Source organism: Rothia terrae (genome assembly GCF_014705925.2).
Lineage (GTDB): Bacteria > Actinomycetota > Actinomycetes > Actinomycetales > Micrococcaceae > Rothia > Rothia terrae.
In genome coordinates, this window is record NZ_CP061539.1 from 1,903,161 (window position 1) to 1,960,831 (window position 57,671).

46 protein-coding genes and 1 tRNA gene (2 of these 47 cut by a window edge) are annotated in these 57,671 nt (G+C 51.8%); 19 read left to right on the forward strand and 28 right to left on the reverse strand.

Annotated elements, in window-relative coordinates:
• A protein-coding gene (locus tag IDM49_RS08705; protein WP_375546067.1) for an NAD(P)H-quinone dehydrogenase crosses the window boundary here: on the reverse strand, positions 1–1,004 show its 5' portion. It extends 415 nt beyond the left edge of the window; only the first 1,004 of its 1,419 coding nucleotides appear in the window; its start codon is at positions 1,002–1,004; its stop codon lies off the left edge, out of view.
• Positions 1,005–1,134: 130 nt separating this feature from the next.
• Between IDM49_RS08705 and IDM49_RS08710 the strand changes: the two genes are divergently transcribed.
• The 3 genes from IDM49_RS08710 (at position 1,135) to IDM49_RS08720 (ending at position 5,251) form a co-directional block, all read left to right on the forward strand.
• Positions 1,135–1,977, forward strand: coding sequence for a purine-nucleoside phosphorylase (locus tag IDM49_RS08710; protein WP_190724219.1), 843 nt, complete (start codon positions 1,135–1,137; stop codon positions 1,975–1,977).
• A 93-nt stretch (positions 1,978–2,070) separates the two neighbouring features.
• Positions 2,071–4,482 (forward strand): deoxyribose-phosphate aldolase, encoded by a 2,412-nt coding sequence (deoC, locus tag IDM49_RS08715; RefSeq protein WP_190724220.1) that lies wholly within the window; start codon positions 2,071–2,073, stop codon positions 4,480–4,482.
• Between the two features lie 292 nt (positions 4,483–4,774).
• Positions 4,775–5,251: a hypothetical protein gene (locus tag IDM49_RS08720; RefSeq protein WP_168614251.1), complete on the forward strand. Its 477-nt coding sequence runs from the start codon at positions 4,775–4,777 to the stop codon at positions 5,249–5,251.
• A gap of 197 nt (positions 5,252–5,448) precedes the next feature.
• Here the strand turns inward: IDM49_RS08720 and mfd are convergent, their stop codons facing one another.
• Positions 5,449–9,084 (reverse strand): transcription-repair coupling factor, encoded by a 3,636-nt coding sequence (gene mfd / locus IDM49_RS08725; RefSeq protein WP_190724221.1) that lies wholly within the window; start codon positions 9,082–9,084, stop codon positions 5,449–5,451.
• 342 nt (positions 9,085–9,426) lie between these two features.
• Here mfd and IDM49_RS08730 point away from each other — a divergent pair, with 342 nt between their 5' ends.
• The 11 genes from IDM49_RS08730 to IDM49_RS08780 all read left to right on the forward strand — a co-directional run bounded on the left by IDM49_RS08730 (position 9,427) and on the right by IDM49_RS08780 (position 23,888).
• Positions 9,427–10,968 carry a glycoside hydrolase family 68 protein gene (locus IDM49_RS08730; RefSeq protein WP_190724222.1) on the forward strand — a complete coding sequence of 514 codons (1,542 nt, stop codon included), beginning with the start codon at positions 9,427–9,429 and terminating at the stop codon, positions 10,966–10,968.
• A gap of 447 nt (positions 10,969–11,415) precedes the next feature.
• Positions 11,416–12,312: a hypothetical protein gene (locus tag IDM49_RS08735; protein WP_190724223.1), complete on the forward strand. Its 897-nt coding sequence runs from the start codon at positions 11,416–11,418 to the stop codon at positions 12,310–12,312.
• Between the two features lie 134 nt (positions 12,313–12,446).
• Positions 12,447–15,353, forward strand: coding sequence for a fibrinogen-like YCDxxxxGGGW domain-containing protein (locus IDM49_RS08740; protein ID WP_190724224.1), 2,907 nt, complete (start codon positions 12,447–12,449; stop codon positions 15,351–15,353).
• A gap of 883 nt (positions 15,354–16,236) precedes the next feature.
• Positions 16,237–16,977 (forward strand): CDP-alcohol phosphatidyltransferase family protein, encoded by a 741-nt coding sequence (locus tag IDM49_RS08745; RefSeq protein WP_190724225.1) that lies wholly within the window; start codon positions 16,237–16,239, stop codon positions 16,975–16,977.
• 3 nt (positions 16,978–16,980) lie between these two features.
• Positions 16,981–17,907 (forward strand): glycosyltransferase family 2 protein, encoded by a 927-nt coding sequence (locus IDM49_RS08750; protein ID WP_190724226.1) that lies wholly within the window; start codon positions 16,981–16,983, stop codon positions 17,905–17,907.
• A gap of 8 nt (positions 17,908–17,915) precedes the next feature.
• Positions 17,916–19,214: an O-antigen ligase family protein gene (locus tag IDM49_RS08755; protein WP_228008058.1), complete on the forward strand. Its 1,299-nt coding sequence runs from the start codon at positions 17,916–17,918 to the stop codon at positions 19,212–19,214.
• Positions 19,215–20,693, forward strand: a complete 1,479-nt coding sequence (locus tag IDM49_RS08760; RefSeq protein WP_228008059.1) for a lipopolysaccharide biosynthesis protein — start codon at positions 19,215–19,217, stop codon at positions 20,691–20,693.
• 55 nt (positions 20,694–20,748) lie between these two features.
• The gene (locus tag IDM49_RS08765; RefSeq protein ID WP_190724227.1) at positions 20,749–22,008 is read left to right on the forward strand and encodes a GumC domain-containing protein; all 1,260 of its coding nucleotides are present in this window, start codon (positions 20,749–20,751) and stop codon (positions 22,006–22,008) included.
• 43 nt (positions 22,009–22,051) lie between these two features.
• The gene (gene pssD, locus IDM49_RS08770; RefSeq protein ID WP_322745994.1) at positions 22,052–22,492 is read left to right on the forward strand and encodes a PssD/Cps14F family polysaccharide biosynthesis glycosyltransferase; all 441 of its coding nucleotides are present in this window, start codon (positions 22,052–22,054) and stop codon (positions 22,490–22,492) included.
• Positions 22,493–22,535: 43 nt separating this feature from the next.
• On the forward strand, positions 22,536–23,150 hold the full coding sequence (locus IDM49_RS08775) for a glycosyltransferase (RefSeq protein WP_190724229.1): 615 nt from the start codon (positions 22,536–22,538) through the stop codon (positions 23,148–23,150).
• A gap of 237 nt (positions 23,151–23,387) precedes the next feature.
• Positions 23,388–23,888 carry a DUF2505 domain-containing protein gene (locus tag IDM49_RS08780; protein WP_190724230.1) on the forward strand — a complete coding sequence of 167 codons (501 nt, stop codon included), beginning with the start codon at positions 23,388–23,390 and terminating at the stop codon, positions 23,886–23,888.
• Between the two features lie 67 nt (positions 23,889–23,955).
• Here the strand turns inward: IDM49_RS08780 and IDM49_RS08785 are convergent, their stop codons facing one another.
• The 7 genes from IDM49_RS08785 to rfbB all read right to left on the reverse strand — a co-directional run bounded on the left by IDM49_RS08785 (position 23,956) and on the right by rfbB (position 30,953).
• The gene (locus IDM49_RS08785) at positions 23,956–24,381 is read right to left on the reverse strand and encodes an adenylyltransferase/cytidyltransferase family protein (protein ID WP_190724231.1); all 426 of its coding nucleotides are present in this window, start codon (positions 24,379–24,381) and stop codon (positions 23,956–23,958) included.
• A 330-nt stretch (positions 24,382–24,711) separates the two neighbouring features.
• Positions 24,712–25,167: a Fe-S cluster assembly sulfur transfer protein SufU gene (sufU, locus tag IDM49_RS08790; RefSeq protein ID WP_168614240.1), complete on the reverse strand. Its 456-nt coding sequence runs from the start codon at positions 25,165–25,167 to the stop codon at positions 24,712–24,714.
• A 23-nt stretch (positions 25,168–25,190) separates the two neighbouring features.
• Positions 25,191–26,492, reverse strand: coding sequence for a cysteine desulfurase (locus IDM49_RS08795; protein ID WP_190725465.1), 1,302 nt, complete (start codon positions 26,490–26,492; stop codon positions 25,191–25,193).
• 176 nt (positions 26,493–26,668) lie between these two features.
• Positions 26,669–27,250 carry an aminoacyl-tRNA hydrolase gene (gene pth / locus IDM49_RS08800; RefSeq protein WP_190725466.1) on the reverse strand — a complete coding sequence of 194 codons (582 nt, stop codon included), beginning with the start codon at positions 27,248–27,250 and terminating at the stop codon, positions 26,669–26,671.
• Positions 27,251–27,393: 143 nt separating this feature from the next.
• Positions 27,394–28,116: a 50S ribosomal protein L25/general stress protein Ctc gene (locus IDM49_RS08805; protein ID WP_190724232.1), complete on the reverse strand. Its 723-nt coding sequence runs from the start codon at positions 28,114–28,116 to the stop codon at positions 27,394–27,396.
• A 423-nt stretch (positions 28,117–28,539) separates the two neighbouring features.
• Positions 28,540–29,952 carry a dTDP-4-dehydrorhamnose reductase gene (rfbD, locus tag IDM49_RS08810; protein WP_190724233.1) on the reverse strand — a complete coding sequence of 471 codons (1,413 nt, stop codon included), beginning with the start codon at positions 29,950–29,952 and terminating at the stop codon, positions 28,540–28,542.
• Between the two features lie 2 nt (positions 29,953–29,954).
• The gene (gene rfbB / locus IDM49_RS08815) at positions 29,955–30,953 is read right to left on the reverse strand and encodes a dTDP-glucose 4,6-dehydratase (RefSeq protein ID WP_190724234.1); all 999 of its coding nucleotides are present in this window, start codon (positions 30,951–30,953) and stop codon (positions 29,955–29,957) included.
• 72 nt (positions 30,954–31,025) lie between these two features.
• Between rfbB and rfbA the strand changes: the two genes are divergently transcribed.
• From rfbA to IDM49_RS08835, 4 genes are all read left to right on the forward strand, one after another.
• The gene (gene rfbA, locus IDM49_RS08820; protein WP_190724235.1) at positions 31,026–31,886 is read left to right on the forward strand and encodes a glucose-1-phosphate thymidylyltransferase RfbA; all 861 of its coding nucleotides are present in this window, start codon (positions 31,026–31,028) and stop codon (positions 31,884–31,886) included.
• A gap of 98 nt (positions 31,887–31,984) precedes the next feature.
• On the forward strand, positions 31,985–33,406 hold the full coding sequence (locus IDM49_RS08825) for a polysaccharide biosynthesis tyrosine autokinase (RefSeq protein WP_190724236.1): 1,422 nt from the start codon (positions 31,985–31,987) through the stop codon (positions 33,404–33,406).
• Between the two features lie 76 nt (positions 33,407–33,482).
• Positions 33,483–34,355, forward strand: coding sequence for a nucleotidyltransferase family protein (locus IDM49_RS08830; RefSeq protein WP_228008061.1), 873 nt, complete (start codon positions 33,483–33,485; stop codon positions 34,353–34,355).
• A complete protein-coding gene (locus IDM49_RS08835) occupies positions 34,356–34,646 on the forward strand; it encodes a PqqD family protein (RefSeq protein ID WP_190724237.1) in 291 nt (96 codons plus the stop codon). It abuts the gene before it with no gap.
• A gap of 14 nt (positions 34,647–34,660) precedes the next feature.
• Here the strand turns inward: IDM49_RS08835 and IDM49_RS08840 are convergent, their stop codons facing one another.
• The 16 genes from IDM49_RS08840 to IDM49_RS08915 form a co-directional block, all read right to left on the reverse strand.
• Positions 34,661–35,812, reverse strand: coding sequence for a glycosyltransferase (locus tag IDM49_RS08840; RefSeq protein WP_190724238.1), 1,152 nt, complete (start codon positions 35,810–35,812; stop codon positions 34,661–34,663).
• A gap of 21 nt (positions 35,813–35,833) precedes the next feature.
• Positions 35,834–36,778: a glycosyltransferase family 2 protein gene (locus IDM49_RS08845; RefSeq protein ID WP_190724239.1), complete on the reverse strand. Its 945-nt coding sequence runs from the start codon at positions 36,776–36,778 to the stop codon at positions 35,834–35,836.
• Between the two features lie 2 nt (positions 36,779–36,780).
• The gene (locus IDM49_RS08850; RefSeq protein ID WP_190724240.1) at positions 36,781–37,833 is read right to left on the reverse strand and encodes a glycosyltransferase family 4 protein; all 1,053 of its coding nucleotides are present in this window, start codon (positions 37,831–37,833) and stop codon (positions 36,781–36,783) included.
• A gap of 198 nt (positions 37,834–38,031) precedes the next feature.
• Positions 38,032–39,273: an O-antigen ligase family protein gene (locus tag IDM49_RS08855; RefSeq protein ID WP_190724241.1), complete on the reverse strand. Its 1,242-nt coding sequence runs from the start codon at positions 39,271–39,273 to the stop codon at positions 38,032–38,034.
• Positions 39,270–40,409 carry a glycosyltransferase gene (locus tag IDM49_RS08860; RefSeq protein WP_190724242.1) on the reverse strand — a complete coding sequence of 380 codons (1,140 nt, stop codon included), beginning with the start codon at positions 40,407–40,409 and terminating at the stop codon, positions 39,270–39,272. The genes IDM49_RS08855 and IDM49_RS08860 overlap by 4 nt, the downstream gene beginning before the upstream one ends.
• Positions 40,400–42,643, reverse strand: coding sequence for an N-acetylneuraminate synthase family protein (locus tag IDM49_RS08865; RefSeq protein ID WP_190724243.1), 2,244 nt, complete (start codon positions 42,641–42,643; stop codon positions 40,400–40,402). The genes IDM49_RS08860 and IDM49_RS08865 overlap by 10 nt, the downstream gene beginning before the upstream one ends.
• A 28-nt stretch (positions 42,644–42,671) precedes the next feature.
• Complete coding sequence (locus tag IDM49_RS08870; RefSeq protein WP_190724244.1) at positions 42,672–43,373, reverse strand: acylneuraminate cytidylyltransferase family protein; 702 nt, start codon at positions 43,371–43,373, stop codon at positions 42,672–42,674.
• Positions 43,373–44,470, reverse strand: a complete 1,098-nt coding sequence (locus IDM49_RS08875) for an RNA-binding protein (protein WP_190724245.1) — start codon at positions 44,468–44,470, stop codon at positions 43,373–43,375. Before IDM49_RS08875 ends, IDM49_RS08870 begins: the two co-directional genes overlap by 1 nt.
• The gene (locus IDM49_RS08880; RefSeq protein ID WP_190724246.1) at positions 44,461–45,465 is read right to left on the reverse strand and encodes a CgeB family protein; all 1,005 of its coding nucleotides are present in this window, start codon (positions 45,463–45,465) and stop codon (positions 44,461–44,463) included. The genes IDM49_RS08875 and IDM49_RS08880 overlap by 10 nt, the downstream gene beginning before the upstream one ends.
• Positions 45,466–46,479 carry an NAD-dependent epimerase/dehydratase family protein gene (locus tag IDM49_RS08885; protein WP_190724247.1) on the reverse strand — a complete coding sequence of 338 codons (1,014 nt, stop codon included), beginning with the start codon at positions 46,477–46,479 and terminating at the stop codon, positions 45,466–45,468.
• A 12-nt stretch (positions 46,480–46,491) separates the two neighbouring features.
• A complete protein-coding gene (locus IDM49_RS12470; RefSeq protein ID WP_322745981.1) occupies positions 46,492–47,040 on the reverse strand; it encodes an acyltransferase in 549 nt (182 codons plus the stop codon).
• Positions 47,037–47,960: a glycosyltransferase family 2 protein gene (locus tag IDM49_RS08895; protein ID WP_228008062.1), complete on the reverse strand. Its 924-nt coding sequence runs from the start codon at positions 47,958–47,960 to the stop codon at positions 47,037–47,039. Before IDM49_RS08895 ends, IDM49_RS12470 begins: the two co-directional genes overlap by 4 nt.
• A gap of 34 nt (positions 47,961–47,994) precedes the next feature.
• Positions 47,995–49,734 carry an ABC transporter ATP-binding protein gene (locus IDM49_RS08900; protein WP_228008063.1) on the reverse strand — a complete coding sequence of 580 codons (1,740 nt, stop codon included), beginning with the start codon at positions 49,732–49,734 and terminating at the stop codon, positions 47,995–47,997.
• 206 nt (positions 49,735–49,940) lie between these two features.
• Positions 49,941–50,927, reverse strand: coding sequence for a ribose-phosphate diphosphokinase (locus tag IDM49_RS08905; RefSeq protein ID WP_190724249.1), 987 nt, complete (start codon positions 50,925–50,927; stop codon positions 49,941–49,943).
• Complete coding sequence (gene glmU, locus IDM49_RS08910; protein WP_190725470.1) at positions 50,927–52,408, reverse strand: bifunctional UDP-N-acetylglucosamine diphosphorylase/glucosamine-1-phosphate N-acetyltransferase GlmU; 1,482 nt, start codon at positions 52,406–52,408, stop codon at positions 50,927–50,929. Before glmU ends, IDM49_RS08905 begins: the two co-directional genes overlap by 1 nt.
• Before the next feature lie 69 nt (positions 52,409–52,477).
• Positions 52,478–52,549 (reverse strand) — tRNA-Gln (locus tag IDM49_RS08915).
• Between the two features lie 148 nt (positions 52,550–52,697).
• On the opposite strand from IDM49_RS08915, the gene IDM49_RS08920 reads away from it, so the two are divergent.
• Entirely contained in the window at positions 52,698–54,527 is a 1,830-nt protein-coding gene (locus IDM49_RS08920) for an ABC-F family ATP-binding cassette domain-containing protein (protein ID WP_190724250.1), read from the forward strand.
• A gap of 473 nt (positions 54,528–55,000) precedes the next feature.
• Here IDM49_RS08920 and IDM49_RS08925 read toward each other — a convergent pair whose 3' ends face one another.
• The 3 genes in view from IDM49_RS08925 to IDM49_RS08935 are tightly spaced (at most 13 nt apart) and all read right to left on the reverse strand, a layout consistent with a single transcriptional unit that may run on beyond the window.
• Positions 55,001–55,840, reverse strand: coding sequence for a glycosyltransferase family 25 protein (locus IDM49_RS08925; protein ID WP_190724251.1), 840 nt, complete (start codon positions 55,838–55,840; stop codon positions 55,001–55,003).
• A complete protein-coding gene (locus IDM49_RS08930) occupies positions 55,833–56,783 on the reverse strand; it encodes a glycosyltransferase (RefSeq protein ID WP_190724252.1) in 951 nt (316 codons plus the stop codon). Before IDM49_RS08930 ends, IDM49_RS08925 begins: the two co-directional genes overlap by 8 nt.
• A 13-nt stretch (positions 56,784–56,796) precedes the next feature.
• Positions 56,797–57,671 carry the 3' portion of a glycosyltransferase gene (locus tag IDM49_RS08935; protein ID WP_190724253.1) on the reverse strand. It continues 154 nt past the right edge of the window, so only the last 875 of its 1,029 coding nucleotides appear in the window; the start codon falls outside the window, past its right edge; the stop codon is at positions 56,797–56,799.

Consider the following 57,671-nt stretch of genomic DNA (forward strand, 5'->3'; position numbering starts at 1 on the left):
TGCATAGCAGCAACTGATGCCAGTGGCAGGACGCCGGTGCAGTCACCTGCCGCGTAAATATTAGAAACGGATGTGCGAGAGACGCGATCCACCAAAATATGACCGGACTCGGTGGTTTCGATGCCGGTATTTTCAAGGCCGATGCCTTCGGTGTTGGGAATCGAGCCCACAGCGATGAGTACATGGGACCCGGCAACCTTACGGCCGTCGGCAAGAGTAACAATGACGCCGTCGCCGGCTTCATTGTATTCCGCTGCCTCTGCACGCGAGCGCGGCATCACGGTGACGCCGCGTCGTTCGAAGACGTTTTCAAGCAGGGTTGCAGCGTCTTCGTCTTCGCCGGGGAGCACGCGATCGCGCGATGAAATCAGGGTAACCTTGGTGCCCAGTCCGTTGTATGCCGAGGCGAATTCTGCGCCGGTGACGCCTGAGCCCACCACGATCAGGTGCTCGGGAAGATCTTCGAGGTGGTAGAGCTGAGTCCAGTTAAGGATGCGTTTGCCGTCGGGTTTTGCGGTCTCAAGTTCGCGCGGGTGAGTACCAACTGCCAGCATGATGTAGTCAGCTTGGATGTCGTAGCTCAGACCGTTAATGTCGTCGACAGTGACGGTGTTGCGGTCTTTGACGCGGCCGGTACCGTCGATAATTTTGACGCCCTGTTTTTCCATTGCGCGCTTAATGTCGTTGGATTGCTGCTGTGCGAGGTTGAGCAAACGGGTGTTGACCTTGTGCAGGTTGGTGCGCAGGGCGTATTTGTCGTCGCCGTCGACGATTTCGATACCGAGTTCGTCGATTGCTGAGAACCTGGTCATCAGGTCGGCCGATGCGATGAGGGTCTTGGAGGGAACAACGTCGGTAAGGACTGCTGAACCGCCCATGCCTTTGCGTTCGATGATGGTGACATCTGCGCCGAGGTGTGCCGCTACAAGAGCTGCTTCGTAGCCACCGGGACCGCCGCCGAGAATGGCTATTTTGTACTGAGATTTATCGTTATTGAGTACCACACTACTTATTGTGAGACAAATGATAGTTTCACTCAAACCCAAACACATGCCCGGCGCGGTTTTTCATAAGCGGGGACAGCGATGGTTCGAGCAAACGGTGGGTACGCCCTGATTTTGGTAAATTTGATGCATGACTACTTCTGCAGATTCTTTAGCGCTGGCAACGAATGATCCGGCGCATCCTGCTCTCGCTCTCGCGGCGGAGGCAGCTCAGTATATTGCTGAGAAAACCGGTGTTGAAAAGCACGATATCGCACTGACATTGGGGTCAGGCTGGGGCGAGGCTGCGCAGCTCATTGGCGAGAGAACCCATGTGTTGGATGCGTCCGAGGTTCCGGGTTTTCATAAGGCAGCGGTGGCTGGGCACCCGGGTACGCTGAGCTCTATTGAAACCCCAAATGGTAAGCGCGCTCTCGTGATTGGCGCGCGCACTCACTACTATGAAGGACGCGGTGTTGAGGCTGTGGTGCACGGGGTACGCACCGCGGCGGCAGCTGGCGCATCGACCATGATTTTGACTAACGGCTGTGGCGGCTTGAACCCGAATTTCAGCGAGGGTATGCCGGTTCTGATTTCAGATCATCTCAACGGTACTTTCACCTCTCCTTTAGTCGGTGCGCACTTTGTTGATATGACCGATTTGTATTCACCGCGCATCCGCAAGATTGCTCAATCGATTGACAGCTCTTTGCAAGAGGGCGTGTATTTGCAGTTGCCCGGCCCTCATTATGAGACCCCGGCAGAGATTAAGATGGCGCGCACTTGGGGTGCTGATCTGGTGGGTATGTCCACTGCGCTTGAGGCGATAGCGGCTCGTGCTGCCGGCCTTGAGGTCTTTGGTATCTCGCTGGTAACCAACATGGCGGCGGGTATTCAAGAAACTCCGCTTAGCCACCAAGAGGTTATTGAAGCAGGTAAGAATGCTGGCCCGCGTATCTCTCGTTTGCTGGCAGATATTATCGGGCAACTCTAAGCCTTCTACTGGTGGGGTGTTCGCTAAGGCGAGGCACCTTATCGGTGAACGTCATTCACCCAAAATATCCATTGAATTTTCGAGAAAAGATTCATGATGAGTAAAGATATTGAACAGCTTGTTGAGCAGGCACGGCAGTGGATTGAGATTGATCCGGATGTTGCCACTCGCCGGGAACTTGAAGAGCTAGTGCAGGTGGTACAAGCAGATCCCGCATCAACGGCCGCAGATGATCTTGCAGATAGGTTCTCTGGTACCTTGCAGTTCGGTACAGCAGGGTTGCGTGCTGCCCTCGGTGCCGGTCCTATGCGCATGAACCAGGTAGTGGTCTCTCGCGCCGCAGCGGGTTTGGCGCTGTACGCGTCCCACCGCGCGGAGCAGGAGAATTGGGATAAGAAGACCGCTGTTGTCGGTTTTGATGCCCGCTACAATTCCGATGTTTTTGCGCGTCTTACCGCAGAAATCTTCACAGCGGCAGGCATTGAGACAACCCTGATGCCTTCTCCTCTGCCCACCCCGGTTCTGGCATGGGCGACCAAAGAATTTAACGCTGAAATTGGTGTTATGGTCACGGCGTCGCACAATCCCGCGAACGATAACGGTTACAAGGTGTATCTCGGCGGTAATGCTGTGCCTAAGGGCGAGCGCGGTTCTCAAATTGTTCCGCCCTACGATGCGCAGATTGCAGCGGCTATCGTTCAGGCAACTGAGTCAGGCACAATTGACCGAGCTGAAAGGGGTTGGAAAACTTTCCCGGCAACGATTGCCAGCGATTATGCAGAACGTGTGAGCGCACTTGTGCCAGCAACAGAACGCGATTTAAAGATTGTTTACACCCCGGTGCACGGCGTGGGTGCAGAAACTGCGGTAGATGTGCTGGCTCGTGCTGGTTTCACCGATGTTCACGTCGTGAAAGAGCAAGCTCAGCCCGACCCAGATTTTCCCACCGCAGCTTTTCCGAATCCTGAGGAGCCCGGCGTCCTCGATCTTGCAATAGATCTGGCTCAATCTATCGATGCCGACCTCGTGATTGCTAACGACCCCGACGCTGACCGCGCAGCTTTCGCAATCAAAGACGGTGCTCACTGGCGGATGCTACGCGGTGATGAAGCCGGTGCAATCTTTGGCGCTATTATGCTGAACAAGATTGATGATACAGAGAGCACTGTCTTTGCGAACTCTATTGTGTCTTCGCGTCTGCTCGGCGCCATCGCCCGTTCAAACGGCATCAAACATGTTGAAACACTGACCGGTTTCAAGTGGATTTCCCGCGTTGAGAACCTCACCTACGGTTACGAAGAAGCTTTGGGTTATTGCGTTGATCCTGCCAATGTACAAGATAAGGACGGCATTTCAGCGGCACTCATCATGGCAGAGTTTGCTCAAGAGGTGAAAGCTCGCGGTGGCGCGCTCACCGACGTCCTTGAGGACCTCGCTAGCGAATACGGTTTGTACGCTACCGACCAGCTGTCGGTTCGCGTTGACGATCTCTCACGCATCAAAACTATGATGTCTACGTTGCGGGCGAAAGCCCCGGAATCACTTGGGGGCTCCCCCGTGGTGGACGCGCGCGATTTAGCACAGGGATCAGCCGACCTGCCGCCCACCGACGGTCTGCTCTACCTCACGCAAGATAACACCCGCGTCATCGTGCGCCCCTCAGGTACCGAACCCAAGCTTAAGTGCTACATCGAGGTCATCCGCTCCACTGAGAACGGACTCGATGAGGCACGACAAGAAGCAACGCAGCTTCTTGCAACCATCAAAAATGATCTCTCCGAAGCACTCGGACTCAACTCCAAGGAGGAACCAGTGACCGAACTGTCATCACAGCAGCTGGCAGGAATGATTGATCACACTATCTTGGCGCCGAACGCGTCAGAAGCCGATGTATTGCGTCTGTGTGCAGAAGCTCGCGAACACGGTTTCGCATCCGTATGCGTCAACCCGGTATGGGCACCAGTTGTCGCCAAGGCACTGGAAGGTTCGAAGTCGCTTCCTTGCGTCGTAGTTGGCTTCCCCTTCGGTGCATCAGCCAGCGACGTTAAAGCATTCGAAGCCAAGACCGCTGTTGAGGCAGGCGCACGCGAAGTTGATATGGTCATCAACATTGCAGATGCGATTGCTGAAAACCGCGACGCACTTGTGGCTGACATTCGCGCAGTAGCAGAAGCAACCCATGCAGGCGGTGCAGGTTTGAAGGTTATCATCGAAACCTCTTACCTCAGCGATGCACAAAAGGTTCTCGCCTGCGAAGCAGCCGTTGAAGCCGGCGCTGACTTCGTCAAGACCTCCACTGGCTACTCCTCAGCAGGTGCAACCGTTGAAGACATCGCCCTCATGCGCAAGACCGTAGGCCCCAACGTAGGTGTGAAAGCATCCGGTGGTATTCGCGACCGCGCTACCGCACTTGCCATGATTGAGGCAGGCGCAAGCCGCATCGGCGCGTCCAAGGGCATTGAAATCATCGGTGCAGCGCAGGCAACCGCAGGCGATAACTACTAAAAAGAACCTTCGCTCACGTTCCAAGGCTTATTCAGAAGGATCCAGCTACTCTTCTGAATAAGCCTTTTTGGCGTGCTGTCGAGACCCGTACTAAGGGCAGGGTTCGGCGGCTTATCTTTCAGAACCACAGCCTGGGCCAAAGGTTAAAGCTCGGCGAGCACCGCGTCATTACTTAAATTTTTACTGACGCACCGTGCACAACCACCCTCAGAGTCCTATACTGGTAGATAGCGTCCACATACACTTTCAGTGAGCAACCACGCTCACGCCCACACGTGAAGAGGTAAAACTCATGGCTAAGGCAGAATCCGTACGCGCTGACCGCGTGAGCGCTCACACTGTTGAAACCGAAACCAAGCACACCACCGTGCGCGAAACCGAAACTCTGCGTAGCGGCACCGCAGCAACCTCAGCTGTTGCAAATAACGGCGGCTTCCGCAAAGAAGACAAACTGATCTCAGGTTCATCAGATGCCGATAAGCGCTCAAACGTTGAGTCACTGGGCGAGCAGGAAGGCGACTACTTCAACGGTGGTCACCCCTACTACTCAGGTACCCGTCACCTCGGTTCAAACATCCTGATGCTGGTCTTCTGCATGCTCGGTCTGCTGGCTACCTTCTGGGCACTGGGCACCTACCCCGACGGTGGCCCCTGGTGGTTTGCTGCAGCAATCATCTTCTACGCAATCACCTTCATGATTCCGACTCTGATTCTGCCTTCAAAGACCTCCTCAGAGAAGTACAACGGTGTAGAAACTCAGCTTCGCTAAATCTTTTTGAAAAACCTATAAAAACGGCGTCCTTCCTTTCAGGGGAAGGACGCCGTTTTTGTCTGTGCTTGCTGTAGGCGACCACTAAACCTCGGGATGACCACGTAAACGTCAAAGTACCACTCAAAATGCGCTGATGATGACGGTTTTGTGGTCACAGTGACGGTTACGTGGTCACAATCAGCGGGTATACGGGGTTACTGCTGAACCGGAGCTTTTTCAGCCAAGATCAAATCAATAAAGCTCTCTGCCCAATCAATAATCTCGCGGTCAACAAGATCTTTACCGCCCACGCGCGCCGTTTTAGGACGCGGCAACAGAATTTGCCAGTCCTCGGTACCGGGAATCTGCTTATACAGGGCACCGGGGTACATACGTTCAAGACGCATTTTGCGTGACTCCGGCAAATCGTTCACGGGGAACACACGAACCTTGGGACCCATAAGCTGAATCTCGCGCACCGCAACCTCTCTAGCTTTCAAGCGCAAGAGTGCAACCTGAAAAAGGTTCTCGGTAGGCTCAGGAATCGCACCGTAACGATCAACCAGTTCTTCACGAATCTCATCAAGAGCTTCAGCAGAAGTTGCCTGCGCAATCTCACGGTAAGCTGCCAGACGCAAACGCTCAGAACTCACGTACTCGTGCGGCATATGCGCGTTAATAGGCAACTCAATCTTGACCTCGGCAGGCGCTGCCTCTTCAGTGTCACCACGGAAGTTCGCAACAGCCTCGCCTACAAGACGCAGATACAGGTCGAAACCAACGCCCGCAATATGACCGGACTGCTCGCCGCCCAACAAGTTACCGGCGCCGCGAATCTCAAGGTCCTTCATCGCCAGCTGCATACCAGCACCCAACTCATTGTGAGCAGCCACAGCCTTCAAACGTTCAAGCGCCACCTCGCCCAGTGGCTTATCCACCGGGTACAAGAAGTAGGCGTACGCGCGCTCGCGTCCGCGCCCCACGCGTCCGCGCAACTGATGCAGCTGAGACAGACCGTAGTTCTGGGCGCCGTCAACAATCAGGGTATTAGCGTTGGATATATCCAGACCGGTTTCGACGATGGTGGTGCAGACCAGCACGTCAAAGCGGCGCTCCCAGAAGTCCACAATGATTTGCTCAAGACGAGACTCGCTCATCTTGCCGTGGGCAACAGCAATACGAGCCTCGGGCACCAGCTTCTGAATCTCAGCAGCCGTGCGTTCAATCGATGAGACACGGTTGTGAACGAAGAAGACCTGACCTTCGCGCATAAGTTCACGGCGAATAGCGGCAGTAATCTGCTTTTCCGTCTTAGCACCGACGAAGGTGAGTACCGGGTGGCGTTCCTCGGGTGGGGTTGTCAACGTTGAGGTTTCGCGGATTCCTGTCAGCGACATTTCCAAGGTACGTGGAATCGGAGTTGCCGACATCGCAAGCACGTCCACATTGGTGCGCATGGTTTTGAGCTTTTCTTTGTGCTCAACGCCAAAACGCTGTTCCTCGTCGATAATCACCAGGCCGAGGTCTTTGAACTGTGTAGATTCTGAGAGCAGGCGGTGCGTGCCAACCACAATATCGACAGAACCGTTCTTGATACCCTCTTGGATTTCCTTGGTTTCCTTAGCCTTTTGAAAGCGCGAAAGCACTTTGACGCGCACGGGGAATCCCGAGAAACGCTCATTGAACGTCTCAAAATGCTGTTGCGCCAGCAAGGTGGTGGGCACGAGAACCGCTACCTGTTTGCCATCCTGCACCGCTTTGAAGGCGGCGCGTACCGCAATCTCTGTTTTGCCGTAGCCAACATCGCCTGAGATGAGGCGGTCCATAGGAATCCCGCGTTCCATATCAGACTTGACGTCGTTGATGGCTGAGAGCTGATCGGGAGTTTCATTGTAGGGGAAGGCCTCTTCAAGTTCGCGTTGCCAGGGGGTGTCAGTGCCGAATGCATGACCCTTAGATGCTTGACGCGCCGAATACAGCTTGATGAGATCTGCTGCGATTTCTTTGACGGCCTTGCGGGCGCGGGACTTAGTTTTCGCCCAGTCGCTACCGCCCATTTTAGACAGCGTGGGTGCATCGCCGCCTACGTAGTTTGATACCTGATCCAGCTGGTCTGTGGGTACAAACAATCGGTCGCGCGGCGCTCCTCGCTTGGAGGACGCGTACTCCAGCACCAGGTATTCCTTCATGGGCTTGGGCTGGCCAGGCTTGATCATTGCACCGGCGATAGGGCGCTGGGTCATTTCGACGAACTGTCCGATACCGTGCTGCTCGTGCACCACGTAATCCCCCGCTTTGAGGCTCATGGGATCCACGGCTTTTTTGCGGCGTCGCACCGGCAACTTAGCGCTACGTAAATCCCGGGTGGTGTAGGGGCTTGCTTTGCCCAAGATGTCGGCTTCAGTTAGTAACCCGACTTTGAGCTCGTCAATCATAAAGCCTTTGCCAGCAGCTGCCGTGGTGAGCTCAACGATGCCCGATGCGGGTTCGGCGGTGAGGTCTTCGGTGCGCGCTGCTGGAACCTGTGCTTCTAAAAATACTTCGCTCAGACGTTGTAGCGGGCCCGGCCCATCGGTTACTGCCACGATGCGCCAGCCGTCCTTGACCTTGCGGGTTACCTCGTCAAGCAGTTCGGTCACGTTGCCGGCGAAGGAGTGCGGGACGCGGGCGTGGTAGGTGTAGACGTGCGATTCAGCGTCAGCTTCTTCGTCGATGCCCAGCGCGGTGAAACTCCACCAGCCCAGTTGCTTTGCCAAGGCGTCAGCGCGAGTTTGCGCAATCGTCCTAAAGCCGCCGGATGCGAATGCTCCCCCGTTCTGCCCTAAGTCTAGTGGTGCGTCGGTGCCGTCGGACGCTGATTCCCAGGCGGCAAAGAGGAATTCCTCATTGGTTTGCACCAAATCGTGGGCACGGGTGCGCACCTTTTCGGGCTCGAAGATGACAGGCAGTGAGCCAGCCGGTAGCAGCTCGATGAGAGTGGTCATCTTTTCAACGAGCAAGGGTGTGAGCGATTCCATGCCTTCTACATAGATTCCGCCGGCGATTTTTTCGAGCATGGCGGCAGCGCCGGGAAAATCATTTTTTAGGCGGGCTGCTTTACTCATGACCTCGGGGGTGATCAGTAGCTCTCGGCACGGCGGTGCAATAAGTTCTGTGGGAGCAGTTTTGGAGGCGATGGTGCGCTGGTCGGCTACGGAGAACCAGCGCATGTTCTCGACTTCATCACCGAAGAATTCGATGCGTACGGGGTGATCTTCGACCGGTGAGAAGACATCGAGAATACCGCCGCGCACTGCAAATTCTCCGCGCTTTGAGACGAGGTCGACGCGGGAGTAAGCAGCTGCTGACAGTGATTTTACGACTGAGTCGAAGTCCTTTTCTTCGCCAACCGTAAGTTCTACTGACTGCATATTTTCCAGCCCCGAAACCAGTGGTTGCAGAACCGATCGCACCGGTGCGATAACAATAGCGGGGCGGGATGCGGCGTCCACGGTGAGGGCGCGAATAACGTTCAGACGCTGCCCGACGGTGTCGCTTCGCGGTGACAAGCGTTCGTGCGGCAGGGTCTCCCAGGCAGGGAAAAACTGTACTAGTTCCGGTTCGATATATGACTCAAGGGCGACGCTAAGGTCTTCTGCCTCGCGGTCTGTTGCGGTGACCGCCAGGATGGTTCCGCCGGTTTCAGCACGCACACCCCGCGCGAATTCGGCGAGCAAAACGGGGCGGATGCCATCTACCGCCCCAATGACAAGCTCTTCAAAGCGTTCTGAGACGGGAACGGCAGCGCGAGAAACGAGCGTGGTAAATCGTTCATCGGTGTTAAGAAAAGCAGTTAGACCGCGCAGGCTCATGAACGTTCCTTAGTCTTGAAAACACGAGATGCAAAAAATAGCAAAGTTGCTTAGTTATTCTACTCCAGCATCGTGATTCTGGCGTGAGGATTATCCCTCAGCGGAATACTCTTCGGTGACGTTTTTCTCTAAAATTTCGACCTTCATCGCCACCGAGAGAATCACAAACCCCTAGCAAAGAGCATATTTTACTCCGCTACCAAAGAACGATCATTCATTTCAAATTGAAATATCTGTACACTGTTCGGCGACTTTGCAACTCATCAAAAAGCCTGCTTACGATAAATCTGCGTTATTTCATCAATCTCGCATTTTCATCAATACTACATACAAGGAGGGGCAATGAACGTCTTCCCAGAACGCATTGCCAACCATAGCCTTTCACGTCGCGGACTTGGCAAGTTGCTTCTTGCAGCAGGCGCAGCAAGCACCGCAGTTACCCTGTCCGGACGCACCATCGCATCCGCAGCTGAAGGTCCGCAGCCTACTGCCCACACACAGCAGGCATACGATCCCGTAAACTCTGACTTCCACGCACGCTGGACCCGTGCCGATGCGCGTCAGATTATGACCACCCAGAACGACCCCACCGTTGCAGCCGGCGAGAACTCCATGCCGCGGTCCGTCACCATGCCGGAAATCCCCAAGGACTTCCCCATCATGACCGATGAAGTGTGGGTTTGGGACACCTGGTCACTGACCGATGAATACTCCAACCAGGTTTCATACAAGGGTTGGGACGTCATCTTCAGCCTGGTAGCACCGCGCTCCATTCCTTTCGACGAGCGTCACTGGAGCGCACGCATCGGCTTCTTCTACCGCCACTCCAACGCACCTGAAGGCACCGAGTGGATTTACGGTGGACATGTGTTCCCCGACAACACCTCGGTTTCAACCACCGAATGGTCAGGCTCAACCCGCCTAATGCAGGGTAACAAGGTTCGCGTCTTCTACACCGCAACCACCTTCGGCACCCCGCGCCCCGGCACGGCCGCAGAGCCCGCAGTTATCGCAACCACCATGGGCCAGATTAAGGCAACCAAGAAGGGCGTCTCATTCTCACACTTCGGCGAGCACAAGACCCTACTTCGCCCCGATGGTAAGTGGTACCAGACTAAGGAACAGAACGAATACTTCTCATTCCGCGATCCGTTCACCTTTGAAGACCCCTACAACCCCGGCACCACCTACATGCTGTTTGAAGGCACCGGTGGCGGAGTTCCCGGCGACCCGGAAACCCGCATTGTTGAGGCAGACCTTGGCTACCGCGAAGGTGACCCCTATGCAGAGACCGCTGAAGAGGTCAACAACATGGGCGTCTTCTGGCAGCGCGGCAACATCGGACTGGCAGTGGCCACCAACAAGGATCTCACCGAGTGGAAGATGCTTCCGCCGATCCTCACCGCATACGGCGTGAACGACCAGACCGAGCGTCCTCAGATGATCATCAAGGATGGTAAGTACTACTTGTTCACCATTTCGCACCAGTTCACCTACGCAGCTGGCCTCCGCGGACCTGACGGTGTCTACGGCTTTGTGGGCGATGGCATCCGCTCGGACTTCCAGCCCATGAACGGCTCAGGCTTGGTTCTCGGTTCACCCACCGACCTAAACCTGCCCGCTGACCGCCCCGAGGCTCCTCAGCCAGGTCAGAACCCCCGCCAGTTCCAGGCGTACTCACACTACATCCAGCCCGATGGCTTGGTGCAGTCCTTCATCGACAATGTTGATGGACGCCGCGGCGGAACCCTGTCACCGACTGTGAAGATCAACTACTCGGGTGCCACCTCAGAGGTTGACTACTCCTTCGGTAACAACGGTCTTGGCCCCTACGCTTACCTGCCTACTAACAAGCAGAAGACTGGCGTTACTTACGTGAAATAGTCGAGCCGCATTAGGTATGTAGAGTATGATGCGCCCCGCCTTCTGGCACCTGCCAGGAGGCGGGGCGCTTTGCGCGCCGATTGCTGTCTCAGGCTAAAACAAGGAGGTTTTATTATTCCCATTACGTTCTCATTCATAAATTTATTAATTCAAAAATTACCGAATCGTAAAGTTTACAAAGGCACCTCCCAGGGACACTCCCCCCCCCAAAGCGACGCATAGTTCCAACTAAACAACCCTCAAAATCCAACTATTTGGTGGACAACTACCCCTGTTTCAATGACGAATATAATCACATTTTTACTTGTCATCAATACTTTTATTCCCCTCAAAAACGAGCTAATATACCAACTAGGGAAAAGCTAAATAACAAGGCACTTCACTTAGTTTTAGGGAAAATCAACAAGTGATGACAGCTCATTTAGCAAAAAATAATTAGGGGAATATATGAAAGAGCACGAGAACGCTCAGGGGAAAAACGCAATGCGTTTGAGAGCTCTCGTTCCGCTATGTGCGGCACTTACACTGGCAGTTGCAGGTTGTTCATCAAACAACGATGTTGCAACTAACGACGCTGCGGCATCAGCCTCGGCACAGACCTCACAGTCGGCTCAGGCATCCGGCTCTGCCACACCTTCAGAATCAGCTCAAGCATCAGAATCAGCAAAGCCTAGCGAATCCGCTACCGCCCAAGAATCCGATAACGCATCAGAGCAAGCTTCTGACGATGCCTCAGCAACCTCAGAAGAATCATCAGCTCCGGCGCAGAACAACGAAGATGCTCCCGCCGAGAACTATGAAGGCGCTGACAAAATCGCGAGCGCACCCACCGTCGCCCTCGATAACGCTGACGTCAACAAGACCAAAGATTTGTACAACTCATACGAGAACAATCTTTCATCGGTAACTCTCGACAAAGCAGCAAACGATCCTTCACAAGAGGAAGCAGCTCAAAACGAGTCTGAGGAAAACCAGGGCACATCCACCGGTTTTGGTCAGCTCAGCGAAGAGACCGAAAACAAAATCAATGAAGTTGCTACCGACAACGCTGCTGACGAGTTTAAGTCCTCGGCACTGGAGTACGGAATCAACGGTTGGAGCCAGGAAGGTACCTCAACCGTAGTGGGTGAGCCCAAGCTTACCGACACCGAATTCAACGGCCAGCCAGCGAAGCTTCTCGAAGTGTGCCTTGATTCCTCTAACGTCAAGGTCAAAGATCAGGCGGGTAATATCCTCAATGACACCGGGGATTCTCGTCGTTCACTCAACATCTTCACTCTCGTGAACGTAGACGGACAGTGGAAGATCGCTAATCACGATTTCCCCAACAACCCCGACTGCTAACACACTCCTCCACCATCTTTAACGACGCTTATTTCGAGGGTCGTTTGCAGGTACTGCGCGCCTTAAAACAGCTACCACTGGGACTAACCGCGATTTGGATCTGCTTTTCACAACACAAGTTCGAAAGAATTCACATGGAATTTCGTTCATCACTGTTAAAGTTTGGCGCCGGGCTTCTTGCCGTTGCGACAACTGCAACCGTTTTGCCCGCGGCATCTGCAGCGGATACCCCCACCAAGGTAGATGGTAAGACTAGCGCTACTGCTGCAGCGTCTTGCTATGAGATTAAGCAGAATGATCCCACCTCTAAGAGCGGTTCATACTGGTTGTACACCCCTCAGATGGATGCGCCTGCGCAGTTCTACTGCGATCAGGAAACCAATGGTGGCGGTTGGGTCATGATTGGTCGCGGCCGTGACGGCTGGACTGAGGACTACGTGGGTAAGGGTAAGGCTGAAGACCTTGCGTCAAACCCCGACGGCACCGATGCTTTTAGCCCTGTTCAGTTGCCTTCAACCACCGTGGATGCGTTGCTGGGCGGTAAGCCCGTCAACCAGTTGTCCGACGGTGTACGTTTTGCGCGTTCGTTGAACGCTGCCGGTACTGCAACTCAGAATGTGTACGCTAAGCGCGCTCGTCAGAGCCAGTGGAGCTGGGCGCTTCGCGCTAAGCAGCAGTGGGATAACATCACCTTCGATAATCCTTCGGGCTACCCCAGTGACTACACTCAGGACACCAACCTCGGTAACCTCGCGTGGTTCGACAACCGCTACTACCGCATGGACTTTACCACCGCGTCCAGCTACAGCTGGAAGTTGGGTTTCATTTACGGTTCATACGTCACCGGTAGCAACAGCGCATCTTCCTACCTGTGGTCAAACACTAATGGTGCTGGCTCACCTATGGCGTTCACCCAGGTGTACATGCGTCCTCAGCTGACTCAGGCGGATCTCGGAACTCAGCAGATCGCTGATACCGGTGCCGCAGGTTCTTCTAAGCGCGCACTGCCCAATAGCTACTCCGCCGCATGGAAGTGGCGCACCTCAGAGCAGACCGGTAGCGGCGCAACCGGCGAGATGAACACCTACATTCAGGCATTCGCTCAGGTGGGTAACACCGTATTTACCGGTGGCGACTTCAAAAACCTGAACTCCAAGTCCGGTGAAACTGTTGAGCAGTCATACCTGGCAGGTTACGACGTTAACACCTCAGAGCTTGTCCGCTCTTTCATGCCTAAACTCAACGGCCAGGTTAAAGCTCTTCAGGCTCTGCCCAACGGCAAGCTGGCAGTAGGTGGCGACTTCACCGAGGTCAACGGCGAACACGTTAACAACTTTGTTGTTCTTGATCCCACCACCGGTGCAATTGATAAAACCTGGAACTGGGATATCGCAAACCGCACCACCGGCGGCGTTACCCAGGTCAAGGCAATGACTGTACAGGGTGATTACCTGTACATTGCCGGTAACTTCACTCACGTTAAGGGCAACACCTCAGACGTGTACACCTTCTCACGCAACGCAGCACGCTTCAATCTGAAGACCGGCAGCGTTGACTGGAAGTGGCGTCCGAACTTCAACGGCACCGTTAACGGCATCACCGCTGCAGCCGATGGTTCCAGCGTCCACACCGCAGGCTACTTCTCAACCCTCAACGGTAAAGAAGCGTGGAAGCTTGCAGCTTTGAACTCAACCGATGGTCAGATGCTTGCGCCGTGGAACTGGCAGCTGTCATACAGCACCAAAGAAGCATCCCCTCGTACGGGCTTCCAATTTGATGTTGAGGACGCTGGCGATACCGTCTTCGCAGGCGGTGCAGAACACCTGATTTCTCAGTACGCTAAGGGCAGCTACGCTCGATTGAACTCATCAATCACCAAGAGCGGTGGCGACTTCCAGGATCTGACTATCAACAACGGTGTCATCTACGGTTCTTGCCACTGTGGTGACTTCGTGTATGAACGCGGCCAAACCTACATGTCACCGTGGACCGAAAACGATAACGTATATTCGATCCGCCTGACCGGTGCATTCGATGCTCAGACCGGTAACGTTATTCCCGAGTTCAACCCGAACGTTTCAGGTAAGAGCGGTTTTGGTATTTGGGCGAACTTTGTTGATTCAACCGGCACCCTGTGGGTTGGCGGCGACATCAATAAGTCACTCGGCGCTAACGGCGTTCAGCCGACCGTTGGTTTCGCTCGCTTCTCACCGCGTGACGTCACTGCTCCCGGCACCCCTGCTAACTTGCAGGTAACCACCGAAAATGGCACCGATAAGCTTTCATGGGGGGCATCTGCTAAGGGGTCAACCTACCAGATTCTGCGCGGTGATCGCGTCATCGGTACCAGCACCACTACCTCATTCGAGGTGCCTCACGTAGACGGTGGACGCTACTTTGTTCGTGCGGTAGATCAGGCGGGCAACTACTCAGCAACCACTGCTGTTGCGGTAGCTCCCACCATTGCACCGGATCAGGACCCTGTTCCGGCACCGGATCCCGTTGATCCTGCACCCGCAGATGCTTTCACCGGTGATCTGATCGCCGCCGGTTCTGACTGGGACTACCAGTCAGAAATCAATGAATTTGATACTACGTGGAAGAATCTGGATTCAACCACTACCGGCTGGAAGCACGGCAATGCTCCGATTGGCTGGGGTGATCCTTCAGTGAAGACCACTGTTGATACAACCGCTGATGGCATGCCCATCTCAGTTCAGGTGCGTAAGGAATTCACCTTGGATTCTGCTGTTCCAGCCAACAAGAAGCTGGTTCTTACCACTCGTGCTGATGATGGTGTAGTTGTTTATGTCAATGGTCAAGAGGTCGGACGCCAGAACCTGGTGCAGAACCCTAACCCGCGTCGAATTGCTGATAGCGCAGTTGATACTCAGTTCGCTGTTGAGAATCCTCTTGTAATTGATGTTCCTGCAGATCTTTTGAAAGAAGGCAAGAACGTGATTGCTGTTGATTCACATTCATATATGCGCAGCACCGCTAATAACACCTTCGATTTGCAGGCGACCTGGCAGAACAACTAGCCACAAAGCTGGTTGGTTCATCGCCTAGCCGGTGAACAGACAGACAAGCAAATGGTGGGGTCTCTACTCAAGTAGAGACCCCACCATTTTTATGTTTTTCCGGTACCGAGAACCTCCGCAAACCTGTGGTTCACAGCTCTCTGATCTTTGATAAAAAATTTCTGTGTCGCTCTCATCGGCTCACTAAAAATTCTTGTAAATCTTTAATAATCTGAGATAAACAAGTGTGTCTAAAGAGCCACCCTTCCTACCGCTGACTTCGTGTTTTGCATCCGCGCAAAAAGCCCCGCGTCACCACCTACCGGCTGCTGCAAGGGAAGAAACAACTAACCGAGTAGAAAAATATCGCACTATACGCAGGCGTTAAGTTAGCCCTATTTCTCGATCCTCATGCATATTTGAGTGGTTCATCTATTTATTATTTATTATTTTTCTTTGTTTCTTTAGTTGCAGCGACCAGGTCGCTCCCTATCCGCGCGTCGACCCCTCACTGAGCCAATCATTACGCAATAGATAACTCACCTTGAGCTATCAGCATTTTCACAAAATTTTATGACCCTACCACCAGCATCATAATCAGGACGCCCCCAACTCGGCTAGTCGCTGTTTCCGCTTGCCAACAGCGGTTTTCGTCAGGTAAAGGGAAATCACCTCACCAGGGTGGCGACAATGTAAAACCCGACACGTACCCTTATGTGGTCAATTAAATGCGTGTACACAAAACATTCATCAAAAATAAACAATTACAATAATAAGTGCATGTTTTGCGCGTGCATTAGCTTTATTCCCCTTTCACTCCCCCTTCCCCAAGGCAAGGTACCGCGCAAAATACTTACGCTTTGCACTTATATTTACGACTTTCGGGTTGAGAGGGAAATTTTCATTGAGTACAGCAGCACCACGTCCAACCGGTTTCAAAGACACGCTGGCTGCGCTAAATAGCGCGCAGAAGCCCGGCATTGGTGTTCCCGCATACACCCGCTGGATCAACCGCCGCATCGCACGCGTTTTCGCAGCCGCTGCCGTCAAGTTCGGCATCACACCTAACGGCGTTACCGCAATTAGCTCGGCGTTTTCAGTAGCAGGTTTGCTTGTTCTACTGTTTGCAGCACCAACTATCCTGACCGGTTTCATTGTCGCTCTGCTTTTCGCTCTCGGTTACGCTCTTGACTCCGCAGACGGCCAGGTAGCACGCGTCACCGGCGCGTCCTCACCTTCAGGTGAATGGCTCGACCACGTTGTTGACTCCATCCGCGTCCCGTCAATCCACCTTGCTGTCCTGGTAGGTTTCATCCGCTACGCAGACCACTGGGCATCCTCCGGCTGGAAGCTCTGGTGGTTGCCCATGGCTTTCACCGTTGTCACTGTCGGCCACTTTATGAGCCAGATTCTCGCTGAGCAGCTTCGCAATAACCGCAAGACTTCAGCTCCTCCGACAGGCGGCCCGTTGCGCTCATTCGTCAACCTGCATATGGACGCTGGCACCCTCTGTTGGATTTTTATTTTCTGGGGTTTCGGCACCGGCTTCCTCGTAGTGTACGGCCTGCTGTTCCTCGGTAACTTCCTCACCATGGTCGTTTCAATGCGACGCAAGTACAAGAGCCTTTCAGTTTCAGGAGAATAACCCATGACTACTTTGCCCTCAATCTCAGTAGGTATCGCAACTATCGGCTCACGCCCCGAGTTGCTTCGCACCAGCGTGCAGTCAATTCTTGACCAGGACTACCCCGGCTCAATTGAAGTCATCGTTTCTTACGACCACGTTGATATTGACCCTCTTGACGATCTGGTCATTCCCGAAAACCGCTCCCTGGTAACTGTTACCAACACGCATCCTCGCGGTCTTACCGGCGGACGCAACACCTGCATCGATGCCGCGTCCGGCGAGCTGATGGGCTTCTGCGATGACGATGATTACTGGTTCAACAATAAGATTTCTGCTCAGGTAGCACTGTGGCAGGCTCACCCTGAAGCTGTAGCAATTTCGTCGGGCATGACCGTTCGTTCTGGCGGTCAGGATATTGTTCGCCTGGCTCCTGAGCGCGCAACCTTCGATGATTTCTTGCTTTCACGCATCACCGAAATCCACCCTTCAGCTATGCTCTACCGTCGCGAGGACCTACTCGAAGGCGGCCTGATTGGCCCCGTTGATGAGGATCTCCCGGCTGGTTACGGCGAAGACCACGATCTCTTGTTGCGTGCTACTCGCTTTGGCGATGTTCTCTCGGTACAGGAATCTTTGATTCTGGTGCTCTGGGATCGTCCTTCATACTTTGCAGGTAAGTGGGATTCCATGACCGGTGGTCTGACCTACATGCTACAGAAGTTCCCTGAGTTCGAGCGCTCACCGAAGGGTCTGGCTCGTATTGCTGGCCAGATCGCGTTTGCACATGCTGCTCAGGGCAACCGTAAGGACGCTTTTGCCTACGCTCGTTCTGCGATTTCTCGCGACCCTAAGCAGCTGCGCGCATGGGCTGCCTTGCCCGTTGCTGCCGGCATTATTCCTCCTGCTACCTTGCTGAAGGCTGTTCAGAAGACCGGCCGAGGTCTGTAACAAGTACTATGCCTGAGACTGTTTATATTTCTCGCGCCAAGATGCGCCAGATGCGCCTTGCCCAGCAAATCGCTGCCCACGGGGTAGCGCCTTTGCCCGCCTGGCCTATCTGGGTGCTTCTGTACGGGTTCCCGATTGTCTGGGCGATGGGTCTGGGGCAGTTTATGCCCACGATCCTTGCTTTCGTGATGATTGTGCTGATGCTCATGCGCCGTTCTATCATTTCGCTTGGTCCGCAGTGGATGTGGGGCGCTTTGATTGTGTGGTGCATGCTGTGCGTTCTTGCGTTGGATTCATCAAGCCAGTTTTTGGGCTGGGCGTTGCGATTTATCAACATTTTCAACGTGGGTATTTACAGTCTGTACTACATGAATGCGCGTGAGCGTATTTCAGTGAATTCATTGCTTGGCGGTTTATTCACGGTGTGGGCTACTGTCATCGTGCTGGGCTTTGTGGGCATGATTATTCCCGAGGCTCGTTTGACCACGCCGATGTCTTTTCTTTTGCCGGGTTCTTTGACGCGAAACGAACTGGTTAAGGACTATGTTTTGCCGCCCATGGCTGAGGTTCAGCTTCCGTGGGGTGCGCCGGAGCCTTATATCCGTCCGTCGGCGCCCTTCCCCTACGCGAATAGCTGGGGGCTGGCGTACACATTTTTGACTCCGATTATGTTTGCGATTCTTGCGCGAACTAAGAAGTGGAGCACTCGCATCGTTCTGGGTCTTTTGATTCCGGTTTCGTTGGTTCCTGCTATTGCTACTTCTAACCGAGGTATGTTCATCGGTCTGGGCGTGTCGATCTTGTACGTGATTGTGCGTCAGGCTTTTCGCGGTAGCTGGGCAGGCGCTATCGCGGGCATTGTGGTTTTGGGCAGTGCGAGCTTCTTCCTGTGGGTTTCGGGTGCGGCTGCTCAGATTATGGGCCGTCAGGAATACTCGGACTCAACCGGCGGACGCGCCGCTTTGTACGAGGCGACCTGGAATGCCACCTTGAAGTCACCGTTCATTGGTTACGGTACGTCAAAGATGAACAACGCTATTGGCGTGTCTATGGGTACACAGGGTTACCTGTGGGCTTTGATGTTCTGCTTTGGGCTGGTGGGCTTGGCACTGTTCTTAGTTTTTATCGTTTCATCGGTAATTAGCACGTGGAACGTCATGTCAACGGCTGGTTTGTGGCTTCAGTCCCTACCGGTTGTGGCAATTAGTGTTTTTGTTTTTTATAGCTTCGACATTATGCAGCTGTCTGCTCTGATTTTGAGTATCACAGCGCTGTTGCGTTCGAAGGTTTACGGAGAAGGTTTGTAAGTGGCTGCAAAGTCTTTAGCTAAAAGCGGTGCGTTGGCGACGCTGTGCGTCATGTACGGTGCTATCGCCGCGTTTGCAGCTCAGTTGATCGTTGCAAACGGGTTTGGTGCAGAAGGTTCGGGTACCTTCTTTCAGGTGATGGCATTGTTCACCGTGGGTACCTCGCTATCTGTTTTTGGTGCAGATACCGGTTTGGTGCGCACCGTTTCAGCGCAGGTTGCTCTGGGACGTAATTCGGCTGTTCCGCGTTTGATTCGTTTTGCGACGATTCCCTCGGTCATCATCGCTTTTGTAGTTACCAGCGCCGCGCTGATTTACGCGCTGCCCATGGTCACTCCGGGGATGTCTGACACCTATCGCGCGGTGCTCTTTGCGTCTGTACCTTTCTTGGTCGCGTCCGCACTGATGACCCTGTGCTTTGGTGTTTTGCGCGGTCAGCATCAGGTCGTAACGTTCACTGCCTTGCAGAACGTTGTATTGCCCACCATTCGTGTGTTGGCTGTTATCGCTGTTGTTGCGGCAAGTGCCGGTGTCGTTTACTTGGCTTTGGCGTGGTCAACTCCGATTATCTTGGTTCTTTTAATTGCCATCTGGTTGGTCAAAAAGCATATGCCAACCGGCCCCGACACAGTAGCTGCTGATGCGCCTGCCGCCGAAACCTCAAAGTCCTTCTGGATCTTCAGCTCGGCACGCGGTGTAGCTACCATCGTGGAGTCAATTCTTGAATGGATTGACGTCATGCTCATTACCGCTTTCATGGGTGTTGCAGCCGGTGGTATCTATGGCGCTGTTAACCGTTATGTACGTGTGGGAGCCATGGTTGAGCACACCGCCCGTATGGTGACCGGCCCGTCCATTAGTGCGGCATTGGCTACGAACAATCTCGATCGCGCTCGTAGCATCTTCTTGAACACTACTCGCGCGCTGGTTGCTGTGGCATGGCCGTTCTACCTCACCATGATGTTCTTCGGCCCGGCACTTTTGAGCTTCTTCGGTAAAGAGTTCACGCAGGCAGCACCGATTTTCTGGATTATCTGTTCAGCAATGATGCTTGCCGCCGCAGCCGGTGGCGTTCAGTCAGTTTTGCTCATGAGCGGTAAGAGCCGCTGGCAACTGTACAACAAGCTGTCATCGTTGGCAGTTGCTGTGGTTCTGAACCTTACGCTCATTCCCCTGTGGGGACTTGCCGGTGCGGCAACAGCGTGGGCTGCTGCTGTGCTCACCGATACTGTGCTTGCTGCTTACCAGGTCTTCAAATACGTGGGTATTCGAGCCAAGGTCTCAGAACTTGCGCCGTCCGCTTTGCTCTCATTGGGCGTCGTCGGTCTTGGCGGCTGGCTTGTCAGCATGTTCTTTGGTCAAGAGCTTCTGGGCCTGATCATTCACGTATGCGTGGTGCTTGTTCTCTACGCGGTGCTGATTGTGGTCTTCCGTAAGTCACTGGGCATCGACAAGTTCCTGCGAGCACGCAAAAAATAGTTTTCTTTTATCAATATTCCAATAACTTCTACAATATTCAGGAGCGTGGTTAGTAATGGCTACTACAGAGCCCACCTACTCAACACGTGCTGGTTCACAAAGGGTTCAGCGTCACGAATCAGAGTACGCGGTGAAGCCCTTGTCGGTATCAGAACAGTTCCGTAAGATCGGTCGCCATAAGGGGATTTTCGCGTCCGTTCTTCTACTTTGCCTGCTGCTTTCAGCAATCGCAGGTATGTTCGTCAAGCCCTCATACGAGGCTAAGTCAACCGTGGTTGCATACCAGTTGCCCACCGACCCGGGTAACCCTAACACCATCGGTCAGCGCATCGATATTGAAACTGAATCTTCAGTTGCCAGCTCCAAAGAGGTAACTGACGCAGCCGCTGCAAAGCTCAACCCTGATAATGAGAATCTGGGCAAGCAGATTCGTAGCAACATGCAGGTTTCTGGTCACTCACAGACCGCTGTTATGGATATCTTCGTAACCAACAGCGATCCCCAGAAGGCTGCTGACATGGCGAACGCTGTAGCGCAAAGCTACTTGGACGTGCGCTCACAGCACATGCAGGACGCTATCAAGAGCGCATCCGATAACGCACAGGCGCAGATTGACGCTAGTGGATCGGACGAGGCTAAGAAGGTACTGAACGAGAAGAAAGCTCAGATTCAGGTAACTTCCACCAACCCCGGTCGCATCGTTTCGCAGGCATCAGCGCCTTCAGATTCTCAGTCACGCGGCATGCCGATTTACTTGGCAATCGGTGCTGTAGCCGGTCTTCTGCTCGGTGCACTTGCTGCATACCTGGCTGATCGCGGCAGCAAGAAGGTTGCTTACTCGGATCGCTTTGAAGAAATCAGCGCACGCAAGGTTTCTGTTGTTCCCGCGAACAACAAGGCAGAAGGTATGCGCCGCGTCCTGCGTCGCATCGGCGCTCCCGAAGGTGATCTGGCAGCTGCTGGTCTGGGTGGTATCACCGTTTACTCCACCGATTCAGCTCTCTCAAGCGAAGTTTACGAAGAGCTCAAGCAGGTTCTGCCCGCTAAGAGCACTAACTTTGCAACCGCATCAGCCTTTGAATCTATTGAATCTGGTTCATCGGTTAAGCGCGTTGTTGATGCTAAGACTCCGATCGTCATCGAAACCGCAGCTGATACCGACCTGTCTAAGCTGTTGCTTGCTGCTGAAGCTACCGGTGCCTTGCTTGTTGTCGCTAACTCATCAAGCAACCACCGCGAGCTCAAAGAGTTCTTTGACTCAGCCGACTTCTCAGAGTCAACCACTGTGGTGCCTGTTTTCTTAAACGAAAAATAAGACACACTAAAACACTAAATCTAAGGGGAAAGATATGAAGGTCATGCTGGTAGCAAGTGCAGGGGGGCACTTGGCACAGCTTATTGCACTCGACAAGTTCTGGAAGGACCATGAACGCACATGGGTTACTTTCCAGCTACCTGAAGTCGAAGCTGCACTCAAGGACGAGACAGTACACTGGGCGTACTTCCCGACCACTCGCAATATTCCGAATGCTGTTCGCAACTTCGGTCTGGCGTGGAAGGTACTGCGCAAGGAACGCCCCGACACCATCATTACTGCTGGTGCCGCGGTATCTGTTCCGTTCTTCTTGGTAGGTAAGATGCTCAAGATGCGCACCGTGTTTATCGAAGCGTACGACCGCATTACCATGCCCACCATGAGTGCTCGCATGTGCTACCCCATGACCGATCTTTTTGTGGTTCAGTGGGATGAGCAGAAGAAGGCATTCCCTGAATCTGTAAATATTGGCGCTATTCTTTAGTCCTCGTTCATTACGGACTATTTGTTTTTAGTACAGGAGAGACATGAGCGAGAATCTAAACACTGAAGAAGTTAAGGCATATGACCTTGTAGTGTCCATTGGCACTGACCACCACCGTTTTGACCGCATTGTGGGTTGGGTGGATGCTTACCTTGAGTTACATCCGGAGCTTACCTGCTTGTTCCAGCACGGTTTCACTGATGCGCCCAAGAACGCTGAGACTGTTGCGCGTATGCCCCGTGTAGAACTGTTGGAGTTTTACCGCCGGGCACGCGTGGTGCTGGTTCAGGGCGGCCCCGGTTCTATCTTGGATGCGCGTGAGGTCGGTGTGATTCCGATTTCTGTACCGCGTTTAGCTGAGCTTGATGAGGTTGTTGATAATCACCAGGTTGAGTTCTCTAAGGTGATGCAGTCTTACGGCGAGACCTTCATGGTGCAGGATCAAGAAGCCTTGTTTGAGATGCTGGATCGTGCGTTCGCTAACCCCGATATGGTGCACGGTGAAGTTCGTCTGCCGCAGGCCGATACCGCTTCTGAGAACCTTGCCCGCGAGCTGGCTGCGATGCCGCCGAAGACTCAGACGCACGATGTCAAAAAGTTCGTTCGTCGCGCATCCCAAATTGCGATGGGTATTGTAGGGCCTAAGTTGCGCAAATAATTGAGGTTTATTCATAAGGGGTCTAAAGTTCGTGCACAAGCACAGCGGCGGGTGTCCTTTGTGAATAGGGTTCTGTAGAGAATATTGATTGAACCGGTGGCTTTCGATGTGATGTCGAAGGCCACCGGCTTTTTGTCTATTTTGTACGCTGACAGGTGTAAGGACGCGTGCCACTTCCCCGGTGACGGTGGCTGTGGCTTAGTATGGGTGCAAGTACTTTTAGTGAAAGGAAGAGTTATGGCTATTTCAGAGACCGTAACTGTTAATGCTCCGCTTGATCAGGTGGTTACTGCTTTTGGTAATGAGGATTTCGCTCGCTACGTTTCACAGCGTTTGCGCGTTACCTTGGATAGCTTCTCAGTTGCAGGAGATACCGCTGGTAGCTTTACTGCTACTTCTGTTCGCGGTGTGCCTGCTGATCGTGTGCCCGATATGGCAAAGAAGTTTGTTTCTAAGGGTCTTTCGTTGACTCAAACCGATCAGGTGTCTGACGCTAACGCTGATGGTTCACGCGTTGTGACTACCGAAATCAAGGCTGGTGGTGTGCCGATTAGCGCTAAGGCTGTGCAGACCCTGACCGCTGTAGGAGAAGCTACTAAGGTCGATGTTAACGGTGAAGTAAACTCTTCAATTCCTTTTGTGGGTAAAAAGATTGCTGCAACCGCTGAGCCCTATGCAGGTAAGGCTCTGAGTTTAGTTGCTCGTTCACTTGAAGAGTGGCTCAAGACTAACAGCTAATTCTTTTCAGCTTAAAAAATAAGGGACGGTATTTTTGAAATACCGTCCCTTATGTATATCAGTGTTTTTATTGAGCGTTGGGGGTCAACGCTGCAAGAGCTGCGCGCAGCTTAGTGGATGAGGTGTGTGCGGTATACGGGAAGTACACGACGTTCACGCCAACTTCAGCAAAGCGGTTTTCAAGGTCTACGCCGCGAGGGGTACCTTTCCAGTCGTCGCCCTTGAAGAAGGTGTTGAAGCGAACCTGTTCCCAGGTTTCGAGCTTGTCAACAACGGTTTCTGCGCGTACCTCATCAACAAAGTCGATGTGGCTGACGATTTCCATACGCTCTGCCAGCGGAACGATGGGCAGACGGCCCTTGGTCAGTTCAAGCATTTCGTCAGAGACAACGCCAGCGATCAAGTAATCGCAGTTCTTCTTTGCTTCGCGAAGAATGTTCAGGTGGCCTACGTGAAAAAGATCGAAAGCGCCGGCAGCATAACCGATGTTCATATTTCCCCTTAAATAAACACATACAGTGAGTGTTTGAAAGATTTACGTCAAAAACAGTCCCCAGCTGTTTTTATAATTCTTTAATACTTTACGGGATATTCCTTTGTTATTTTGTTTTATTTATTAGCCTAGTTTGGGGGACGGATGGGGCTGTTCTGCGCCACATTGTTCAGGTTTGCTCGTTATACCAGTCCCGGTGAGTTTGCCGTCCGCTGCATTTGCCTTCGTGATCTGCTTACCAATAAGCCTTCTCACACCCCTCCTTCTTGCATAAAAACAGCGGGTGGTCAGACCGTTAGTCTGTCCACCCACTATCGATATGAAGACGCGTTAGAGAGCTGCCTCTTTAGCTGCTTCTTCTGCTGCTACCCAGCCCAGCATCGCACATTTGACGCGTGCAACGAACTTAGCGACGCCTGCAAACGCCGCGGCGTCCCCCAGTACTTCTTCATCGGGTTCAATCTTGCCGCGGCTACGGAGCATCTCGCGAAAGTCATCAACTAAAGACTGCAGTTCAGCGGTGGTCATGCCCGGTGCCATCTCGCTGAGCACTGATGCCGCTGCCATGGAGATAGAGCAACCGTCGCCTTCCCAGGAGATTTCTTTAACCTTGGGTTCACTCTCATCAGTCAGGGTCACGCGCAGGTTGATTTCATCACCGCAGGTGGGGTTGTACTGGTGGTTATCGGCGCTCGGCAAACCGTGCGCGTCCTGCAAACCTTCGCCGTTGCGCTGTTTGGAGTGGTCAAGAATAATTTGCTGATACAGCTGATCTAACGCTGACATATGGTGTATATCTTCTTTCGTGTTTAGAGACCGAAGTAAGCGCGGACGCCGCCGAGCGCTTCGATAAAGCGGTCAACATCGTCTGTGGTGTTGTAGATGTAGGCGGATGCGCGGGTTGAGGCGGTGATGCCAAGTGCGCGGTGCAGCGGCTGAGCGCAGTGGTGGCCCACGCGTACAGCGATACCCTGAGTGTCAAGGAGCTGACCAACGTCGTGAGGGTGAACGCCGTCCACGTGAATGGCGGCCATACCGGCTCGTTCAGTTCCGGCAGCAGGGCCCAACAAACGGACGCCTTCAACGGAGCTAACGCCTTCAGCCAGGCGCGCGCCAAGCTTGGATTCCCAGGCGTGAACATTTTCCATGCCGATGTACTGCAGGTAGCGCACTGCTTCTGCCCATGCCACTGCCTGAGAAATACGCTGGGTACCTGCCTCAAACTTGATGGGGGCGGGCATCCACTGGGCTTCGGTCATGGTGACCTTGGTAATCATGGATCCGCCGGTGAGGAAGGCGGGCATCGCTTCAAGAAGTTCATTCTTACCGTAAAGCGCGCCCATACCGGTGGGTGCCAGCATCTTATGGGCAGAAAACGCCGCGAAATCAACGTCGAGGGCTTTCACATCAACCGGCATGTGAGGAACAGACTGGCAGGCATCCAACACAGCAAATGCGCCCACCTTACGCGCCAGCTTCACCATAAAATCCACGTCAGTGATAGCACCCAACACGTTAGAAACGTGGGTGAACGCAAGAATCTTAGTGCGCTCCGTAACTACCTTTTCAGCAGCTTCGTAGTCGATGGTGCCATCTTCATGCAGCGGAATATGCTTGAGCGTGGCGCCTGTACGCTGCGCAAGAATCTGCCACGGAATAATATTCGCGTGGTGCTCAAGCTCAGTCGTCACAATTTCATCGCCCTCAGTCAGAGCAAACTGGCGGGCAGCTTCTCCACCCAGACCCTGCGAAGCATTACCAAAGCTGTAAGCAATCAGGTTCAATGCCTCGGTTGCGTTGGACGTCCACACCAGCTCATTTTCACGAGCCCCGATGAAGGACGCGACGGTCGCACGAGCGTCCTCAAACGCATCCGTAGCTTCAACCGCAAGAGTGTGGGCACCGCGGTGAACCGCCGAATTATTGTAAAGGTAGTACTCGCGTTCAGCGTCCAACACCTGCAAAGGATTATGGCTGGTCGCACCCGAATCCAGATATACCAAGTCATGATCATTGACCTGCTGGTTCAGAATCGGGAAGTCCGCGCGTAACGCCTTAACTGCCTCGTTCGTTAGTTCAGTATTAGCCGGGATGGAGTACTTATTGCTCACGATGCGTTGCTGTCCGTTCGTACTGTTCACATGAAAACCCGCCCCAATATAGGCACATTTTCATCACGTATTTACTGCTCTCTCTAGCTTAGAACTCTCGCTCACCGAAAGATAGTGAGGTTACGCTGAGCTACTTTTTGTGCCCCCCCCCCCTACGCGCAACCGCACCCTGCGGCCTAGGACGGCGAGTGGAACTGCTGCTGCGCCGCCAACAAGCCCTTTTCAATGAGCATACGGGTGGCATCAGCTGCATTAGAAATCAAAAAAGGAAGCACCTTAGCTTCTGTTGAGCTAAAAGGTTTGAGCACAAAATCAGCGGTGTTCATGCGTCCAGGAGGACGCCCAATACCGGTGCGCACACGATAGTAATCTTTGGTACCCAACGCCTTGGTGGTATCGCGCAAACCATTATGGCCCCCTTCTCCCCCGCCAATCTTAATCTTGACGGTGTCAAAAGGAATATCGAGCTCATCGTGAATCATAATTACATGATCAGGGTCAATACCGTAAAACTGAGCAAGACCTGCAACAGGGCCACCCGAAGTATTCATGTAGGTTAGCGGCTTCGCCAAAATAACCTTAGGACCGCCGATACCCAAGCGTCCTTCAAGAACCTGCGCACGAGCCTTATGGCGCTTGAAGCTCCCACCCACCTCGCGAGCCAGCTCATCAATCACCATCTGCCCAATATTATGACGGGTCTTCTCATACTCCGGCCCGGGGTTACCCAAGCCAACAATTAACCACGCGTCAGCCATATCCACTGCCTTCTTCTTGCCGGTCAAAACTTCTAAAAACTTCACGATAACCAGTCTAAAGGCTGGCACCATACAAAGAAGCCCGCACCCACCTTACGTGGGCGCGGGCTTTACACAGTAAAAGCTACTGAGCTACAAACAAATTACTGCTTGTTGTTATCTGAGTCGTGTGACTCGCCAGCCTGATCTGATTCCTCAGAAGCAGGAACAACATCGCCCTCAGCCTCGTCTGCGTTAGCGTCGCCTTTATCGGTGCCGCCTTCAACGATTTCGTTACCCTCAGCGTCGGTGTCGCCTTCTTCACCGGGCTCAGGAACGTCAAGGATAACGGGCTCTGAGATGTTAACAACCATGGTCTCTTCGTCAGCAACCAAGGTAACACCCTCAGGAAGAACAACGTCAGCTGCGGTGACGTGCTCGCCAATTTCGCGGCCTTCGATGTTAACTTCAATAACCTCGGGCTGCTTGATAGCGTCTGCTTCAACCAGCAAGGTGGTGAGCTCAACGTTAGCAACTGCACCCTCAGCAACTTCGCCTTCAACGTGCAGAGGAATTTCGACCTCAACGCGCTCGCCGCGCTTAACGATCAGAAGGTCCATGTGCTGGATTTCGGGACGGATTGCGTGACGCTGAATGTCCTTAACCATGACCAATACCGTTTCGCCTTCGATGTCGAGGTCGAAAATAGCGTTGGGGGTACGTGCTGCAAGAGTGGTCTCGTGACCGGGCAGTACTACGTGCTTGGGGTCTTCACCGTGACCGTAGATTACTGCGGGGATGTCGCCAACCTGGCGAATACGGCGTGCGTAACCCTTGCCGAAGTCTTCACGGCGGGTTGCTGAAATCTTAGTTGCGCCTGCAGTCATGAGGAGCATCCTTTCAATAAGTTGGATAGTTAGCGCGCCAAGCGTGAACTGGCGCCAGAATCATACATTCCAACTTCTTACAGGAAACCTCATCACGAGGATTTCCTGTGCCAGCCACCGTCGGGTTCGGACATGCTCGCTGTTTCCAGCTAAGCATTCCACCGCCTTGGCTTTTGCCTTCACAGTGCGAAGACAACCTGTTCAGTATCTCAGATAGGTGGGGTTCAGGCAACATACAAGCACCTAGAATCCGCAGTAATACCGGTAACACCAACCTACCCACGCTCAATTTTCCCGCGAAAACGACGGTACTTTAGCGCAGTGAAGGGGCGTCATCACCAACTTTCCTTAAACGCCAGCCCCGAGCCAGTTGGTTTTGATACCCCTTCACTGCTTTCAACATTCACGGTAATGCAGTGAAAACTACTGCAGGTACTCCTTCAGCGCCTGAGCGTGGTCGCGTGGAGTAAAACCCGCGTCCTTGATTTTGCTGAGATCTAGAGCTGAGTTTTCAGGACGCGGCGCGAAATTTTCTGCATTCGCAAAATACTCGTCCGTGGTTACTTCGCCAACGCGTGCCGAATCGTGGCCTCTGAGTTCAAAGACAGATTTCGCAAGCTCAGCCCAAGTGATAACGTCCCCTGTGTTGCTCACGTGATACATACCGTAGTCTGCCTCTGTCTCAAGCAAATGAATGATTGCGGCGGCAAGATCCTGAGTAAAGGTCGGACGCCCGTGCTGGTCAGCAACAACCTTGGGGTCAATACCGCGTTCAGCCAGCGACTTCATGGTCTCCACAAAGTTCTTGCCATCGCCGATCACCCACGAGGTGCGCACAATGTAATGGCGCTGCGCAACAGCAGCTGCGACTTCACCGGCAGCTTTAGATTGACCGTACACGCTCAGCGGGGCAACGGTAGCGTCAACCGCATACTCCTGGCCAACTGACAAGGTGCCATCAAAAACGTAATCCGTTGACACATGCACCAGCAGAATGTTTGCCTCACGAGCTACAGACGCCAGCGCCGCCACCCCGCTAGCGTTCGCTGCCCACGCGTTAGCGCGTCCTTCTGCTGTTTCGGCGTTATCAACAGCGGTGTAGGCCGCCGCGTTGATAATGGCGCGGTAAGAACGCCAGCGGAAAGAGCTGAGCCAACTCTCAGGATGCGCGAGATCAAGCTCGTTGCGCGTAGTCGCCACGAAAGGTGTACCCGCCTCGGTCAGCTGACGCACCAGCTCGCGTCCTAGCTGGCCGTTAGCACCAACAATCAAAAGCGGCGCAGGCTTGACCGGGGTTACCTCAGCTAAACGCGGGTGGTTCTTGTCCTTTTCAGAGAGCTCAGCCTCTGCCAAATCGATGGGCCATTCGATAGCAACCGTCTCATCGGCAAGGTTGAGGAAGGAATACTCCCCTTGGGCATCAGCACTCCAGTGGTCATTGACCACATAGGTGTAAGCGGTGTTGTCTTCAAGAGTCTGGAAGGAGTTGCCCACACCGCGCGGCACAAACACGGCGGTATCAGGGCCAAGCTCAACAGTTACTGTGGCACCGAAAGATTCCCCTTCACGCAGGTCTACCCACGCGCCAAAAATTTTGCCGGTTGCAACCGAAACAAATTTGTCCCACGGCTCGGCATGAATACCGCGTGTTGTCCCGGCAGATGCGTTGAACGAGATGTTGTTCTGCACAGGCCCGAAATCAGGCAAACCTGCAGCAACCATCTTTTCGCGTTGCCAATTTTCTTTGAACCAGCCCCGGTTATCACCGTGCACCGGTAAATCGATAATCAGCAGACCGGGAATTTCGGTCTCGGTAATCCTCAGCTCTTTTGCCACCGTTATTGCCCAGCCTTCGCGTATTTAGCTTCTACTTCTGCCTTGAGGGGTTCCCACCAGTTGCGGTGATCGGTGTACCACTGAATGGTGTCAGCTAGCCCTGCCTCGAAATTAGTGAACTGCGGCGTCCACCCCAGTTCTTCACGAAGACGCGAGCCATCGATAGCGTAGCGCAAGTCGTGACCGGGGCGGTCGACAACGTGCTCAAAAGCGTCCTCGGGCTGCCCCATCAACCGCAAGATTGTGCGCAGAACGGTGATGTTGTTTTCTTCACCGTTAGCACCAATCAGGTAGGTTTCGCCTATCGCTCCTTTTTCGAGAATGGTATGCACAGCCGATGAGTGGTCGGATGCGTGAATCCAGTCGCGCACGTTCAGCCCCTCGCCGTACAGCTTGGGGGTGATGCCCGAGAGAACATTAGTGATCTGGCGAGGTATGAACTTCTCGATGTGCTGATAGGGCCCGTAGTTGTTTGAGCAGTTTGAAATCGTGGCATCGATACCAAAAGAACGAACCCATGCTCGCACTAACAAGTCTGAACCCGCTTTGGTCGATGAATAAGGCGACGACGGGTTGTAAGGGGTAGTTTCGGTAAATTTAGCGGGATCATCCAGCTCCAAATCACCAAAAACTTCATCAGTTGAGATGTGGTGGTATCGAGTGTTATAAGCCCGCACAGCCTCTAAAAGAGTAAAAGTACCCACCAGGTTGGTGTGAATAAAGGGGCTTGGGTCAGATAAAGAATTATCGTTATGTGATTCAGCGGCATAATGCACCACCGCATCTGCATCTTTTACCAGCGAATTGACGATATCGCGGTCTGCGATATCACCGCGCACCAATTCGAAACGCTCAGGGTCTGAGCCTTCTAATGATTTTTCATTAGCTGCGTACGTCATTTTGTCGAGTACAACAACACGATGGGACGTATTATCCAACAGATAGTGCACAAAATTAGATCCAATGAATCCAGCACCGCCGGTAACAAGAATATTTGCCATGTAACCAATGCTACGGCAATGAGGTTTACTCTGCCCCCTAAATTGTTGGCAGGTGTGACACAATAAGAGTTTATGAAGGGAATTATTCTTGCCGGAGGAACCGGATCGCGCCTGCACCCCGTTACTTTGGGTGTCAGTAAGCAACTCGTGCCGGTCTACGACAAACCGATGATTTATTATCCGCTTTCTACCCTGATGCTGGCTGGAATTCAGGATATTTTGATTATCACCACCCCCGAAGACCACAATCAATTCAAAAGATTGTTAGGCGATGGCACACAATTCGGTGTTCGCTTTTCTTACAAAATTCAAGAAAGCCCGGATGGTTTAGCCCAAGCATTTCTTTTAGGAAAAGAACATATCGGTGATGATTCCGTTGCCCTTGTATTAGGCGACAATATTTTTTACGGCCCCGGCCTAGGAACTCAGCTTCGTAAATACAAAAATATAACAGGCGCCGCCGTCTTTGGTTATCACGTTGCAGACCCCACGGCGTACGGCGTCGTTGAATTCGATGAAAACTTCAAAGCTATCTCCATCGAAGAAAAACCTCGTGTTCCCAAAAGCGAGTACGCTATTCCCGGCCTGTATTTCTACGACAATCGCGTCGTTGAGTTTGCCGAAAAAATAACCCCTTCAGAACGCGGCGAACTCGAAATTACAGACCTCAACCGCATGTACCTTGAACAAGATTCCCTGCACGTTGAGATTCTTCCGCGAGGCACCGCATGGCTAGATACCGGCACCTTTGATTCGCTGGCAGATGCCATCAGCTTTATCCGCACGGTACAGAACCGCCAGGGACTATCTATCGGTTGCCCCGAGGAAATCGCCTGGCGCATGGGCTTTATCAATGATGAAAAATTGACAGAACTTGCGCAACCGCTCGTCAAAAGTGGTTACGGGCAGTACCTGCTTGATCTCATGCGATAAGGTCGGTTCTTCTAAAAATTAACCGTCCGGTTTAGAATTTCTACAAGCTTTAGTTTTTACTTCCGTCCCTCAGCTACTTCACAAAGGAACCTTCATTAATGACTGTCCTTGACTTTATCCGGCTTACACGCGCTAATCTGCGCTATCTTTTAGCCGGCCTGCTCATCGGCGCCTTGCTAGGTTTGGGCTATTCTCTGCTTCAGCCACGCGTCTACGCTTCAACCTCAACCGGTTACGTCACCGTAGCTGGTTCTGCAGGCATCGGCGATGTCATTTCAGGCAACTCAGCCGCTAAAGATAAGGCAACCGGTTACCTGGCGCTGACGAACAGCCGTGCAGTTGCTGAACGCATCGCATCAGAGAACCCTGATCTTGGGATGTCTGCCGGTGAGATTGCAGGCAACCTGACGGCAAGCATGGATAATCAGTCCGCGCTGATTCGTGTTCAGGCTACCGCCAACGATCCGGTGAAGGCTCAGACCCTGGCGAACTCAGCGCTAGAGTCCGTGGCTTATGTTGCCAACGAGCTTGAGGGCGGCAATACCGTTCGCGTGGTGCCTCTTGAGGACGCTCTGCCCAACAACTCACCGATTAGCCCCAATACGTGGCGTAACGTCCTTCTGGGCGCGCTCGTCGGCTTTGTAGCGGTATACGCGCTGGTCTTTGCCCGTCGCGCCATTGACACCAAGGTTCGCACCCGTGAGGACGCTATCAAGTCCACCGAGCTCGGCGTGCTGGGTATGCTGCCTAAGTCTGAGGACCTAGCAAGCACCAAGATTCTGCACGAAGCAGGCGACCACGTCTCCCAGGAATCTATTCGCCAGTTACGCACCAACCTTCGCTTTGTGAACGTTGACCGCCCGCCGAAGTCCGTTCTGATTACCTCGTCAGAACCCGGTGAAGGTAAGTCAACGGTGGCATCAACTCTTGCTCAGGCACTGGCAGAAGCTGGCCAGCCGACCATCATTATCGATGCCGATTTGCGCCGTCCTACCGTTGCAAAGAAGTTCCGCATCGACTCAAAGATTGGTCTGACCGAGGTCATCGCTGGGCAGGTTGAGCTCTCTGAAGCGGTGCGTCAGTTCGAGAACAGCCAGCTCTTTATCTTGCCTGCAGGCCGTATTCCCCCGAACCCTTCAGAGCTTTTGGGCTCAGATAAGATGCGAAGCCTGATCCGCGAGCTCTCTGAAGAGTTCATGGTGATTATTGACGCGCCACCTGTTTTGCCTGTTACGGATGCAACGCTACTGTCTAAGGCAGTGGATGGCACCGTCTTAGTGGCAACTATTGGAGGCACGCAACGTGAACACCTGCGTGAGGCAACTGAGAACCTGCACCAGGTGAAGGCTAACCTGATTGGCCTCGTGCTCAACCAGACCCCGCGGGGCGGCTTTGGCGGCGGCTACTACGGCTTTGGTTACGCTTCGACGCGTGGCTACAAGTCCTACTACGGCTACACCTCCGATAAGCCCACCGAAGGTAAGGGTTTGAAGAAGCTCAAACGAGCATCCAAGAAGTAAACAACCATAAAACGTGTGGGACGGGATTTACCCGTCCCACACTGGTATGAGTCGGTAGATACATACGGGAGGGAAAGTGAGTGCATCACAGCGTCGTACAGCTGAAGAAGCTTTGAGCGAAGTTCCGCTGAAGGCTCGCATCTTGCTTTCCCACGCTCATCTGCAGCATCTTGCCAATACACACGGCATCGATATTTTGCATATCAAGGGCTACGCTTTTGGCACCGATACCTACCCTGTTGACCGACAAAGTACCGATGTTGACGTGCTGGTGCGCCCTGATCATTTGGGGGCTTTTATAACTGCGTTGAAGGACGCTGGCTGGAAGGTCATCACGACCTTCGAATCAGGCTCGGATTTTCATCACGCCATGACGGTGTACCACCCCACCTGGGGATTGAGCGATGTTCACCGGTATTTTCCCGGTCTGGATGCCAGCCCCGAGCACGTTTTTGATGAGCTGTGGGCACATCGGCGCATCAAGAAGCTGGGTGGTTACGAGTGCACGACGGTGTCTGTGGTGGATGCCCGTGCTCTAGTGTATGTGCACGCTGCACGTTCAACATCTTCGGTTAAACCCGATGTTGTTCATCTGGATGACGTGCTTTCTGAGGCCCAGATGCAGCTTGTTCAGAGGCGTGTGCAGGAGCTTAATGCCGAATTAGCTTTCGCGGCGGCACGCGGATCCCTAGACGATTTTTCAACGCACAGGGACTATCTGCTGTGGAAGAGCTCTTCGGAGCAAGTACCCGAATACATTCGGTGGAAAGCTCGACTTCGCAGTGCGCGAGGGCTGAGGGCTAAAGCGAGCACTCTGCGCGATATTTTCTTTGTCAATACCGACCACCTGGCAATGAGTTTAGGACGCGAACCTACCCGCCAAGAGGTTCGAGAGAAGTTTTTCTCACGCTTTTCAGCGCTCACCCGCATCCGAGGGAAGAAGAACTAGATGCCCACGTACTCCCGCAACCCGGCAACAGCATTTGTCTCTCATGACGAGTTGTCTTCGCACATTGAGGATTCAAATACTTTTTATATCGCTCACTTGGAGAAATCTACCATTTCTGTGGTGGACGGTGTAGGCATGCTGATTTGGGAGTTGCTCCAGAAGCCGCTGACCGAAGAAGACCTGGTGGCAGAGGTCGCCGCCACCTTTAATGAGTCACAAGAAACCGTGCACCGGGGAACGGTCGACTTTATGCAATCACTAGTGGCTGAAGATCTGGTGCTACGCCGCTAGGCAAGACTCCGCTGCTATGAGTCCAGTTCTTCAAGATGTAGCTTTATCATTTCGATAAAACGCTCCTCAGAGAACTTTTTGACGTGCTCCATAATGAGCTCAGAATCCCAGGTGGACGCCAGCATCCGCTCTACACCTTCTGCAATATTTGCCGGTGAAGAATGCTCGATAAAGAGACCGTTAACGTTCTCTTCAATGGTGTCTAAGAAGCCACCCGCGTGCAGCGCCAAGGTAGGTTTGCCGTAAGCGCCCGCTTCCAAGGGGGTCAACCCAAAATCTTCGTAAGATACAGCGATCAGCCCCAAACTGTGCGAGTAGGCATAACGCATCTGGGCGTCACTAATTTCAGAGGCAAACCGCACGTTCGCCCCCGCCGCTTCTTCAAGCGCTTGCTTTTGCGGACCGCGTCCTACCACCAGTAGCTTCTGGTGCGGCATCAGCGAAAAGGCCTCAACGACCGCATCCACGTTTTTGTAGGGAAGCAGCCGGGAGACAACGATGAAGTAATCATTATCTACCAGAAAGTCTTCTAGACCGTCCAACGGCTGCTGCACCGATGCGCTATCGATAGTGTGAGGCGGAAACAGCACTGGCACATCAAAGCCGTAAACGTTGCGAATACGCTCTTGAATGATGCTGGAATTCGCCAAGTATTTACCGGCGCCACGAGCCGATCTCTGATCCCATGAAATCAACAAAGGACGCACCCGCTTAAAGAGGGTGGTCAGCGCCTTGATGCCTGTTTTACCAAAATACTGATCGGTGAGGTACAGCCATCGAGCCGGCGTATGGCAATAGACCAGTGACTTTCCAGAGATGTTAAAACCGTGCGCCCAGCCAGCGGTGGAGACAATGGTCTGCTGGGCTGGGACTTTAATCCGCTGAGAAATAAAAGCTAAGAAGGGCAACGCAAGTCGGTGGTGCTGGCGGAAAACCTTCACATGGTTCAGCGGCGACACCTGAATATTTGCGTTTTTGAACTCGGGGTAGGTGCGCTCAGGATCGTACAGGGTGGTGTAAATAGGCGCGTCGGGAAAAGCCTTATGCAGGGCCAGTACCACGCGTTCGGCGCCACCTCGTTGCGTGAGGTAGTCATGGGCAATAGCAACTTCTGCCTGGTGTGCAGCACTGTGTTTTTTCCGCCTAGGGAAGCTGATACGGCGCATGGGGCGTTGAGTACTTTCGGTCTAGAAAATCTTTCGAGCTCGGGCCGGATACTTGATACCAGCGTAGCTTGCTGATTCAACTACCAGCGCCACGAGCTTTTCTGAGATCTTCACGGGGAATCTATCAGAGATTTTATCAACCAAATTGCCAAGTTTCTGCACGCTGGTTTCGGTGAGCACAATTGCCACCGTTTTCACAGCTATCCCCCACACACCGGCAGGGTTTACCGGCGGCAGAGCGTCTATACCGTGCTTTGCAAGGAAGATTTGACGCGATGCCCCGGAGTGCAATGCACGACGCGCGCGCGAAGCGGTGGTGGTAGCGGCGATGTGATGGTTGACTTCTAGCTCAGGTGCGAGAATAAGTTGCACGCCAGCGTCCTGAAGCATCTTGCCCATATCGACGTCTTCCCAACCATACCGACGGTAACGCTCATCGTAGCCACCCACTTTTTTGAAAGTGCTGGCACGCATTGAGCAATTAGCCGCCCAGAAATTCCAGAGTCTGTCTACTGAAGCTTTGTATGCATCTTCGCGGAACTTGCTGTCGCGGTAGTAACCGTAGGCGCGCGCGTGCGGAGTATCTGGGTATATGTTGTGCACCAAACCCATGACGCCTTTTTCAACGATGCCGTTGTGAAAGAAGAGATGCTTTTCGATGTAATCGGGCTTCATCTCAATATCGTCGTCGCACCGAATCAGAATCTCAGCATCGGCAGCACGATACCCGGCGTTCAGCGCCGCCACGCGTCCTTTATTCTCATCAAAAACAATCATGGACAGGTTGAGGCAGCCGGAGTCTATATAGCGCTGAATGACGGCGGCAGAACCGTCAACATCACCATCAATCACTACGATGACCTGAAAATTCTTCTCCGTCTGCTGCTGCAAAGCCTCTAAGGGGAAGTGAAGCTTAGAAGCTCCCCCGCGAGTAGGGATGATAACGGCGGCTTTAAAGCGAGGCATAACTATTTCACCTCTACAGACTCGAGAAGACGCCGTACTCTTTCCTTACCTACTTCTGGGGAGAAGCTCTCTTGCCAACGCCAGTAGGAATCAGAGATAGTGTCCTGAAGGTTTCCGTCATGTGCGATGAGAGCATCGGCGAGGTCACTGATGCGCTGCGCTAATACTGCGGTGTTACCTTTCGGAGCAATCCATGGGTACTCCTTGCCCACGACTTCCGGCAAAGCACCAGCGTCCGACACGATCAGAGGGACGCGAGCGCTCATAGCTTCAGCTGCGACGAGGCCAAAGGGCTCCTCCCAAGTTGAAGGGACCACAAGCATATCGATGCCCTGTATCAGCTTTTCTGGTGTAACCCAGCCCATGTTTTCGACGCTATCACCCAGGGAGCTGAGAGCTGTTTCGACCTCGCGCTGATCGTCTTCACTCACAAATTTTGGTTCTCCAGCAATCACAAGGGTGTACTGCTTTTTATCGAGGGCAGAAAGCAGTTTTAGTGCTTTGGTGAGTGTGTGTGTTCCCTTGATCATTGAGGGACGTCCAAGAAAGCCCACGCGAATGGTCTCCCCTACTTGTTCGCGCACAAGAGGACTTGATACTTCGCTCACCCAGTTGGGGAAAGCCTCGGAGTTCTTCACCTGCGAGGTCATAAACTCACTAGGAACCAGGGTTCGCAAGGCTTTACGTTGCGCCGGTGCGACCAAGTATTTCTGCTTTCCCACAGGGATTTGATGAAGGTGAACGATGCGGTTTTTATGGCCGGATGTTGCGAACGACGGAACCAGCCCGTTACACCAGAGCAGGCCCTGGCGCTGACGCTTATCCCAAACACGAAGTTGTGCCATATAGTCGCGGCGGTTAGTCGCAGGAAGCGTCACGGTTGCAAAACCTTCATCTTTAGCAGCATCAATCAGTTCAGCAGGTTGCGACGGACCAACAATAGTCACAGAGTGCCCCAGCGAACGGGCTGCCCTAGCGATGTTAAGTAGCATGACCTCACCGCCACCGATATCGCCGTTGTTGGTCGCAATGAAGAGAGGAGTTTGAGAAATCATTGTCTTCCGTCCAATAGTTTGTGCTTTATGCTCCGTGTGAGTCTTTGCTCTACAGCTATATGAAACCCGACCCAGTAATTACCCGTTGATAACCACACATGGTGCAGAAATCAATCAGCACAAGCAAAATAGCTACGCCACGCAACCCATCAAGTTCTCTGAACCGGTGCGATGGTTTTAAGGAGCTGGGTTTATGGTTCATCGGCCCAACGTATTCTTATACTCGATTCGTTGGTCGATACCGTCCATAGGTCCATCGTTTTCTGCGCGCTCAATCAAAACTGTTCTTAGCGCAAAGCCCATGCAAATCGCCCAGTATAGGGTAAAGAGAACCTCTCCCAAACGCCAAGCACTAATCAACAAAGCAATGCCCAGTCCCTGTGCAACTACTTGCTGAGGCGTCCAGCGAGAGCTCTTGGAAAAGGGGCGAACCATCACGAAAATGGTTACGGCAACCACAAAAATTGCCCAGGGCCAGCCGCCCTCAACAAAGGCGCTCCAGTAGGAATTGTGGAAGAAGAAAGTACGTTGTTGTTCTTGGAAGAATACGTATGCCTCGCCCAGTCCCTGACCGAAAAAGGGAGTCTGGTGAACTCGTTCTAGAGCAGCTTCATCAATTTTTGCACGCAGTAAATCAGAGCCCACACGATCGGCAAAGGCACCTACCTGCGCATAGTCATCGTTGAGCAGGCGAATGCCCCAGTAGATTGCAAAGCCAAGAAAGGCTCTACCCAAAAAAGGTAGCTTGGGAGCTAATAGAATCCACACAAAAGCCATTGCAAAAGCACCCAGTGATGTGCGAGATCCGGTTAGCCACAGTAGTACAGCAAAAATAGCGAAAAACCCTACTTTATGCGTTCTTCGGGTAACCATCGCAACCATCAAAATACCGAAAAGACAGTAGACCATACCGGCAACATTTTTATCAATAAGATAACCAGTGAGGTACCCGGGGTAGTTATCCGGTGCGATTCCCGCATAAAACAGAGGAATATTCACCAATATAGCGGTGACATAACCGTAGATAGCTGATCTGAAATGAATCTGCCCCGAAGCCAGCACAAAGATCAGACCTGTCGTAGCGGCTAGGCGCAGAAAGCGTCGCGTCCAGTCTGCTGCAAATTCTGTGGGCGTAGCGTTGTATGAAACTAACGCCACGTACAAGAGCATGATAACAAACAGCGCAATAAGACCGCTAACAGGGTTGAGGCTATACACCGGCTTACGGGTGAGTCCATAGAGCACGATGACAATCACCATGACCTGGTTCAAAGGCAAACCCAGCCCTGGCGTCGCTGTATAGAAAATCAGCGAGAAAAACATGAGAAATTCGGGGAGGCGAATCTGCGCCGACTGATCTCGCAAGACGTTCTTGACGCCTTCGTATCGTTCGCTCAAGCTCTTACGATCCGCGGTGCCGCGGTGAGCTAAAGTGCTCATACGTTCCCCCTCGTGTTCTTCTTCAGTACCTGTGTGTATAGCGCCGCGGTTTGGTGCGTCATTTCTTCTACGCTTTGCCAGTTAAACGGCTGGTGCGCGTGTTGCGTAGCTGTGACTATAGCTTGAGCTATCTCAGTATCCTTCTGTTGACCGCTGTCTAAAGGTGAGACAAGCTCAGCATCATCTAAGATTTCGCTGTTGCCTCCGACGTCGGTTGCCACAACACCCAGCCCCGCGGCTTTAGCGTCCAGTAGGGTATAGGAAAGGTTTTCCCACACCGAAAGCTGAACCACAACATCGTTTCGGCCCATTGCCTCGAGCGGGTCAACAAAGCCTGAAAAACGCACAGAATCGCTGAGCTTTAAGCGTTCTACCCGCGCGCGTAATTCGTGCTCGAGCTCCCCGCTACCGGCAATCTCCAAGGACGCGTCGGGGTGTTCTTGCCGCACCTGCGCAAAGGCGTCGATGAGCGTTGTCAGCCCCTTCTCCGGTGCTAGACGAGATAAGGAGAGAACACGCGGTCCGCTCTGTTTCGGCTGAACCCGGTGACGTTCTACGCCCGCCTGAATCAGCGGTGCGTCAACACCGTTATGTACAACCGTCACTTTGCGAGCGCCCCACTGTTTTTTCATCTGTTCAGCCGTTGACCGTGAGACAGCGATTTTCAGGGGGGTGATAAGCATGCGTGCGCTGTGCGCGATTCTCATGACTACACCGCGTGCTTGATTTTTGTTGTAGACGCTGGTGTGCTGAGCGATTCCGTGCTCTGTGGTCGCAAGCTGGGGCACGGTCAGACGTGCACGCCGGATGCGCGTGCGCAGGCGAAGAGCAGTAATGACGGCAACGCCAACAATATCTGCGTAGGCAAGGTGCGTGTGAACAACATCAGGTTGCTCTTCTTCCACCGTATTGTAGAGGGACGCGTATGAGGATTTAAAGCCCGCGTCCACTCCAAACGAGGAATCTGCAATGACGCGTGTGCCTGTTCGACGTACGGCATCTGCAAGTTCGCCTTCTGGGGCAAGTACTACAAGCTCGTAGCCCGGTAGTCCCGCAGTAGCTACATCTACAACGTGCCGGGCTACTCCCCCAAAATTTCCAACGGGTACTACCCAAAGCGCTTTTTTTAGAGCCACTTCTCTAACCTATCCAGCGCAGTGAAGAAGCCTTCACCGTTGTTAACGTGGCCCTGCCAGATTTCAGGGATGAACGATGAGTTAGGAGTAAGCTCGCGCAGTTGCTTGCCCAGTGCTGCCCAGTCAACATCGCCTTCACCCACCTGAACGCCTTCGCCATCAACGCCGATGCCGTCCACCAGGTGCAGGTGGATAGTGCGAGGCGCCAGTAGCTCTACTGCCTGGCTCAGCGGTATCTTCAAGAAGTTAGCTGCCAGCATAGTGTGCGAGATATCCAGGCACAGGGCGGTGTCGTAGGTGTCTGCAAATTCAGCGGTGTCTTGTGGATCTAAGAAGAGGTTGTGGTACTGCTGACCGCCCATCAGCCAGGGGTATGGGGGCAGTGTTTGAGCAGCAATGCGCACGCCGGAGGTATCCAGACGCTTCAGGGCTTCACCGATGCGTTCGTACTTGTCAGCACGGGCGGCAGGGGCGATGTGACCGTCCTTGGTAAATCCGCCCATGGTAACAACCATGACGGGATCATCGTCCATCGTGAAGTACCGCGTAAGATCACGCGTAATATCGATAGTGCGCTGAACCTCAGCAATAGAACGCTCCCAGATTTCGGGGTCGCGAGATGCCAAATCGACGAGGAAATCGCCCGCGAAAAGATCCGGCAGGTGGGTGGTAAATGACATATCGAGCTTGCGGTCAAAGACCTGGTCGATATCCATTTCAAGATCTTTATACGAGAAATGGAATTCCAAGAAGTCCGGTTTTGCCTCCGAAATCAGCGGCTTGAAATCGTGGTAGCGAACAGGCAGACCCCACGGACGATCAAACTTAAAATCGCGTCGGGTCACAAGATCATCTTTGAGATCCCCCTCAAAGAAGAAGGAGCCAGCCTCAACGTCACGTTGCATCGTGCGTCCTACAAGTTGCGGAAGGTAGTTGGGCTGCAAGCCTCGACCTGGTGACTTAACCTCAACATCTGACTCTTGCACAACCTCGCCCTTAGCAATGCTTCGGGTAGCCACCAATGATTTAGCTAGGTTGACGCGGTTCATGAGTTCGCCGGTAGATACCTCACGCGGTGCCGCGCTACCGATCGCTTCTTCTACCTCACGGATCTGTTGCACCATAGCAGTGAATTCATCGGGAAGTAGCGAGACGGTATGGTCGTTGCCTTCAAGGGTCTTATCAACTGTGAAGTGCTTTTCGATGATCTTTGCACCGCGTGCCACGGCAGCAATTGGCACATGGTAACCGCGTTCGTGACCGGAGTAGCCCACCAGTGACTGCCCAATCTCAGCCAGACGATCCATGTAGGCAAGATTGACGTCCTTGAAGGGAGCCGGGTAGGTAGATTGACACTGCAACAGCGCGTAAGAAGCGCCAGCAGCACGAAGCAGATTAACGGACTCACGAATTTCTTCTTCACGGGACATACCGGTAGAAACCAGCATCGGTAGCCCGCGTGAGGCCATATCGCGCAACAGCTCGTGGTTAGTAAGGTCAGCTGAGGCAACCTTCAGGCCCTGCACACCGTAGTCGACCAGTGCTTGTACCGACGGCGCGTCCCACGGCGTGCACATAATGTCCATGTCGTGTTGCTTGACATGGTCAAAGACCTCATACATTTGGTCGACGTTGAAAGAGAAACGGCGCAACAAATCGAGGGTGTACTGTACACCCAAGTCCTCGCCCGCTGACTGAGAACCAGCCTGACGGTAGAGGGCATCCATATCGCGCAACTGAAACTTCACCGCGTCCGCGCCTGTTTCGACGGCGAGATCGACCAGTCGCTTAGCAAGATCAACATCGCCCTGGTGGTTATTACCAATCTCAGCGATGATAAAAGCCGGTGAGTCTTCGCTGATAGTGTGGCGGCCAATGCGCAGAACATTTTGCTCGTCCATAGCAATTGCCATCAGATGCCCGCGATCATCAATGAGGGGCAAAAGAGAAATTCCGCGCGCAAATTCGTGCTGAAGCTCAGCCGGGTCAGTACCAAAAGCAAAAGAACGCACATTCTTGTTGGCAACATCCAGCGCACTTGTTTCTAAGGACGCTGCGGGGTTGGCAATGAGCCAGCGCCGAAAGTCACCGTCTGACAATGCGCCTTGTAAGACGCCAGACTCGTTGACCAAGAAGATAATTCGTTGCTGGTTAGCAGAAATCTTCTGAAGTGCGGTGAGTACAGGGTCTTCTGAGAAGACGATGTAGGGGGTTGTATTGCGCTCAATAATCAAGGCGGTGGGGGCTTTCTGGTGCTGTGGTTTAGGCGTTAATCTGTTGGAGCTGGTGCTCCGCTACCGAAAAATCGATGGGGGCATCAATGTCTACACCTTCGATTTCATCGAGCATAAACAGCTCAATCTCTCCGGCTAAGCGGTTGTGGTACTGCTCGTAGATTTCGGTTTTCGTGATGTACATTGAGCCGTTTTCGCGGTATCGGAAGGTTTCGCGAGTGAGCTCTTGACGGCGTGGACGCGCCATCACCTCGTACTGCGCGGTGGGCGGATTTGTAGCGGCCCAGATGAAAGGACCGATGGGAATAACTCCGACCATTGAATCTGAACCCGACTCGGCGAACTGCTTGATAGCTCGGTCAAGGGTACCCGGCAAACGCACCGGCGATGTTGCTTGCAGGAGCATGACAGCGTCGGGGCGGCGTCCTGCCTGGATAAAGAACTCGATAGCGTGTTCAATAACGGGCTCGGTTGCCGTGGTATCTTCGGCCAACTCTGCCGGACGCATGAAAGGAACCTCGGCACCGTATTCACGGGCGATATCTGCTAATTCAGCATCATCTGTTGATACAACCACGTCGACTTCGTGCTGATCGGCTAAAGCTTCTTTAGCCGCAAGTGCTTGTTCTATGGTCCATGCAACAAGCGGCTTGCCAGCAATTGGTTTGAGGTTTTTACGCGGAATACCCTTAGAACCGCCGCGTACCGGAATAACGCATAGAACTCGCATTAGGTCAGGCTCTCTTTCAGGTATTGCGCGATGGCTCGCGCGGGTTCAATATCCGGTTGAGGCGGTGCGGGAGTTGGTTCCTCGCCCCACCGACTCATGCCGTAGCGTTGCCAAAAGTCTTGTAGCCACTGTGGCGGATGCGGGTGGTACACCCAGGCCGGCACGCCGCGAATAGCTGTTTCAAGAACACCGGTAGAAAACACCGAGACCACGGGGTTATTCAGTGTATTCAACGGTTGACCGCTACGGTCTATTGCTATACCCATTTTCGCCCACAGGGCATGGGTAAGTACAGATAATTTGTCTTTTTCGCTGGGGTGAGGTCTGTAACGAGCTTTGTTCTGTGTGCAGAAAGTGAATCCTGCGCGCGCAAAGGACGCTCGAGAAAGCTCAGCACCGTGCATCTGACCTAAGAAAATGGGTTGCTCACTTTTCACCTGCGAATCAGGTTCAGTGGCGTTACGGGCAGCATCGAAGAACAGCTGAGATCCCACCGTGCGGTAGCGGACGTCATTGCGTCCTGAGATCCAGAACTGTGCGTCTTCATCGCTAAAGGCCAGCAAGGTAGAATCTGCAGGCAGCGGCGGAGCAAACGGCGTCATCAGGCCGTGTTGCACCACCACAAATTCAGCCTTGCGAGCGCACGCAAAACGGTAGGCGGCGGCGCCCAGCGGAAGGTAATGGCCGCTTGCGAGTACTACTGAAATTTCCGTGAGGTTAGCCAGCTCGTGCTCGTTCACGGTGCGAGTCTGCCAACTACCTTGCGGCAATAGATCACTTACATCGTGGGGCGCCCAGATGGCAACATCTGTTCCCTCTAAAAATTTGAGAGGACACACTAACGAGTTCACACTGGTAGGCGAGGTTGATTCAAGAACTACAAGAAGCTGCGGGTTATCGCCGTCCGTATGCAAAACGCCGGAGGCAAGTTCGATTTTTTCAGAATATAAATCTTTGTCCCCGATAAGAGCGTTGCCCCAGTGGGGTAACTTGCCAGCAATTCGCTTCGCACGGCGCACAGCATCAGACTGTTGTTGCCACTTATACCAGGCGTTCAAATCCTTGGGGTGGTTCAGTCCAAAGGTAGCTACTTCCACAGTGACTCCAATGCTTGAATACGTTGATCAAAGGTGTGCTCCGCGAGGGTACGTTTTTGCCCGGCTTGACGGATGCGACTAGCCCACTGCGGTTCAACGAGCACGCGTTTGCAGAGGTCAATGAGCTCTTCGATAGATTCATAAACCAGCACTTCTTCGCCAACGTCGTAATAGCGAGAGACATCGGGCCGGTCAATAATCTGCAACCCGCCTACGCCGGGTGCCTCGAAGGTTCGCATGGTAAAACCGTCTTGGTCGCCGTGAATATTCAACGTTGCAGGTGATGATGCCATAACGCCGTAGGCATGCGAACGGTCAAGATCACGGCCGGTTTCAAGACCCGAAGTCTTAAACTGACGAGTGCGTGCAACGTCCCACCAGTGCCGTGACCACTGCTTACCGAATGCTTTGACGGGCAAACCCGCATCGTGAAGTTGCTTGAGCATGTGCTCGCGGCCCTCATAGCGGGCTCCTACAAAACTAATATTAGGCTCTTGTGCAGGAGCAATAGGAAGATCAGCATCGAAAGCTAGAGGCACTTCAATAGCCTCATAACCTTGAGCATTCAACTCAGCAACGTCGGCGGGGCTATAACTAGCAATCGGGCCCAGCATACGAAGGTCAAAATCCTGATCTGAGTAGCGCATACGACGAAGCTCATCGTACATCCATGTAGCATGACGAGCTCCAGAATTCTGCACGGCCTCCCACCACTGCTGCCCGAGCTGATCGCCCTTAACAACCAATACAATTTCGGGGTTGACCTCGCGCAATTTTGCGACAGCTTTATCTGTCACAATGCTTTCAAACGCTGCAGGACGAAGACGTTCAGGAAGATCATGCAAAGCTTTATTGCGCACTCGTTCCACCAGGGTACCCGGAGCATCATACAGGTGGGTATGCACCTCATAGCCCAGCTTTTTCAGCGATGAAGCGATAGTAGTCCAGTAACCGTAAAAAACTGGAGAAACCAAAAGAAGAGACGGTTGCACCATTTACTCAGCCAGACCTCGTTCGGTGAGCTCTTCTAACGCGGTATCCCACGCTTCGCTCTTAGCACCGGGGGTTTCCCACGATTTTTGAATGAAATCCGCAATTGACTCGCGAGCGCTCCACTGAGCATGCGGCGCTCCAAGGGAGTACGCAAAACTCATATCTGCTAACGCGTGGTCGATGTCCCCTGCACGCTTCACATCCACATGTTCAATGACGGATGCCGAGCCACCGGGTACAGCATCGATAGAAAACTGCGCGAGCTGATCAAGGGTAATGCGCTCGCCAGATCCCAGGTTGAAGATACGCGGTGATTCACTTATCGCAGGCGCATGGTCAAGTACCCACACGATAAAGTCAGCGACATCCTCTACGTGGATAAAGTCTCGCGTAGCAGTGCCATCGCCGTACACTGACAAGTTTTTACCTTCACGAAGACGCGCCAAAAAAGCCGCCAAAACACCGGTATACGGGTTATGCAGAGCCTGGCCGGGTCCAATCACGTTTTGAGGTCGAATGATGGTAGCGGCAATCTTACCGCCGGTCACATCAGCAACGACGCGTTCGCCTTCGGATTTGGTTTCACCGTAGACAGATAGCGGACGGTGAGGATCGCTCTCCGTAGTTCCACGGTTCTTGAACCCTTCGCCATAGACGGCGCGAGAGCTCAACGATATCAACGAGGCGTTCCATTTCACGGCGTATTCCGCTGCCAAACGGGTGCCTTCAACATTTACTCGGCGGTAGCGGTCGGTCTCATACATCGACTGAGCTGTGCCAGTTTCAGCGGCCAAATGGATGATAGCGCCGGCAGGCTCAAGAAGTTCCCAAGCACTCGCGTCCGACACGTCCCCCACCACAATCTCACCGGGGAACTGTGCTTTTTCTACCTCAATGTCTTGGTGCACCTGCTCTAAGAGGCTGTCCAGCGCCACAAGGCTGTGCCCCTGTGAATGTAGCTTGGCGGCGACCTTGAGACCGATGAATCCAACGCCACCTGTCAACAAAATTTTCATGGAATAAACCTTCTAAGCGTTAGATGAAGAATTGAGGACGCGGGCCGGTACTCCCCCGACGGTCGCTCCGGCAGGGACGTCCTGAGTAACTACTGCACCGGCACCGATCACAGCGTTATCACCAATGGTGACTCCGCCGAGGACGGTGGCGTTCTGACCGATAAACACATGAGAACCAACAGTAATAGAACCGGTTCCGCGTACGTTTTTCAGGTTGCCTTGTATGTGAGTGGCAGAATTGATAAGTACGTTATCTGCCAGTACGCAGTGAGAGCCGATAGTTACGTTATCCATAGCATGAATATGTGATCGGTGCCCAATGTAGGTTGAGTCTCCGACGGTCAGATAGCCGTTTGCTTCAGCCTCTAGCCAAGCTCCTTCAAAAACAGCGACGTTATGACCAATCGAGATACGGTCGAGCCCACCGAGCTTGAGCGGAGCAACAATGACGCTTCCCTGCCCAAAATTCGAAAACACCTTGGCGTAAAGCGTTTTTGAGATAACTTCGGCTAGCCGCCAGCGTGCAGAAGGAATCTTTTCAATGAGCGTGCGAGCAATCATGGCTGTCCCTTCACAAATGACAGTTCGTAGTTCAAAATTTCACGAGCGTTAACTGCCGGGTTTCTTTTTTCCCTTAGTTTATTTACAGCATAGTTTAGATAAGAAATCCCGGTGAGCACTTGTTTTAGGTGTTTTTGTTCGTTCCATTTATCTGCGTAGATAAAACGAGCGTCGGTAACCCACTGACGGCGTTGCTTGTTTTCGCCGCTTGAGCCGCCCCCTACGTGCTCCACGGTGATATCACCAGCGAAGACGCGAGGAATGCCGCGCTCCGCCAAACGACGTTGCAAATCGACCTCTTCGCAGTTCATGAAGAATCTTTGGTCGAACCCACCTAAATCTTTAAATGTTTGAGTGGGTAGCATCATGCAGGCACCAATCACCCAGTCAGGGGTAGCGGTCTTTCCTGTGACGCAGCTAAGGTCGTGACCGACAGCCCGTTGCCACCAGCTGGTGTGACGGAAACGGGCAAGCGCCGTGAACCACTCCCACCCGTAGTGAAAGGTAGTGGGGAACTTTCTGCCCACCCATTGGCCGCGTCCTTCGTGGTCAACTACCTGCGGGCTAATCAGAGCCTCACCGTATTCCTCGCCTTTTTCGACCATTCGCTGAATAAAGTCGGGGGGAATCGTGAGGTCGCTGTTGAGAATAAATAGCCATTTACCGGTAGCAATTTCCGCACCTGAATTTACGGCAGAACCAAATCCTCCGTTGGTTTCGCGGCGCACGACACGAACGCCCTCCAGCTCTGGGAAAGGTTCGGGCGAGCAGTCATCAGAGATGATGATTTCGATTGGCTGCTCATATTTTTTCTGCCTTTGAAGCTGTGATATCAAAGCTACTGCATCTGCACTATCACCGTAAAAAGGAATAACAATTGAAGAGGTAAAATTTCCGATTTTATTTTCGTCGTTCGTCAAGGAAGCTCCTGTCCCTCTTCAAAGGCTACACATCTTATTCAGGTAATTGTCCCAAACGCACCAACTCCGCAAATTCTGAGTTTTCTACTCTAACTTGGTCAAAGGTGCCACGGGAAACTATTTTACCGTCACTCATAAATAATACCTGGTCAACATCTCGAACAGTAGATAGTCGATGAGCCACAACTATTACGGTGATTTTCTGCGAAAGTTTATTAATTGATTTTGTAATTTTATACTCTGTTTTATTGTCGAGAGCTGATGTCGCTTCATCTAGAACAAGAATACTTGGGTTGCGGTACAGAGCTCTAGCAATTCCCAATCTTTGTCGTTGGCCGCCGGAGAGCCGGGTCCCTCTTTCCCCAATTAGAGTATCAAGTCCTTCTTCTAGCGATTCTACTAACTCAGCAAGTTCAGCACTCTCTACACATTCAATAATTCGTTGTTCATCTATCTCATCTGGTTTAAATCCATAAGCAATTTCTTCACGGATGCTTTTACCACTCAAAAACACATCTTGAGGAACATATCCTAAATACTTATGCCATTCATCCAAATTTGAGTGGATATCTTTATCGTTAAAACTCACGCTTCCACAAGACGGCTCGAATAGCCCTAACAAAACATCGATTAAGGTTGTTTTACCAGATCCTGACCCCCCAATCAAAGCGGCAGAACTTTTTTCGGGAATGGTAAATAATAATTGTTCTAACACATAACGCTCTCCATCAGGATAGCGGAAGCTCAAATCATTGGCTTGAATCACAATAGGTACTATATGTTTATTCACCTTAGCGAAATCACCTATGTCGGGCTCCTGGCGGAATCGCGTATCCTGCCGAGATAAAGTATTTTGGTTTTCTCGATCCAACAATTCAACTGAGGCAATACTTGTTCGGATTGCGCCAAGTGAGCCTACCAAACGCACAAAACTTGGCAGTATTCTTACGCATGCACCTGCAAAAACAACAAGATAAGAAGCAGCATCAAGACCATCAGAAAAGACCATCATCGCTAAAATTATGGCAATGCCAACTATAAAAATAATTTCTAATAAGTATTTGGGCAAATCGAAGAAGAAAGTTTTTTTGCGATTTGCTTCATCCGCCTTAAGCCTAGCCTCTTGAAAATTATATACATTTCTGACAGTCATTCCTGACAACTTATTCTCGCGAAACCCATTGACCAAATTCAAAGTCAGCGATGATGTTGCCTTATTTAGATCTAGAACCGTTTGACCAATTTCTCGATTCTTTTCTTTTAAATAATTTTGCAAGAAATACGCAGCTAATCCAAAATAAAGAGTTGCAATTATCGCTTGAACGGGCATAACCACCAGCAACATTCCTAGCAAAAGGGTTATCGAGGCGGTTTCCCCTATCACCGCCAAAACACCAGTCACATACCCTGTATATGCCATATTATTGGCATCATTCAACCTGAGAATATCCGCAGTCGAACGTTTTCGGTGCTGAAGATAAGTATCATTTGCATAGTTTTCAAGAATTATCACAGCATTAGCAGTCTGTTGCCTTGCCAAGAAACCACCGCTCCACCATTTAATGAGAAGCGAAAAAACTCCTTTAAACACAAAAGCTACGACCAGTATGATAACGCTCACGAGAATCATTTCTTCACGACCTGGTTGCCCAAACGCTCTATGCAAAATGCCGAGATAGCCATTCTCATAGTCAGCGCCAGAAGCCATTTGAATGATTGGCAATATTGCCACCACACCAACTAGGTCAAGAAGAGACACTAAAAAAAGAGCCACGATATTGAGAATCAATATCGTAAAAGATTTTCCGGGAAAAAGGGTCCTTAACCTCTGATATGCCTGCCCCATGCTTCTCATCAGCTATAATTCCTAGCCTTCATAATCTTTATCTTGACTTGAATTGTAATCATACGTGAAATGACTATAAAAATGTTGCCTACGAGATTTTTCCTCATAGGCAACATAAATATTTTATTTTCGATTTAGTTCGAACGTCCGTTGAACAGGCTGGTCACTGAGCCTTCGTCGAAGACTTCCTTGATTGCACGAGCGATCAGGGGCGCAATGGACAGCACAGTCAGGTTATCGAACTTCTGATCATCTCGCAGAGGCAAGGTGTTAGTAACAACAACCTCGCTTGCGCCACAGTTGCCCAACCGCTCTGCTGCAGGTGATGAGAACACAGCGTGAGTAGCCGCGATAATAACGTCCTTAGCACCACGATCCTTGAGTACCTTTACAGCACCAGCAATGGTTCCGCCGGTATCAATCATGTCGTCGATAAGCACGCAGACGCGTCCTTCAACGTCGCCCACAACGGTCTTTGAAACAGCCTGGTTGGGTACGTTAACGTCACGAGTCTTGTGAACGAACGCAAGAGGTGCGCCGCCCAGCAGTTCAGCCCACTGCTCTGCAACGCGCACACGTCCGGTATCGGGTGATACAACGGTGACGTTATTGACGTCATCCACCCGGTTCTTGATGTGACCTGCAAGAAGCGGGATAGCCATCAGGTGATCAACAGGACCGTCAAAAAAGCCCTGAATCTGCGCGGTGTGCAGATCAACGCTCATCAAACGGTCAGCACCAGCAGTCTTGTACAAATCAGACATCAGGCGAGCTGAGATAGGCTCGCGGCCCTTGTGCTTCTTGTCCTGACGTGCATAAGGATAGAACGGTGAAACCACGGTGATTGAACGAGCTGATGCACGCTTGAGCGAGTCGATCATAATCAGCTGTTCCATCATGGCATCGTTAATCGGTGCCGGGTGAGACTGAATCACGAAGGCGTCTTTACCGCGAACGGACTCTTCAAAACGAACGTAGGTCTCGCCGTTAGCAAAAGTGTAAGCAGAGCTGGGCAGAACCTCGTTACCGAGTTCTGCAGCAATCTGTTCTGCAAGTTCAGGATGTGCGCGGCCAGAGACCAACGCCATCTTCTTTTCGCCCGGATTCGTAATCTCAGTCATTACTGGTTGTCGCTTTCCTTAGCTGAGGACGCTGAACCCTTCGCTTCAGCAGCAAGCGCTGCCTCTGCTGCCTCGGTTCCAGCACGCTTTTCAATTACCCAGCGCTCGATATTGCGCTGAGGAGCTTCATTAATCGCCAGGGCGCCAGCGGGGACGTCCTTACGAATTACTGTACCAGCACCAGAGTAAGCTCCGTCACCAACATTCACGGGGGCAACATACATGTTGTCTGACCCCATGCGGACGTTGTTGCCAACGGTTGAGCGGTGCTTATTGACGCCATCGTAGTTAACGAATACGGATGCCGCACCAATGTTTGAATTTTCGCCGATAGTGACATCACCTGCGTATGAGAGGTGAGGAAGCTTAGAACCGTTACCGATTTCAGCGTTCTTGGTCTCAACGAAAGTGCCGATCTTACCCTTCACACCGAGCTTGGTACCGGGGCGCAGGTAAGCAAAGGGACCAACAGTTGCATCGGCTGCGATTTCTGAGTCAGAACCCTCGGTACGTGAAATTTTGACGTTCTCCCCCACCTTGACGTTCTTGAGGGTGGTGTCGGGACCGACTACCGAACCAGTTGCGATGTGAGTGGTTCCTTGCAGGTGGGTGCCAGGAAGAATGGTGACATCGTTTTCGATGGTCACTGTTACATCGATCCAAGTGCTTTCAGGGTCAACGATGGTCACGCCGTTGCGCATATGCATCTCGGTCAAGCGATCATTGAGTTTGCGACCAAGCTGAGCTAGCTGCACGCGATCGTTGGCGCCTTCAACTTCCCAGCGGTCCTCAATATCGAGTGCAAGAGTGCGGAAGCCATCCTGACGAGCGATTGCAAGAACATCGGTGATGTACTTTTCGCCCTGTGCGTTGTCGGTGGTGACGCGAGTCAGTGAGTCGCGCAAAACCTTTGCATCAAATGCGTAAATGCCAGAGTTAATTTCGGTAATCGCCAGTTGCTCGGGAGTGGCGTCCTTCGCCTCAACAATAGCGGTGACTTCACCCGCTTCGTTACGTACGATACGACCGTATGAACCGGGCTGATCCAAGTTAGTGGTCAACACGGTAACAGCGTTTTTGCCTTCTTCATGGAAAGCAATCAGTTTGCGCAAAGTCTCGGTCTTAAGCAGGGGAACATCGCCGTAGGTTACGACAACGGTACCTTCTACTTCGCTACCCTGAGCATCCAAGCCCAACAGACCCACTTCAACAGCGCGTCCGGTACCGGGTACATCGTCCTGATCAACGATGGTTGCCGCTGAGTCAAAAGCTGAAACATGCTCAGCTACTTTGTCGCGCTGATGACGCACAACAACCGCCAAATTTTTGGGATTTAGTTCGCGAGCAACAGCTACCGCGTGCTCAACCATGGAACGACCACCAATGGGGTGCATTACCTTGGGAGTTGCGGATTTCATGCGAGTTCCAGCCCCAGCAGCCAGAACGATAACAGCGGATGGAACGTTTGCTGCGGTGGTCACAGTCAAGGAACTCCTATAAATCAGTTGGGAGCACTTGCACGTTATCGGAAAGTAAACGTGAAAGTCTTGCTCCGCCACTAGGACTCGAACCTAGAATAACGGCTCCAAAGGCCGCTGTGTTGCCGATTACACCATGGCGGATTAGCTGGAAAAGTATGCGATTACTCAACCAACAGATGAAAATACTACCAAAACATACGGTGTTCCCCAAAGCTTGACTCTCAAAGTCACCGAGGAAACTTATCTCACAGGATGTTTATGACATAGACAGACCTAGTACCCTAGAAACGTGGCACATCTATTAGGCGGCGAAGCGCTGCACCTCGAATTCCCTACCCGCACTGTATTTTCAGGCATCACCGTTGGACTCAATGAAGGTAACCGCATCGGCATTGTCGGTCGCAACGGCGATGGTAAATCAACTTTGCTCAAGCTTTTGGGTGGACGCTTGATCCCTGATTCCGGCAAGGTCACAGTTCGCGGCGGCACCCGCATCGGTTATCTTGATCAGTCAGACGTTCTTGATAATGAGCACACGGTAGGCACCGCCATTGTTGGAGGTACCCCGGAATACGAGTGGGCATCTAACCCGCAGATCCGCGACGTTATCTCCGGTCTAGTATCAGACCTCGACTGGAACGCGCCCGTTGCATCACTCTCCGGTGGTCAGCGTCGACGCGTAGCTCTTGCAGCTTTGCTAGCGGGTGACTGGGACGTGCTCATGCTCGATGAGCCCACCAACCACCTCGATGTTGAAGCAATTACGTGGCTTGCTCAGCACCTCAAAAACCGTTGGAACAAGAATGCTGGCGGCTTGCTAACCGTAACCCACGACCGCTGGTTCCTTGACGAAGTCTGCACTGACACCTGGGAGGTGCACGACGGCATCGTTGAGCCCTTTGAAGGTGGTTACGCTGCCTACATCTTGCAACGAGTAGAACGTGACCGCCAGGCTGCCGCTACAGAAGCAAAACGCCAGAACCTCATGCGTAAGGAACTTGCATGGTTGCGTCGTGGCGCTCCCGCTCGAACCTCAAAGCCTAAGTTCCGCATTGATGCGGCTAATGCTTTAATCTCCGATGTTCCGCCGGTTCGCAACAAAGTTGAACTGTCTCAAATGGCTGTCTCTCGACTGGGCAAGGATGTTGTTGATATTGAAAACGTTGATGTTTCATACGATGACCCAATGCAGCCCAATGGCAAGCGTGACGTGCTCAAGAAGGTTACCTGGCGCATCGCCCCTGGCGAGCGTACCGGCATTATGGGCGTTAATGGCGCCGGTAAATCCACTCTGCTCGGTCTCGTGACAGGTGCTACGCAGCCTTCTTCAGGACAAGTCAAGCACGGCAAAACTGTTGTAGTGGCGACTTTGACCCAGCAACTTGATGAGCTCAAAGACCTTGAGAATGACCGCGTATCAGATGTGATTGGACGCAAGAAAACTTCTTACGTTGCCGACGGTAAAGAAATGACCCCCGGACAGCTCTTGGAGCGCCTGGGCTTTACATCGGCACAACTTTCCACTCCGGTGAAGGACCTCTCCGGTGGTCAGAAGCGTCGCCTTCAACTTCTTCTGATCCTGTTAGATGAGCCCAACGTCCTCATCCTTGACGAGCCTTCTAACGACCTCGATACCGACATGCTCGCGGCTATAGAAGACTTGCTAGATACCTGGCCGGGTACCTTGCTGGTGGTCTCGCACGACCGCTACCTCATGGAACGCGTGACGGATCAGCAGTACGCGATTATCGATGGCACTTTCCGCCACCTTCCCGGTGGAGTTGAACAGTACCTACAGCTTTCTTCAGCAGGTGCGGCAGGACGCGGCGCAGGCACCGTTACCTCATCTTCACCGTTGGAAAAGCAGGGTAGTGCTGAAACTGGCGCGCCCAAGGCATCCGGCGCCGAGATTCGTGCTGCTCAAAAAGAAATGAACCAGATTGACCGCAAGCTCACCAAACTCTCCGATCAGAAGGAGAAATTGCACGAGCAGATGGCACAACATGACCAGTCTGACTACATCGGCTTGGCAGAATTCAGCACCAAGCTTCAACAACTTGATGATGAAGTTGAGGAGCTAGAAATGCGCTGGATGGAGCTCTCGGAGATTGTGGACTAGCGCTTACTTTTACGAGGATCTGGATAACTTTTCATTAAATTTTCTTGCATTATTGTTACTCCCGGCAGTGGCTCCCAAGTTTCCAACAAGTGTTCGACCTCAGAGATACCTTGTAAAAAATCTATACTTTTTGGCGCAATACTAAAAGTGGAATAATAATCTTTAATTTTATACCCAACATCGATTACACCATCGCCCAATGGTGTCCAATAATTGGGGGTGCGATAATAAAGAAGGCGAGTATCCAGGAAATATTCTCAGCGCCCTTCTCCATAGGTACACTTTTAAACTACTCCTCTGAGCGCTAGCAAGAATCAAAAATCCTGAAATGCAAAAAACATTTTTACAGCATAACCACCCAGTTCTCTCCCCACAGTGTTAGAGTTAAGGTAAATGAGTGAGTGAGCAAAAATTACAATAATAGCTAATGTTAGTCGTACTACATTAAGTGAATTTTTGCGACAAAAATAGCACTATAAAAATTTTCCATCATGACTCTTTAGGGTTATTTTCAAAGAATTTTTTATATTCTTGAGTTGCGATGAAGAGTAAAACTTTAAACGATTTCTTAATGATGATAAATCTTCTTTATGTTTTTTATCGTATAAACTAATAGAAGTTTCATGCCCAAGACTTGACTCCCCTTTCCACTGAGCTACACCTGGGCGTAAGATTTCCTTTCGAATACCTGATTTATCAGCCCAATAATGATACCAATCAGAAGGCCATCTTACTTTCTTCTGATTTTCAACAAATTTGACATACTTTTTCGCTGCAACACGAGATATTAAATACAGGCCTGCTCCATAAACAGTTCCCCAATATTCGCCAGCACGAAAAATCTTTCCGCGAATAATCCATTTACGAGAATTCCAAGATAGTGCAATTTCTGATGCAAGGGGACCAAGATATTTTGGCTTCTCGCCCTCTCCATATCCCTCTGCGAGAATTAACAAATCTATTGGTTTTTTTTCATCTTCAATTCTACCTAAAACATCTCTAAACCTAGGTGTAAAAACTGCATCATCCTCGGCAACAAGAAGCAAGTCAGAATCATCACCTTCGCTTTGTGCAAAATCTCTAATTATTAAATAATGACTTATGGCACATGCAGCATGCGAGTTAGGAATTTTGTATTTCCAAAGATTTTCAAAACCTAACTTATCAAAATATTTATTTATTGTTTTGATGTCAGATCGGCCATCTACAGCCGAGTAAATTAAAAAATCTTGTGCATCTTTTTGCAAAAAAAATGTTTCAATTCTAGAAGAATCACTTAAAGAAATAACCTTTTTTGATACTATTTTATTCATATGACTGCTGAATTCTCTTAAATAAATTTACACTTCTTATTTTTATAGTAGATGGCAATCTATGAATTTTATCTAAAAGTATTCTTTTTTGAACTGCCATATAGCCTATTTTTTTATCGTTTGGCGAGACCCTTTGACCACCATAGACGACTGCTTCGATTGATTTACGAATCTTTTGTGAATAATCTATATATGATGGTATTTCTAATGTAAGTAAAGACTCTAGCTTCGGATTGTCAGATTGAATTTCAATCTGAGCGCCACACGCTCTACCTTCAAGTATCGCTCGTTCGCCACCCCCCTGCAGTTCACAGGGTACAAAAACTATTTTTGCTCTCTTATAGTATTCACTTAGCTCCTGGTATGTGACTTGGCCTAAAAGTTCAATACCTGAGTCCTGCAAATCAATCTTTAGATTTTTCGATGCAGAGGAAAAATCTCCTAGAGCAACCCTCTTACCTATCTTTTTTTTAAGTAGCCAAGGTCGTTTAAAATTAGCTAAACGCCCTACCATTAAATAATCGATATCTCTTTCTTGTGGCAAACTATCTAGATTCATAAATCTTGAATCGATGCCGAAAGCGCGAACCGCGAAGGGATGCTTCCCTTCGACAAACTGTTGATACCAAGGTGTTTCATAGAATAAGACATCGTAACGCAGCATTTCAATCTCCGACGGTGGCAAAGTAGATCCAGCAATCAACAGTCCGACGGGTTTCTGACCACCTTTTAAAGCCTTATCTGTAGCTCGAGCAGGGTACCAATCCCAGTCGCTGCGAACTAAAACAAAATCAGCGTTCGGTATTTTTCTCTGATTTATTTTTGCATCATCATTATAAGGATGCACATTAATAAATTCTAATTCATGATACTTTGAAAGCTCTTCCATTGCGGCGCTAAATCCATCATGGTCCTTATCATAAGCATCTGAAATTTTAGGCATTGCGTAAACTATATTAATTTTCATATTGCTTCATTTCCTGGAGATCTCTCTCCAAAGCATATGATTGAATACCTAAATATTGAAATATCTCATAAAAACGATGACGCCAGTCAAGTCGTTGTAACGCCAATCTGATATTTTTCTTGCTTTGGGAAGCATCCCACCTTTCATTCAATAAGCAAATTTCTTTTATACCCTCTTCGAGACAGAATGGATTTATATCGACCGTGGCGCCATTCCATAAAAGTTTACTAGCAGACATAGATGTAGGCGCTTTACCGACAACTATGCACCCGCATGCAAGAGCATCCGTCCATCTAGCTGTTAGGTAATCTTTGAAATTATGCGTATATGATGCGGGGCTGACACTTGAAGTAAAGGCTAGTACATATTTTGATTGAGATAGTGATTCCCGGAGTCTACTTTGATTCTCCTCGAAAGTGCTTCCAAACGAAGGTCTACCTTGGAAGAACAAATTATATTTCCGTGCTATTTTCCGCGTTTCTTCGTCTTTTTCCCAAGCCGTTGGCTGACGCCCAACCCTTAATAAATCAGTTTTTTTATCAGGAATAAGTTCGATTTTTTGTTTAAAATTAGACCAGACATTAGCACCCCAGGGAAGAGCGCTAACGTTATTAACTCCTCGCTGCTTCCAGCCATTAATATCTGAATCATCCATCACAAAAATATGATTGTAAGTATTATTTTTTGCGATAAAGGGAATTCTCTCTTCCCAAAAACTATCAATAACCCATCCAACTATCTTCTCGTATCTACGAGTCAACAAAGGGTATTGTGCAACTGCGTATAGCTGACCTGGGTCGTAAGCTATAACTATTGCACTTTTGTTTCCTGTTTTTACTCGAGGAATGAGTGAAAAAAACTTCG

Excerpts from the sequence above, each read along its gene's own strand:
- IDM49_RS08710 (WP_190724219.1), top strand. The coding sequence starts at position 1,135 with ATGACTACTTCTGCAGATTCTTTAGCGCTGGCAACGAATGATCCGGCG.
- deoC (WP_190724220.1), top strand. The coding sequence starts at position 2,071 with ATGATGAGTAAAGATATTGAACAGCTTGTTGAGCAGGCACGGCAGTGG.
- IDM49_RS08720 (WP_168614251.1), top strand. The coding sequence starts at position 4,775 with ATGGCTAAGGCAGAATCCGTACGCGCTGACCGCGTGAGCGCTCACACT.
- mfd (WP_190724221.1), bottom strand. The coding sequence starts at position 9,084 with ATGAGCCTGCGCGGTCTAACTGCTTTTCTTAACACCGATGAACGATTT.
- IDM49_RS08730 (WP_190724222.1), top strand. The coding sequence starts at position 9,427 with ATGAACGTCTTCCCAGAACGCATTGCCAACCATAGCCTTTCACGTCGC.
- IDM49_RS08735 (WP_190724223.1), top strand. The coding sequence starts at position 11,416 with ATGAAAGAGCACGAGAACGCTCAGGGGAAAAACGCAATGCGTTTGAGA.
- IDM49_RS08740 (WP_190724224.1), top strand. The coding sequence starts at position 12,447 with ATGGAATTTCGTTCATCACTGTTAAAGTTTGGCGCCGGGCTTCTTGCC.
- IDM49_RS08750 (WP_190724226.1), top strand. The coding sequence starts at position 16,981 with ATGACTACTTTGCCCTCAATCTCAGTAGGTATCGCAACTATCGGCTCA.
- IDM49_RS08755 (WP_228008058.1), top strand. The coding sequence starts at position 17,916 with ATGCCTGAGACTGTTTATATTTCTCGCGCCAAGATGCGCCAGATGCGC.
- IDM49_RS08765 (WP_190724227.1), top strand. The coding sequence starts at position 20,749 with ATGGCTACTACAGAGCCCACCTACTCAACACGTGCTGGTTCACAAAGG.
- pssD (WP_322745994.1), top strand. The coding sequence starts at position 22,052 with ATGCTGGTAGCAAGTGCAGGGGGGCACTTGGCACAGCTTATTGCACTC.
- IDM49_RS08775 (WP_190724229.1), top strand. The coding sequence starts at position 22,536 with ATGAGCGAGAATCTAAACACTGAAGAAGTTAAGGCATATGACCTTGTA.
- IDM49_RS08780 (WP_190724230.1), top strand. The coding sequence starts at position 23,388 with ATGGCTATTTCAGAGACCGTAACTGTTAATGCTCCGCTTGATCAGGTG.
- IDM49_RS08785 (WP_190724231.1), bottom strand. The coding sequence starts at position 24,381 with ATGAACATCGGTTATGCTGCCGGCGCTTTCGATCTTTTTCACGTAGGC.
- sufU (WP_168614240.1), bottom strand. The coding sequence starts at position 25,167 with ATGTCAGCGTTAGATCAGCTGTATCAGCAAATTATTCTTGACCACTCC.
- pth (WP_190725466.1), bottom strand. The coding sequence starts at position 27,250 with ATGGCTGACGCGTGGTTAATTGTTGGCTTGGGTAACCCCGGGCCGGAG.
- IDM49_RS08805 (WP_190724232.1), bottom strand. The coding sequence starts at position 28,116 with ATGACTGCAGGCGCAACTAAGATTTCAGCAACCCGCCGTGAAGACTTC.
- rfbB (WP_190724234.1), bottom strand. The coding sequence starts at position 30,953 with ATGGCAAATATTCTTGTTACCGGCGGTGCTGGATTCATTGGATCTAAT.
- rfbA (WP_190724235.1), top strand. The coding sequence starts at position 31,026 with ATGAAGGGAATTATTCTTGCCGGAGGAACCGGATCGCGCCTGCACCCC.
- IDM49_RS08825 (WP_190724236.1), top strand. The coding sequence starts at position 31,985 with ATGACTGTCCTTGACTTTATCCGGCTTACACGCGCTAATCTGCGCTAT.
- IDM49_RS08835 (WP_190724237.1), top strand. The coding sequence starts at position 34,356 with ATGCCCACGTACTCCCGCAACCCGGCAACAGCATTTGTCTCTCATGAC.
- IDM49_RS08840 (WP_190724238.1), bottom strand. The coding sequence starts at position 35,812 with ATGCGCCGTATCAGCTTCCCTAGGCGGAAAAAACACAGTGCTGCACAC.
- IDM49_RS08845 (WP_190724239.1), bottom strand. The coding sequence starts at position 36,778 with ATGCCTCGCTTTAAAGCCGCCGTTATCATCCCTACTCGCGGGGGAGCT.
- IDM49_RS08850 (WP_190724240.1), bottom strand. The coding sequence starts at position 37,833 with ATGATTTCTCAAACTCCTCTCTTCATTGCGACCAACAACGGCGATATC.
- IDM49_RS08855 (WP_190724241.1), bottom strand. The coding sequence starts at position 39,273 with ATGAGCACTTTAGCTCACCGCGGCACCGCGGATCGTAAGAGCTTGAGC.
- IDM49_RS08870 (WP_190724244.1), bottom strand. The coding sequence starts at position 43,373 with ATGCGAGTTCTATGCGTTATTCCGGTACGCGGCGGTTCTAAGGGTATT.
- IDM49_RS08880 (WP_190724246.1), bottom strand. The coding sequence starts at position 45,465 with ATGGTGCAACCGTCTCTTCTTTTGGTTTCTCCAGTTTTTTACGGTTAC.
- IDM49_RS08885 (WP_190724247.1), bottom strand. The coding sequence starts at position 46,479 with ATGAAAATTTTGTTGACAGGTGGCGTTGGATTCATCGGTCTCAAGGTC.
- IDM49_RS12470 (WP_322745981.1), bottom strand. The coding sequence starts at position 47,040 with ATGATTGCTCGCACGCTCATTGAAAAGATTCCTTCTGCACGCTGGCGG.
- IDM49_RS08905 (WP_190724249.1), bottom strand. The coding sequence starts at position 50,927 with ATGACTGAGATTACGAATCCGGGCGAAAAGAAGATGGCGTTGGTCTCT.
- IDM49_RS08925 (WP_190724251.1), bottom strand. The coding sequence starts at position 55,840 with ATGAATAAAATAGTATCAAAAAAGGTTATTTCTTTAAGTGATTCTTCT.
- IDM49_RS08930 (WP_190724252.1), bottom strand. The coding sequence starts at position 56,783 with ATGCCTAAAATTTCAGATGCTTATGATAAGGACCATGATGGATTTAGC.